We start from the raw sequence: 57,671 nt of genomic DNA, 5'->3' as shown, positions 1-57,671 counted from the left end.
ACCCATCCCGCGGTGGTTTTAGTCCTCGTGAACCTGCTCATCTTTATCGCCGGGATGCTCCTGGACGCCATTTCCATCTATTATGTCTTCCTCCCGATTCTGCTGCCCATTATGACCCATTTCGGTTGGGATCCCCTGTGGTTCGGCGTGGTCATGACTCTCAATCTGGCCATCGGCCAGTTCACGCCCCCTGTGGCCGTCAATCTCTACGTGACAACCAACCTTGCAGGCATTTCCCTGGAAAAGGCCTCCTTAGCGACAATCCCGTTCATTATCGCCATGGTTGCGGCACTCGTTGTGGTTGCTCTGTTCCCGGCCCTGAGTTTGTGGCTGCCAAGAGTCTGGGGGCTTTACGGGGGGTGACCCTCCCCGACAATCCTCTGAGGTGTGCGGTCATGCATGATGTGGATGTCCCCCATGAGCGGGTCCGTACGGTGAACGGACAGGAGGTGCGGCCGAACGGGGATTATGTCGTTTATTGGATGACGGCGTACCGGCGCGTTACGGGAAACTTCGCTCTGGACCGCGCCGTAGGTTGGGCGATCCGATTGAGAAAACCCTTGGTGATTCTCGAAGCCTTGCGCCTAGACTATCCTTGGGCCAGCGACCGCTTCCACTCCTTCATCCTTCAAGGAATGCAAGAGAATTACGCCGCAGTCCGTGCTACAGCGGCGACCTACTATGCTTACGTGGAAAGAGCCGCCGGAGAAGGAAAAGGGTTGCTGAGCACGCTGGCCAAAGGCGCCTGTGTCGTCGTCACCGACGATTACCCTGCTTTTTTCATCCCCCGGATGATTGAAACGGCGGGTCGGAAAATCGATGTGCTTTTGGAAAAGGTGGACAGCAACGGCCTCTTGCCCTTGGACGCCCCTGGCAAGGTTTTCGGCACCGCGTTTGCCTTTCGACGGTACTTGCAAAGTGTGCTGAGAAAACACCTGGACAGCCCACCCCGGGAAAACCCCCTGGCTTCCTTGCCCCCTCCAGGGCAGCCTCCAGATCTCGCCCGCCTTTATCAGCGCTGGGTCCCTCTGACAGAACAGGACTTTGATCGGATCCCCGAGCTGGTGTCCACGTTACCGGTGAATCACAGGGTCGGGGCATGTCTCCTTCGGGGTGGATCCGAAGCGGCCGCAAGCCGTCTTCATGAGTTCCTCAACCGCAAATTGTCACGTTACGCCGAGGACCGCAACCATCCCGACCAAGACGCCACAAGCGGCCTTTCTCCCTATTTGCATTTCGGCCACCTGAGCTCTCACCAAGTCCTGGCAGCCGTCTGCCGTCATGAAGGATGGACACCCGATAAGCTCGCCGCACAGGCCACAGGATCGCGCCGGGGATGGTGGGGCATGAGCGATGGGGCCGAGGCGTTCCTGGATCAGCTTGTGACGTGGCGGGAGTTGGGCTTTAACCTGTGCCGATTTGTTCCCCGTTACGACGCCTACGAGTCCTTACCCTCGTGGGCTTTGGAAACCCTGGAAAAACACGCCGCGGATCCTCGGCCCTATGTTTATCCACTGGAACAGCTCGAGAGTGCCGCCTCCTACGACCCTGTCTGGAACGCCGCCCAAAGGCAACTTCTGGAAGAAGGAGTGATTCACAATTACCTTCGCATGCTTTGGGGGAAAAAAATCCTGCACTGGACGGCATCTCCCAGGGATGCGTTGGAAATCATGATTGAACTGAATAACAAATACGGCTTGGACGGCCGGGACCCAAACTCCTACAGCGGTATCTTCTGGATCCTCGGCCGCTATGATCGACCCTGGGGCCCAGAGCGCCCCATCTTTGGAAAGATCCGCTACATGTCCTCGGAAAACACGATTCGGAAGATTCGCATAGAACAGTACTTGGCACGCTATCGGTAGAACACGGCTCATTCGCTCAAGGCATAGTTCCTTTCGTTGTAAGCCTTGATGAGGAAGTATCTCATCTGCGTATCTTTCGCCTTGACACGCCTTTCTGTCATCGTGCTCACCAATTTGGCCTTATTCACCCGATAATATTCCGCCTTTTCTTTTGCATCCTGCGCACAGTTTCTCAAGACTTCGGACCGGCTGTTTTCCATCCCCGATTGTCTTTCGGCCTGGACGATCAGCTGGTCCACGCACGCCTCATAGGCCGCCGTCTCCGGAGTCTCCGCCCGGAGAGCCGTCGGCGCAAGAAACATCACCGCGGCCGATGCACAAATCCAAAATATTTTCGTCTTCATGGGGTCCTCCTCGTTTGGGTTCTTTGGGTCGGACAAGAGCTTTGAGTTCCCAGACATGGATCACAATGTATGCCAAGCCTTCAAAACCCAGAGGAAAGCCCTGAAGAGCCGAAAGCGTCTTCGGCGCAGGGAACACCGTATACCCAAACGACTCACGTCACCGGCAACCTCGCTTTCACCCTCCTGGGTGGATACGGCGTCGGCGGCTCATGGAAAAGGCCCGGTTGGGCGCCCGAACACTTCGCATGTCATTGAAGTGTCATTGAAAAAAACGATTTTCTGTCCTTCGGAGATTGGCGGGACCTATTACGGGAGTGCTCTGGCAACGAGGTCGTCAGGATGCCTATTGAGTTGACTTCTTTTCGGGCCCTGCCAATCCATAGCGCTTCATATTTTTGGCGAGCCCATACCGGCTTAAACCCAACTGTTTCGCCGCTTGTGTCTTGTTGCCTCCGCAACATTTCAAAGCTTCCATCACGGCCCTTCTTTCGACATCTTCAACAAGCCTCCGGATCCTCCCCTGAGGCCCCTCCGGGAGCAGCATGTCAAAATGCCGGGAGACTTGAGGGCTTAAATGTTCCATTCGGATATAATCTCCCTCCTCCGCCAGGACCACCGCTTGTTCGATTTCGTTTTTCAGCTGACGGACATTTCCTGGAAAGGGATATTTTTGGAGACACTCCAAGGCTTCACGGGCGATACCCCGCAGTTTCTTTCCATATCGGCGGCTGGCCCGTTCCATAAAGAAGCTGGCCAATAGCGGAACATCCTGAGGCCGCTCCCTTAACGGGGGCAGCGCAATCCGAAACACGTTGATGCGATAATACAAATCCTCACGAAACAGCCCCATGGCCACGAGGTTTTCCAGGTTCCTGTGAGTCGCCGTGATCAACCGGAAGTCCACCGCACGCCCCTGGTTGCAGCCCACGGGCCGCACCTCTCCTGTCTCCAGAACCCTCAAGAGGGCTTTTTGAATAGAGGCGGGCATATCTCCAATTTCATCCAAAAAAAGGGTTCCCCCGTGGGCTTTTTCGATGAGTCCGACTCGGTCACGTTCGGCGCCGGAAAAGGATCCCTTGACGTGGCCAAAGAGCTCGGATGCGAAAAGATTCTCGGGAATAGCGGCACAGTTTTCCGCAATAAAAGGGCCTTTGCTCCGAGAACTGTTTCGGTGCACCATCCTTGCAAGCAAATCTTTGCCGGTTCCGGATTCCCCCACCAGGATCACCGTCACGTCGCAGGCTGCCGCCCGCCGGCACAGATCTAAGGTCTGCTGCATCTTTTCGCTCACGCCGATGACCGTGCCGAATTCTGAGCATTCTCGAACGGTTCGTTCCAGCTGGGCCTTTTCATGAATGACTTCGCGCAACGCGGCTCTGCGTCGTCGCGCCGTTTCCTTGAGTTTTTCATGGGCGTTGGTCAGTTGTTGCAGGAGCAAGGATTTTTCGAGGGTAACGGCAAAAAAAATGGCCACAGCCTCACCTAAGGCGATGTCGCGGTCGTTAAAACACCCAAGGCATTTGTTAATGCACTGCATAACCCCGATCATGGACCCCTTGGATCGGATCGGGATCATCAGCATGTCCGTCGTCTGAAGCCCGGATTTCTCGTCCACATGACCGCAATGTCGAGAATCCCACCGCACGTCGGGGACAATCTCATAACGGCCGGTCACATAGACGGCTCCCGCAAGACTCGTGTCTATGGGGACTTTGATCTCCGTAAGATCTGAGCTCCAGAAAGTGGGATCGTTGTCATACCACGCGAGTTGCAGATGTTTTCCATCAGGACATGGCATCCATATGGACACAGCCTGAACCTCCAGGAGGCGGCGCAATTCCGGAAGGATTTCACGCGCAAAACCTTGCGGGTCCCTATGGGCTTGGAACGCCTGTGCCAAGCATGTGACGAAACGTTCCTTGGAGGGTTCATTTTCCCCAAACATGGCAAAGCTCCTTGATTTTCAGTCACAATGCTCGGTGTTCGAAGGGGAGAAGCAGTCAGTCCGAAACGCAGAAAGCTGCCATTGATATTTGTATATTATCAAAAAGAGCGTCAAAGGGCACTTCTTTGTTTTCTAGGAACACTTTTCGGGGTTTCTCCCTACCCGATCGGTTCCAGTCACGCAGGCACTCCAAAGCGTGTTCCTTTTCCAAGAGAATCCCCCGTCGAAGCAGCATCGGCCCCAATTCGGGGATCAGATGGTTGAAAAGTTTGATGCGCACGCGCTGAGGACCGGTCGCTCCCACGGAAGGCCCATGAACCGGACACCTCCGGTCATGCCGCAACACGCTCAAAGGACTGTTCTTCCTAAGGATCGCTCCCGCAAGTCCCGGCATGGGTCCCGAAAGTGCTAAAACATCGCCCTCGAGCAGGCATGATGTTTCCAAATCGTCCAGAGGGATGCCGTTCAAAAAGACGGTCCCGACACGTTCTTCGATGACTTCTCGGGAAAGACCCCATTCCCGGGTGAGCAGGCCACCCACGGTGGTCTGCGCAGGGACAACCACCCACACGCCCGCCTGAAACCATGGGAAGAAGGCCCCCACAACATCACCTCCATGCAGCTCGATATGGCACACCGTCTCCGTTGCTTTTTCGGGCACAAGGACCATGGCATCCCTTTCCGGAAAATGTTAAGGATAAGCGACAGCCCGAGGCCGTCCCGGCCGGGGCACTCCATGAACAAAGGAGCTCCCCATGACCCAAATTTTTGGCTACCATACACCGCACACCATCCTTTTGGCCACAGACAGTTTGGCCCTATGCCCGGATTCCAGAGGGGGATGGGAGCGGAAGACGGTGCGAAAGATCGTCCCTCTTTCTCCTTCCGTCCTCATCCTTTCGGCAGGGTCCGGTATGGGGCTGGCGTTGAGCCATCAATTCGCCGAGGTGGTCCGTGCTCAAGGGCTTTGGGACGTGGAGAGCATCTTTCCTCGGGCGTTGCCTTTCGCCCGTGCCCAGGCGCCGCTGATGAAAGAGAGACCGGATTTTTCCATTCGCCCGGAAACTTCCCATCTGGACCGATACTACATCCTGCTGGCGGGAATCTCCTTGCGCTCGGATCCTCCGTCAGCCCATTGGTTGCTGCTCGGGGCGGAATCCGCCCAGGAGCCTGTGGAACGCCTCGCCTTGAGTTCCGCCCTGGCCATCCCTCGTCACCTGGGATTCGAAGTTCGAGCGAGCCGGCTGTCGGGAGCCCCGGAAGATCTCCAGACCATGGAACAACTCATGGGAGAGTTATTGCGTCGTCGAGCCGCAGACACTCAAGATGCCTCCCCGCCTTTTTATATGCTGCGCATCGATGCGGCGGGCATTAGCCAGTGGGAACTTCCCCCATAGCCGCACCCTCCTTGGGAGCCCAGTCCCAGCCAGCACCCGCCGAAGCCATGGCCACAGCCTCAGTTCCATGACCTTATGGGAAGGGGGATGAACGCTGAACCGAAGGCGATAGTTCGCAGGATTCAATACGGCACTGAGATCGCACCGGCCCATTGGAAAGTGCCGATTTGTGTTCTTTAAAGGCTTCGGGCATGGTGTCGCCGATTCAGGGCACAACTTTAGCTCTTCGTCTTAGCCGTCGCCGACGCGTTCTGCGGAAGTTCGGAAAATTTCCATACCCCGGCCGCCGAGCTTCTTTCTCAAATCTTGCAAAGACCTTTTGAGGTGTGGGCTTTCTTCGTCGGGAACGACGACCACCACGGCGCAATTGTAGCCCGGCCAGACGGCGTTATCCATTCTGGGGACGGCGTGCGGGCCTTTGCCCAACACGCGGTCCCACTTGGTAAACCCTGTAACACAGCAACGCTCCAAGATTTCCGTAACATCCTCGTCAAAGGCCGCATCGTAGAAAATCCAGTACATGTCCATGGTCACCTCGGCACGCCGGCGGCTTCCGGCGCTTTGGCGGCTTGGCGGCGGCTTTCCAGAAGATAGTAGAAGGTCGGCACCACAATTAGTGTCACCGCGCTGGACAGGGTCAGACCTCCCAACATGGTGATCCCGAGTGGATTCCACGTCTCTGCGCCGACACCAGTGGAGACGGCCATAGGCAGCATCCCGAAAAATGTGGTCAAAGTCGTCATGAGGACCGGCCGGAGGCGGTTGCGCCCGGCTTGGGTGACCGCTTCCATCAGATTGAGGCCTCTTTTTTCCAAAAGGTGCGTATAATCCAACAAGACGATGGCGTTGTTGACCACGATGCCCACCAGCATCACCACACCCATGAAGGAGACCACGCCCAGGGTCGTTCCGGTAAAGTAAAACGCATACAAGACCCCGCTCACTGCAAAAGGCACCGAAAACATGATGATCAGAGGGTCTCTGAGATTCCCGAAAAGAGAAGCCATCACCATATAGACCAACACAATGCCAAGGATGAAGAGCGTGGTGAGTTCCCGGAAGGCTTTCTGTTGCTCTTCCACGTCGCCCCCGAAAGAGAGGCTGATCCCTTCGGGGATGTCCATGGCCGCCAAACGTTCCCGGATCTCCTCACTGGCCGAGCCCAGGGAGCGCCCGAGCAGGTCGGCTTCCACCTTGACGATCTTCTGCCGGTTCTTGCGCTCGATCTCAATGGGACCGCTGCCTTCCCGCAACGTGACGAAATTCTTGAGCTCCACGACACGGCCGTCCGGCAGAGGCACAGGGGAACGAAGAAGGTTTTCCAACCGGTTCTTGTCCACTTCCGTCAATCTTGTGAAGATATCGAAACTATCCCCTGCATCGCGATACAAACTCGCTTCTTTACCGTAGAAAAAGTTTCTTAAAATCCCGGCCACCTGAGCGACCCGGAGCCCCAGGGCCGCCGCCTTTTCCCGATCGATGATCACCCACAATTCTGGACGTGGCGGCTTCTGACTGATTTCCACGTCCACCAGTCCTTGCATCGACAAAAAGATTTTTTCAATTTTTTGCGCTGTTTCCATCAGGGCATCCATGTCCGGACCCTGGATTTCCAAGGACACGGCTTTCCCCCGCCCTTTCAAGATTTGGGCGATCGGATCCTGGGCGCTCACCATAATACGGCTGATACCCGGAATCTTGACCACCTCCTTTCTTAAAAGGGCGGCGATTTCTTGGGCGCTCCGCTCACGCTTATCCCGATCCACCAATTTGAAGCCGATGGAACCCACATTGGCGCCTTCCTCAAAGCCCAAAGCCACTCCGATCCCTTCCTCGGACTGCCCGGAAAAAGCATAGGAATGTCGAAACTCTTCAGGTTTCACGACCTTCTCGATGTTGTCCAGAATGGCCTCGACCACCCGATTGGTCTCTTCGATGCGTGTCCCTTCCGGAAGTCGAAAATCCACGAGGACGTCCCCGCTGTCCACCTCCGGCATAAAAGACGTCGACAAAAACGGCAGGAGAGAAAGGCTGCTCACAAAAATGGCGCAAGCAAGAAACAGCGTGGTCTTCCCGTGCTGCACGGCCCAAGAAAGGCAGACTTCGTAGCTTTTTTCGAGCTTCTGGAAAGCCGCTTCGCTCCACTGATACAAGGCGCCCACGATGCCGCGGTGGCGCCCCGGCTGAAAGTGCCTCCGGTGAAGCCATTGAGAGCATAGCATGGGGGTCAAAGTCAGTGCCGTAAAGAGGGACGCGCCCAGAGTCACCACAATGACGAAACCCAACTGCTTGAACATGATGCCGGCGAGCCCTGTAAGAAACATGAGGGGCACGAAGACCACCACGGTGGTGAGCGTGGAAGCCGTGATGGCCAAGCCCATTTCGCTCGCCCCAAACATCGCCGCGGAGGTCCTCCGGCTCCCCCGCTCCATGTAGCGGACGATGTTTTCTAAGACGACAATCCCGTTATCCACCACCATGCCGGAGGCGATGGCCAAGGACATCAGCGAAATGAGGTTGATCGTATAACCGAAAAGAAACAGCAAGATAAACGAAAGAATAAGCGAAAAGGGGATACTCAAAGCGATGATGAGTGCGGACCGGATTTGCCGAAGAAAGACGACGGTGACGAGAACCACCAGGGCAATGCCGTAATACAAAGTGCTGCGCAGGTTTTTGATGGAGGTGAGGATGTTTTCCGCGGTCTCCATGACGATGTGAATCCGCACATCACTGGGCAGACCCTTCTGTATCTCTGCAATTTTGGCACGGACCCTCCGGGATACCTCCACGGTGTTTTGGCCCGTCTGTTTTTGCAAGATGAGCACAATGGCCGGGCGTCCGTCCCCCCAACCGTTCAATTCCATGGGCTTAAAGTCATCTTCCACGCGGGCGACGTCCCGCAGATAGATGGGGCGCCCTTCAAAAAACCCTACCACCGTCGCTTGCATTTCCCGGACATCGGCAAACCGCGCCGGCACTCGGACAAAGTATTCTTTCTGCCCGGCCTTAATCGCCCCCGCCGGGATATTGACGTTTTCGGCCGCAAGCACGCGATTGATCTGGTCTAGGGCCAACCGGTATCCCTGGATCTTCTCCAGGTCGAAATAGACATTGATCCGGCGCCTTAAACCACCGTAGAGCTGAATCGCCCCCACGCCAGGCACCCTTTTGAGCTCGTCCGAGATGCGCTTGTCCACGAGATGATACAACCGCGGCCAACTGGTGTCTCCCGTCACCGTAATGAAAAAAATAGGTGCCGTGGCACTGCTGAACTTGTAGAGCATGGGGGCTTCAGCATCAGGGGGAGATCTCTCTTGGCTCTTTCCAACCAGTCGCGGATGTCGTTGGTCGCCACCGACAAATCGGTCCCCCAGTTAAAACGGCACACCACAACGGAAAGATTGTCCAAGGATTTGGAGGTCAAGGTATCTAGGTTGCTCACGGCGTTAACCTGATCTTCGATGACCTTGGTCACCTCCGTTTCCACATCCGAGGCACTGGCCCCAGGCCATGTGGTGAGGATGGTCACCACCGGCGGGCTGATGTCGGGAAACATGTCCACACTCAGGCGAAAGAGAGACATGATTCCAAGGAGAAGGCCCGCGGAGAGGAGCATCAACGTGGCCACGGGCTGACGAACGGCAAATTCGGGCAGTCGCATGATCCGCTATTTCCACCTTACAGGAAGCTCCATCCGGGGTCGCTCTTGGGCTCCCTTAGGATGCCTCGACGGCCGTGATCTCTACAGGTGAGCCGTCCACAACCCGGTTTTGGCCCCGCACGATCACCGGCTCTCCAAGGCGCACCCCTTCCACCACCTCCACTACAGTTTCCTGCTCCAGACCGAGACGCACATTGCGCATGCGGGCCTTCCCCTCTTCGATCACAAACAGGTAAGGCTGTCCCGTTCCCGGCAGGCGCACTAAAGCGTCTCGATCAACCACCAAAGTTTCCCGGGTTTTTAGAGGAACCGTCACGTGGGCAAACATGCCCGAACGCAAAACGAAATCAGGGTTCGGCACGTGCAATTCCGCCATGGCCGTGCGGGTTTTCGGGTCCAGCACCGGGGAGGTCACCATCACGGTTCCTTCAAAACGTTGCCCGGGAAAACCATCCAGCCGGCAAAAGCCTTTCAGGCCCGGCTGAAGCAAAACAAAATCTTTTTCCGGGACGTGAAAGACGACCTTGAGGACCGTTTCGTCCGTGATGCGGACTATGGGCCTTCTGACGTCCGTGAGGTTTCCCGGGTCCACATAGCGTTCCGCCAGGATGCCGCGAATGGGTGAATGCAGGAAAAAATCGCGATGAACTTCCCTCAGGGCTTTCAATGCGGCTTGCGCCTCCGCCAGGCGCGCCAGGGCCGCCCGGTGTTCTGCCTGGATGTGGTCCAGCCTCTGTTTCGCGACAGCCTGATGGCGGTAGAGGTTTTCAAACCTCATTTTGTCTTTGTCCAATAGTTCCACCTGGATCCGCGCCGCCTCCACCGCAGCTTCCGCTTGTCGAAGGCGCGCCGCTACTTCCGCATCGTCCAGCTGAGCGACCAGGGCGCCTTCGACCACCGGTTGACCCCGGTCGAAAAACACCTGCTGGATTTTTTTTCCGGGCACCGCGGGATAGAGATAAACGTCTTGAATCGGCACAAGATCCCCTGTGGTCTTGATGGCTTCCTCAACGAGAGCCATTCGGGCCGCACGAACGGCTACGGGCACAACGGCGGCCACCTCCTTGGTTTCCGAAGGTCTCGACCGCAAACGCACGATATTGAAACCGCTCACCATGAGCAGAACCGCTGCCACCCCGAGAACGAGCACCGTGGCACCGCGTCGTTTCGGCTTCTTCGTTGCCTTGTCCTCCACGCCCAACCCCCTCCTTACGGCTTACGGCGCCCGACGGCCGAGAGCGCGATCCAGTTCCGCCTGGGCAATAGACCGGCCGTAACGGGCCGCGTAAAAATTCGCTTCGGCCTGGGTGAGATATGTTCTTGCATCCAGCACCTCGGTAACCGTGGTCACCTGCTGTTGATACTGCAAGCGCGTGATCCTCAGGTTTTCCTTCGCCTGTTCAAGGGCCTTTCGGGCTGTCTGGATATTTTCTTCAGCCACTTCCAGGTCTGCCAAGGCGGCTTTGACTTCCAGTCGGACGCTGTTTTCGATGTCCGCCAGTTTTTCCTGAACCGCCTTAAGGGTGTGGCGCTGGCGGAGCACCTGTGACCGGGTCCGGCCCCATTCGAAGATGGACCAATCCATCCGCATCCCCACGGCGGCCGTTTCCGGGTTTCGATAGTCATTTTCCTCCCCCAGGGGATCCTTCCCAGTCCTTTCGTAAGTTCCCACAGCAAACAGCTTGGGATACAGATCGCTTCCTGCCAGCCGGACGGCTTCCGTCGCCTTCTGGACTTCCAATTTCAAGATGGTCAGTTCCGGCCGGGATCGTTCGGCTTCGGCGAGGAGATCCTCGAGAGGGGGCGATTTTGCCGTCGGTGGGGACACATCTTCCAAACGGACAGGCTGCGAAAGATTCCGCCCCAACAGGCGGTTCAAATCCGCGGAAGCAATTTCCAGATCTTTTTGGCGCCTCACTAGGACTTGCTGGGCTTGGGCAAGCGCCACTTGGGATTTCAAAACATCGTTCAGTGGAATCAATCCCTGATCGTAAAAGCGCTGGGCATCCTCCACGTGTGCGCTCAGTTGCTCCACTTCCTCCCGCGCGACGTCAAGGTAACGCTGTGCCAGGAGAACCCGGTAATACGCCGTCTTGACATGCTTGATGACATCCAGGACGGCCATTTCTTTTCGAACTTGGGACACCGAAACGTCCAAGGCGGCGATCTTCTTTTTTGTAGATAGGGCAAAGCCGGTGAAGAGGGGCTGGGTTAGTGTCATATCCCACGTATAGGTCCCACGGTGGCCCATATCCACTTGTTGAACGCCCAGATTGGTTCGAAAGATGGCGTAAGGATGGTCTTCAAGGCGGAAAAATTGGTAGTGCGCCGATAGGGAGGGTTTCAAGGCGGCCTGGGCGCTCTTTTCCTCGTTCATAGCCGCCTTTTCCAGCTCCTCCGCCTCCCGGATGAGGTGATGGTTCGTCAAGGCTTCTTGGAGGGCCGATTCCAGGGTCAGGGAATCGGGCGATATGTCGTTCGCCCTCAGTGCCGAGGGTATCGGCGCAAGGGACAAGAATGTCAGAATCCCCCAGAGACCCACAAAAACTTTGGTCCTGATCCCCAGAAAAGACGGCCTCCCCTTCATGGAGCCTCCCCCTGCCCCTGCAATCTTCCCCGCAGATGTCTCAGCGAACGATAGGGGCACGGGACCCCGTGCCCCTGCACCGCGCGGACGCCGTTTTAGCCGACATCCCTCATGCTTCATGGACTATTTTGCCAGCGTCGTCAACGCCTACAATGGTCTTGCGGTCTGCGCCGGCAGCACACAATTTTTCTTTTGACGAAGGGAGCTAATATCGTGTATGAGATAGCGGTTGCGCGTCGTGGCATCGACCGAGCCGCATGGGATTGCACGGCATGAATCAGAAGAAGTCTCGGGCCTTCCATTCCTCGAAAAAAGTTCTTGACGTCCCCTTTCACCTAGGTTACATACCGCCGCCCTCTGAGAGGGCCAGTTTATTTCCTTGAGTCTGGAGGAACATTTATGGACGTGGCGTGCTGGGCCATCGCCGCTGCAGGGTTTCTTCTTTTGGGGATGTTGTGTAAGCGTTCCGCCGATCGGTGAGGGACACACATGTGATCGAAAAAAAGTTGGTTTGACCCCGGAATATTTTTGATTCTCCACAGGAGGTCTGGATGATGCGACAGTCTTCCCAGCGGTGTGCCGCTTCCACGCCCCAGCCTCTCCCCAACCCCGTGAAATGCAAGGAAGGCAAAGGGCTGCGCAATTTTGACTGCCTGCACTATGACGACTGTCTGGATAAAGCCGCCAAGGGGATGTGGAGCGGCTTTACGTGCGAAAAGTGCGCGTACTTTCAATAAGTCCGTCAGATCTGGCCGGAAAGAACCCGCCTCTCCCGAGGCGGGTTTTTTTGTGCCATTCGCCGTTCTCTATTGGAGCGCCCGATTTTCCGGGTTATTTTCCATGCCGTGGGTGATCAAACCGCATCGGCGAAAATAACGAAAACGAGGAGCACGCCATGAAGATTCTCATCACCGGAGCTTCGGGTTTTGTGGGCACCCAACTCTGTCTTCGCCTCGTCGCCCTCGGTCATGAGGTCACCGGGATAGGGCAGGGGCCGAAACCCAGTCCCGCTATGCCCTCCCAAATGCATTACATTTCGGCGGACACCACCCAAAGCGGTCCATGGCAGGATGCCGTGGCCGACCAAAACGTGCTGATCAACCTCGCCGGCGCTTCCATTTTCCGAAGGTGGACGGCCAAATCGAAAGAGCTGATTTATCAGTCTCGGATTCTCACCACCCGTAACCTCGTGCAAGCCATTCCGGAGGGATCTTCCATTACACTCCTCAACGCCTCAGCTGTCGGCTATTACGGCTCTCGGGGTGATGCCAGTCTGACGGAAGACGAACCGCCCGGTTCCGATTTCTTGGCTTCGGTCTGTGTGGATTGGGAAGCCGCGGCTTCGGAGGCTCAGACGAAAGGCGCCCGAGTGGTGTGCATGCGATTCGGCATCATTCTCGGCAAAACGGGCGGGGCTCTCGGCCAGATGATCCCGGCTTTTAAGCGTTTTGTGGGTGGGCCTTTGGGAGATGGCCGCCAGTGGTTCTCCTGGATTCACATGGAAGATCTCCTCGGGGCCATGCTGTTCGTCATGGACAAGGAAGCCATCCACGGGCCGGTCAATTTCTGTGCTCCGAACCCCGTGCGGAACGAAACCCTGGCCCATGTCCTCGGCAAACTGCTTCATCGGCCCAGCTTTCTGAGAACCCCGGCCGTGGCCCTCAAATGGATTCTCGGGGAATTCGGCTCGGTGCTCCTTGAAGGTCAAAGAGTGTTTCCCGCCGTGCTCTTACGGCATGGCTACACGTTTCGGTATCCTGAAATCGAAGGGGCCTTGGCGGAAGTCCTCAAAACCTAGTTGAGATCCATTCGTGCGACTAAGCCCACCACTCCGCCATCCCAAGCCCTCTGAACTGTGCTCGTGAAGAAACGCCGACCGGTCCCGGCGTGCTCACGGAACCGGTCTGCGCTGCACTTCGCGGTGCCGATCGACGGGCGCCCGTAGGTATACGCGCTTTGTCCGCGGGGACGAATCTCTCAACAAAGGCGTTCACGGAATCTCCCAGGCCACAATCCCCACCTCAAGGGTGCAAAGGTCCGATCTCGGCCTCCACAGCCCGCACGAGCCTCCCGCTGCGGATCAGTTCCACCACCGCGTGGATATCGGGGGCGAGCACCCGATCCTGATCCAGATGAAAAACCCTTTCACGGACACACTTGTAGGCCGCCAGGGTTCCAACTCCCGGTTTCATGTTGGTGAAAAGATCCAGAGCCTGGGCACCACATAGGAGTTCGATGGCCAGCACGGTTTCCACGTTCCGCAAAATATCCCGGCATTTGCGCGCCGCAAAAGTCCCCATGCTCACGTGATCTTCTTTGTTGGCTGACGTGGGGATGGAATCCACGGACGCGGGATGGGCCAAGGTCTTATTTTCCGAAACCAGTGCCGCTGCAGTGTATTGCGCGATCATGAAGCCGGACTGGAGCCCTCCTTGGGAAACTAAAAACGCCGGGAGCCCGCTCAGTTGAGGATTGACGAGCCGCTCAATCCGCCTCTCTGAAATGTCGGCCAGTTCGGCCAAGGCAATCCCCAAAAAGTCCATGGCCAAGGCCACCGGTTGACCGTGGAAGTTGCCGCCGAGGAGCAAGTCACCGCTGTCGGCGAAAATCAGAGGATTGTTGGTGGCCGAATTCATTTCGATTTCAATGACTTCCCGGCAGTACCGAATGGTGTCCTTGGAGGCCCCATGCACTTGGGGGGAGCACCGCAAGGTGTAGGCGTCCTGAACTCGAGAGCAATCTTTATGGGAAGAAATGATTTCGCTGTTGTGAGTGATTCGGCGCATGTTGTGGGCAGCTTTGGCTTGCCCGGGGTGGGGCCGCACGCGGTGGATTCTCGGGTCGAATTCCATGCGGCTCCCCATGAGCACTTCCAAGCTCATAGAGGCGGCGATATCTGCGATTTTGGACAGATTTTCGGCATCGTGAACGGCCAGTGCCCCCAAGGCGGTCATGAGTTGCGTGCCGTTGACAAGGGCCAAACCTTCGCCGGCTTCGAGATCCAAGGAATCCCACCCCAGCCGTTGCAGCGCGATCCGGCTGGGCAGCCTTTCCCCGTGGAGCAGCACCTCCCCGAGGCCGATCAACGGGAGAGCCATGTGGGCCATGGGAGCCAAGTCGCCGCTGGCCCCCACAGACCCTTTTTCAGGAACCACGGGCAGAACGTCGGCATTCAAAAAATCCCGCAACCTTGCAGCCGTTTCCCAGCGAATGCCGGAATGTCCCCGGGCCAAATCCTTCAAGCGCAGAGCCATTAGGGCACGCACCTCATCGGGCGCCAGTTCCGGGCCCACCCCGGCGGCGTGACTCATGAGAATGTTGCGCTGTAAAATCCGCACGTCCCGCTGAGAAATGACCACATCGCTTAAAGCCCCGAAGCCTGTGGTGACGCCGTAAACGACACGGCCTTTGGCAACCCAGTCCTCCACCAAAACCCGGGCTTTCATGATCCTCCGTCGGGCGGCTTCGGTGAAGTCCACGGGCACCTTTCGGCGGGCTACAGCCGTCAATTGTTCCAGAGTCATGCCGTCTTTATCCAGGAAGACCATCGTGCAACCTTCTTAATGCGCTGAAATCCGGCGGGTGGCGTGGGTCATGAAGCCGAGCAGGAACCCGTCCATGACAAGATGCAGCAGATGATGGCACACACAAAAAACCAAGGCTTCTCCATATTGGGGAAATACGGCCGTTTGAATGAGTACCGAAAGCGGCAAGGTCTTTTGACCTCCCATGAAGATCACGGCCTCCCGTCGGCCAGGCGACAGTCCAAATCCTTTGGCAGCCAAAAAAGCGGCGACGAGAAGGCCTCCATGGAAAACGATGGAGAGGGCGATCACGCCGGGCATCCACCCCAGCCCACCCATAATCGTGCCTCGCGAACTCGACAAGCCGATCCAGACGATGACGATCACCAAAAAGGTGTTCACGGTCCCCGGACTCGGGCATCTCACCGATTGCAACCAGGATAAATACGGGCGGCGCATCACCATCCCCATGGCGAGAGGCAGCAAAACCCAAAAGGCCAAAGTGCCCGTGAGGGCTTGTGAGTCAAAAACAGCGGCAGATTCGAGAGCTTTTCCTGTCAGAAACTTGAGGATCAGCGGTGTCGCAAAAACGGCCGCCGCATTGCCAACAACGGTAATGAGAAGCGCCGTGGCGGGATTGCCCCCGGCCGAGCTCGTCATGACCACCCCGCTGCTCAGGGTGGTCGGCATGGCGGCAACCAAAAAAAGGCCGACGGCAAGACCCGTTCCCATGGGCCATTGGGCCAATGTGAACGCCCATAAAGGGGCAACGCCGAACATCAGGCCCAGTGCGAGGACACACGCCTTGAAATCCAAGATGCCTCGAGAAAGATTTTCTCTCTCCAAAGCGAGTCCCGAAAAGAAAAAAATCCCCGCAATGACGACATCCGGGCCGTGATGGGCTCTGAGCCATTGTCCCCACCGGACGCTTGTCTCGGTGGCATCGGCCAAGGTGAGCGCCGTCACCAGCATAAGACCAGCCACAAAGCCGTGGCGCCGAAAAAACGAGAGCATGGAAACTTGTCCTTCCCCCCTTCTCAACCGAGGTCTCTTTCCCGCCAACAGGTTCGACCGTGAAAGGATGTCCAACGCCGTCCAGAAAATTCACGCCACCACCAGAAAGGGCACTCTCTGGGAAACCCATGCGCCAGCGGGAATCGATCCGCAAACACCGGACAACGGCGAAACCGTCCCGTCAGTCCGCAGGGGGCTCACATTCAAGCGCACATATAGGGAGGCGGCTGGGGCACCCGAGGCAGGAACGCCTGCCTTGTTCACCCCAAAAGGTTGATCGGTCGAGCACCTTATCACCCGTCGGCACTAGGGTCTGTCTACCGTGTGCAGCCTACCGACTCACTTCTATATGTCACGCCACGGCGAACAGTCCAGACTTGAAATCTTAGCTCCTTTCGAGTAATGAAGCCGAGTGTCGGTATCAAGCCCGCAATGCAAGTACTTCAGATTTGCCAAAGGATGAGCTGGGTTGCCACTGACAGCGGAACCCTCACGACCTCGCTCTGGACTTCCTGTCGCCACCGCGATCCTCCGGCTCACCTTGCAGAGTCCCAAATTTAAGTAATGTGCTGTTTCCCGATCATCCGGATCCATCGCTACCAGGCGAGCACCGGAACGGATACCAGTGGGGAGGATTCCGGTTATGCGCACGTTCGGCAGGACCCAGGGGACGAGTTCTGACGTGCAGCCGGCCATGGGATTTCAGGGGGCCGCGGCCACCGAACATTATTTGTCGGCCCAAGCCGCCATGGAAGTGCTCAAGGCCGGTGGAAACGCTTTTGACGGCGCCGCAGCGGCCGCCTTTGTGGAAAGCTTGGTGAATCCCCACATGTTCACCGTGGGCGGGGAATGTCCCATGGTGCTTTACACGGCCCACGACGGGGCGGTCACCGTGGTGAACGGCAACACCCAAGCGCCCGCACAAGCCTCACTGGAAGCCTACCGAAAACGAGGCATTGAGCTGATCCCGCCACAAGGCGTGCTGGCGGCCGGGGTTCCGGCGGCCGTCGCCGCTCTTTTGCGCATGCTGGAAGAATTCGGCCGTCTGAACCTCCACGACGTTTTAGCGCCAGCTCGAGCGCTGGCTTCCTCAGGCTTCCCCGTCCATGAGGGTCTTTTGGACATGCCTCGCTTCGGCATTCGTGAGAACGAGGAACTCTTCCGCACACAGTGGCCCGCTTCCGCCGATCTCTACCTCACGTCAAACGGCCATCCTCCGCCTCTCGGTTCGCGCCTCATCAACCTCGCCTACGGGCGCCTGTTGGATTATTTGATGGATACGGCCCGCCGGTTCGGTGAGGACCGCAAACGGGGCATCCGTGCCGCGGTCAATGCCTTTTATCAAGGGGATATCGCCCGGGAGATCGACCAATTCGTCCGGGAACGCGATGGTTTTCTCACCCGGTCCGATCTCGAAGGTTATGAAACCCTGTTCGAAAAACCCGTGACGGTCACCTTTAGAAATACGCAGGTTTTCAAGTGCGGTCCTTGGTCGCAAGGTCCCGTATTTCTTCAGATGCTTCGCCTCTTGGAAGGTTTCGATCTGGAGTCCATGGAGTGGAATTCCGCGGCTTATCTCCACACGTGGCTCGAGGCCGCCAAACTGGCCTTTGCGGACCGAGAACAATACTACGCGGATCCACGGTTCGTCCACGTGCCGTTGGATGCACTTCTCAGTCCGTCCTACGCCGAAATTCGGAGAAAGCTCATTGACGTGAACCAAGCCAGCAGGTCTCATCGTCCCGGAGACCCCCGAAACGCCCAGGCGCTCCTGTCTCCCGAGTCTGTCTTTCAGTGGAATTCATGGGGATACGGAACCGTTCATGTGGCCGTCGCCGATGCCTTCGGCAACCTCGCGGCACTTACCCCAAGCGGCGGCTGGATTTCAGGCAATGAGGTCATTCCATCTTTAGGTTTCCCATTGGGGACAAGGCTCCAGACCTTTTACCTTGACCCGGCCCATCCCAACGTTCTGAGCCCGGGGAAACGACCCCGGACCACCCTGACGCCCTCTCTCGCCTTTCGCGACGGTATGCCGTGGATGGCTTTCGGCACCATGGGCGGAGATCAGCAGGATCAGTGGACCTTGCAATTTTTCCTTTATCGAGTGGTCTTCGGCATGGATCTCGGTGAGGCCATTGCCGCTCCAAAGGTCTGTTCGGACCATTTTCCCGGCACGTTCTACCCGCACGAGGCTTATCCGGCACGTGTGCGCATGGAATCCCGGTTTCCAAAGGACACACGACACCTTTTACAATCTCTTGGTCACGAGGTGGTCGTGGAAGCCCCGTGGAGTTTGGGTTTTATTTGTGCGGTTTCCCTGGAAAAAGAAGGATTATGCATTGCCGGAGCTGACCCGCGGGGACATCGCAGCGGTGTCTTTCCCGCATGCGCCTTGGCTTGGTGAGCCCCTTGACTCGATCTGTGGAGGATGAAATTTCCCATGGAGAAGCTCGAGAAGTTCTGCCACCGTGTGGATGCCATCAACCGCGCCGTGGGGCGCGGCGTTTCCTGGGTGTCGCTACTGATGATCGTGGTGGTGACCCTGGATGTCATCATGCGATATGCGTTTAAAACGACCTTTGTCTTCGTTCAGGAATTGGAATGGCATCTCTTTGGTGTCCTGTTTCTACTGGGCGCAGGGTATACCCTACTCTACGATGCCCATGTGCGGGTGGACGTCTTTTACCAGCGCCTTTCGCCAAAGAGCCAAGCCTGGATCAATTTCCTCGGCTGCGTGTTTTTCCTTTTCCCCGGCTGCTACCTCATCGCCGCCACTTCCATGAAATTCGTGGCCGCCTCCTGGGCCGTCCAGGAGGGATCTCCGGATCCGGGCGGGCTTCCCGCGCGCTACATTATCAAAGCCATGATTCCCTTGGGCTTCACCCTCATCGCCATTCAAGGCATCCCTATGACCCTGAGGAGCCTCATCATCCTTTTGGGCAAATCCACAGAGTCGGGTCACGCCAAGAAAGGAGAGCACTGATGGAATCCTTGCCGGGCCTGATGTTCCTTGCGCTGACAATCCTCCTGATGTTTGGCTTTCCGGTGGCTTTCACACTCTTAGGAACGGCCCTCTTTTTCGGCCTCTACGGGTTCGGTTGGAACTTCTTCAATCTGCTGCCTCTGCGCGTTTGGGGTGTCACGACCAATTTTACGCTCCTTGCCGTGCCGCTTTTCATCTTTATGGGAGTGATGCTGGAACGGTCAGGCATTGCAGAAGAGCTCCTGGAAACCATGGCGCTCCTGTTCGGTCGGATTCGCGGGGGACTAGCCGTGTCCGTGGTTGTGGTCGGGGCGCTTCTTGGAGCCTCCACCGGGATCGTCGGTGCCACGGTGGTCACCATGGGACTTCTGAGTCTTCCCACCATGCTGCGACGAGGCTATCAGCCGGAACTGGCCACGGGAACCATCTCCGCTTCGGGAACCTTGGGGCAGATCATCCCCCCCAGCATCGTCCTGGTCCTCTTGGGCGACATCATCGGGGTCTCCGTCGGTGATCTTTTTGTCGGCGCTGTCATTCCCGGTCTCGTTTTGGTCGTGCTCTACATCATCTACATTTTCATTGTGGCGCATCTCAAGCCCCATTGGGCTCCACTCATCCCTCTCGAAGAATGGAAGAGTATTCTCGCCGCCGGGCTCTTCAGGCGCCTCGCCAAAGCTCTCATCCCGCCTATGGTGCTCATCGTCAGCGTTCTGGGATCCATCTTCGCGGGGATCGCTTCTCCGACCGAAGCCGCTGCCGTCGGCGCTACGGGCGCCATGGTATTGGCTGCGTTCAACAGGAAATTTACGTTGGATATCCTGCAACAGGTCATGCAAACCACCACGCGCCTCACATGCATGGTGTTTATCATCCTGGTCGGCGCCGGAGCCTTCGGACTGGTTTTTCGGGGCTTGGGCGGGGATCATTGGGTCCGAAACATTCTCACCCATATTCCCTACGGCAAATGGGGCGTTTTATTTATTTGCATGAGCATCGTTTTCGTCATTGGGTTTTTCTTAGACTTTATTGAAATCACATTCATTCACATTCCGGTATTAGCGCCCATTATGAAAGAGCTTGGATTCGATCCGCTATGGTTCTCTATTCTTTTCGCCGTCAACCTGCAGACGTCCTTTATGACGCCGCCGTTTGGATTCTCTCTATTTTACCTGAAAGGCGTAGCCCCTCCGGAAATCACCACCGGGCACATTTACCGGGGCATTGTCGCCTTCGTTATTCTACAGCTCCTCGGGCTGCTCATTGTGGCTTTTTTCCCGCCTTTGGCCACTTGGCTTCCCCATGCGCTTTTGCGCTGATGGCTGGAAGAGAGAAAGGGGGCACGCTTTTGAGCCGCTCTGGACGCCCTTTTGCGCGTGCCACGCAGAAGAACATCCGCGCATCGGAAGCGTGGCCCCCACCCTCTTCATGGCCGTGTTGAAAAGTCGAGAGTACTCGACCCGCCCCCCTCAGCGTCTGCTCCTCCCAAAAGTCACAGCCAGAGGAGTGGCCGATTCCCCACCGATTCAAAGAGCGAACGCCCCCAAGGGACAATGCCCCGCAGGAGCACGTCCCTCATAGAGTGCCGGCAGCCGATTAACAGGCGCTCATGGGGAGAAGTTCTCGACCGGCCGAGGGAGCACCAGGGTGCCTTAGATTTTCACCCCGCGGCTCCCTCGGACCTCTTGGCAGGGGGATTAAGCACCAATCTTCGCGGCGATCAAATCGTAGTACGCCTTTTCAGATACCGTGCCCCACGGCCCGAGTTTGGCTTTGAACGCTTTAAAGGCTTCGTGGACTTTTCGAGCCATGGGATCCTTATTGGCTTCTTCCTCGATGGTTTCCTCAGACATCTTTCGTAGCGCATCCAACACTTGGTCGGGGAAACGCACCAGCTGGACTTTATGGTCCTTGACCAACGTTTCCAAAGCCGCTCCGTTTTGCGCTTCAAACTCGCACAAACTCCACAAGTTTGTTTCCATAGCCACTGAATCGAGAATGGCCTGCAGGTCTTTCGGAAGCGATTCGTAAGCCTTCTTGTTGAAAATCACTTCCAAGGTGGTTCCCGGTTCATGCCATCCCGGATAGTAGTAATACTTGGCGGCTTGGTAAAAGCCCATGCGCAGGTCGTGGAGCGGCCCAACCCATTCCGTGGCGTCGATCACACCGCGCTCCAACGAGGTGTAAATTTCCCCGCCCGCCAAAAGCACAACCGTCCCGCCGGCCTTCGCGACCACTTTACCTCCAAGACCCGGGATGCGCATTTTGAGGCCTTTGAAATCCTCGATGGTCTCGATCTTTTTGTTGAACCATCCGCCCATCTGTACGCCGGTGTTCCCTTGAGGACGGGGAACGACGTTGAAAGGCGCGTAGACTTCCTCCCAAAGAGCCAGACCGCCTCCGGAGTAAAACCAGGCATTGATCCCTTGGGGATTGAACCCAAAAGGAACGGCGGAGAACCACTGGGCCGCCGGGCTCTTGCCGGCCCAGTAATAGGATGCGCCGCTGCCGCACTCCACGGTGCCTTGGGATACCGCGTCAAAAGTCCCCAGAGGAGGAACCAACTCCCCGCCCGCATACACCTGGATCTTGAGTCGTCCCTCACTGGCTTCCTCTACTCGCTTAGCGAATCGTTCCGCCCCTGTCTGGAGCACGGGCATCTGAGGAGGCCATGTGGTGACCATACGCCACTGGTAAGTTTGTCCCTTCGGCCAGACGTAGGGGGCGTGTACAGCCGTTGTCACCGCAGCCGCCGCCGTGCCGAGGCCGACCTTCTTCACGAACGATCTCCTGTCCATCCGATCCTCCTTTGTTCCCGTTTGATACAACCTGACTCCACCTTGGCCCCTCGTGTCGCGGCAGCTCTCGCAGTCATGGGTGATGCGTCGCGGGAGAGGAAGATAAGAGTAGGAAAGGGACCTCAACCGAATCATCTCGGGATTTCCCTTTACCATAGCCCACCTCTCATGCCAAATAGTCTCTTGTCTGAAGATCCAGACTCGGTACGCCAATCCTTTTTCGAACACTCCCCATACCGGACCTAGGGGGAAATGCACAAATGATTCGATTGGTTCTTTTGGGATTGGCCGCTTCGGCTTTTTTCAGTGCCACATTCATTTTGAACCGGGCCATGAGTTTATCCGGTGGTCACTGGATGTGGTCGGCGGTTCTGCGCTATGTGCATATGCTCTGGATTCTCATTCTTTGGTTGAGCATCCGCCACGGCTGGAAATACGTCGGTGCCGTAATGGGCATCTTTCGTGCCCACCTGGTCTTTTGGATAACGGCAGGGTCGGTGGGGTTCGGGATCTTCTACGGCGCTTTGTGCTTCGCCGCAGACCATGCTCCCGGCTGGATTGTCGCCGCCACTTGGCAAATGACCATCCTAGCCACCCCCGTTGTGCTCTGGGCTTTTCGTCGTCCTGTCCCCTATTTCGGTGTTTTGTTCACCGCGCTCATCTTTGTCGGGATACTCCTCGTTCATGCGGAACAGATAGAGGATGCCGCAAACTTTAAAGACGCCTTTCTGGGGGCCGTTTTTGTGCTCGTGGCGGCCTTTGCGTACCCCACGGGCAACCAAATGCTCAATGCGGCCCGCCACGGGGGCTATAAATGGATTCCCGCCGTGCCACACCCGCCTGTGCAGGACGCTCCCACCTGCGTGCTCTTGATGACCCTAGGATCGATCCCTTTTTGGATCCTTTTGTGGGCCGGGGTGCGCCCGGAGTCCCCGAATCCATCTCAATGGCTGCACACCGCCATCGTGGCTTTGTCTTCAGGCGTTGTGGCCACGTCGCTTTTCTACAAGGCCCGCAACGCGTCTCATGACCCGTTGGCCATTGCCGCTGTGGACGCCACCCAAGCCGGAGAAGTCGTTTTTTCGCTTTTCGGCGAAATTCTCTTCCTCCACGGCGCCTGGCCGGGACTATGCGGCTGGTGGGGATTGGGGCTCATCGTGGGCGGCCTCGTGGGCTATTGTCTCGGCCATCCTCAAGCGCGATCCCTATCCAAAGCCATGTCGCTCAGCCCATCGGCTCAATCCGGTGACGGGAAATCGTCATGACCGGTCGCCAATCCTGATCTCAAACCACATCTCAGCCGAGCTTTTCCCCTTGGACCAAAGCAATGAGGCCGTCCCGGTCCTTTATGCGAATGGTGCGACCCTGCATATCGATGAGTCCTGCAGCGATCATTTTTGAAAAAATGCGCGATAAGGTCTCCGGAATCGTGCCGAGCAGCGCCGCGAGCTGCGTCTTCGAAATATCCAAGTCGAAGGTATCCCCTGATCCGGTGCGTTCGCTGGCGTAAAGCAGATACGAGGCGAGCCTCCCGGGAACCTCTTTTAGAGAAAGGGTCTCCACCAGGGAGGTGAAATAGCGGAGTTTGCGGGAAAGTACCGCGAGCATGGTCAGTGCCAAGCCGGTTTCTTCGTGGACGAGACGGGTAAAGCCATCGCGGGGAATGAACAAGGCCTCCACTTCCGTCAGGGCCTCGGCATGGGCGGGATAGGCGCCGCCGGCAAACACGGGCACTTCCCCTAAAATGTTACCGGCGTCGAAGAGATGGAGGATCTGTTCCCGACCGTCAAAAGAGACTTTATAGACTTTCACCCGACCTTTACAAACGACAAAAAAACCCTCGGCCCGCTTGCCTTCGGCAAAAAGCGCTTCCCCCTTGCGATAAGAACGGAAACTGGCGATGCGCGCAATTTTTGCCAGTTGCTCCCGCGAAAGGTTTTCAAACAAGAGCCCGTGGCTTAAGCATTCCAGTCGGTGGTCCCAGGATCCCTCGTCCGCAGCAGCCCTCACGTCTCGCCTCCACTCCGGGTCCTTGTGTCCCCACTTGAAAGCCATCGGACCCACCGCATCGGGCGGGTCCGACAGATTGCCAATCTTTCTATCACATCATCCCCGGAGAAATTGATGGAAAAACGGTGCGGCGCCGGACTGTGACGATCCGGAAACTAGAAATCGCTCAAACCTCCTTCCCCTTTCGGCAAGGAGCTTTCCAGCCTGCCTCGAGCTATCGGGAACGCCTCCCTTTGTCCAGGCGACGCCGGCTCGCGGTGATCCGAAACGGCCCGACCGTTTCCTTTGTGAGGCTTTCTTTTCCCCCGGGGTTCGCCAAGATCGACGGATTCCCCGGCGGATGCCCCAACGATGTTTTGCAGTTCGTCCACAAAATGCTTCATGCGTTCGGCCAGATGCTGCAGCTCATTCGCCGCCGAAGCGGTTTCTTCGGCATGGGCGGCGTTTTGCTGGACCACTTGATCCAATTGAGAAACCGCCTTGTTGATCTGGTCGATCCCTTCAGCCTGCTCGCTGCTGGCCGCGGCGATTTCCGCCACAAGATCCCCGATACGACGACTGCCCCCTTCCACCTTGGTGAACGCCCCGTTGGCCCGAGTCACCATGTTCGAGCATTCTCGAACCTTTTTCACTGTGTCTTCAATGATTTCTGCTGTGCTCCGAGCCGCCTCCGCAGCCCTCATGGCCAGATTCCGCACTTCATCGGCCACCACCGCAAAGCCCGCCCCCGCCTCGCCGGCTCGAGCCGCTTCCACGGCGGCGTTCAGCGCCAGCAAATTCGTTTGAAACGCGATCTCGTCAATCGTTTTAATAATCTTCTGGGTTTGTTCGCTCGCCGCGGAGATGGCATGAATCGCCTTGGTGAGATCACCCATGGCCATGGTGGCTTCTTCGATATCCCGGGCCGAATCTTTCACAATGCTGTGGGCCTGGCCCGCGTTGTCGGCGTTTTGGCGGGTCATGGACGCCAGTTCTTCCAAGGCGGACGAGGTCTCCTCTATAGAAGCCGCCTGTTGGGATGCACCGTCAGCGAGGGACTGGCTCGCTTGGGCCACTTGATCGGACGCGGCACCCACCTGCTCCGAACCGGTGTGAAGGCCATGGACCACGGTGTAAATCGGCCGGGTTATTGACCGCACAATCCCCCACGTCACCAATAGGCCCAAAATCAACATGCCACCGGCAATCCCGCCAAAAACCATCCGGGTTCGGTGTGCTTGCGCCTTGACGTCATCCACATAAATGCCGCTGCCGACAATCCATCCCCAGGGTTGAAAGAGTTTGACATAGGACACCTTTGGCACCGGTTTTTCAAAACCCGGCTTGGGCCACAGATAATCCACGAATCCGGCGCCTTGTTCCCGGCAGACTTTGACGAACTCCACAAAGAGATGTTTGCCGTTGGGATCTTTATAATCGCTGAGGTCCTTCCCATCCAACTCCGGTTTTATGGGATGCATGACCATTGCCGGCTTGAGGTCATTGATCCAGAAGTAATCATTTTCTCGATACCGCAACGCGCGGATGTGGTCTAAAGCGAGTCGTTTGGCCACATCCTCGGTCACGGCGCCTTCCTGGACCATTTTGGTGTGCTTTTCCAACAGTGAGTACGCCACGTCCACCACATGCTTCGTGGCAGTTCTCTTTTCCTCCATGAGGCGCGATTCCTGAGAAAAAGAAATCCAGGCCAAAATCCCCGTGAAGGCCAACACACCGCCGATGCCGAAGACAAAAAGCCTGGTGGACAGTTTCCCCTTCTTGAGGCCGATTTCTCCCATCTTGTCCCTCCTCCGTCCAGTTCACAACGATACCTTTCCCTATAATGGGGTTCGGAAGAGGGAGGCAAAAACTTGACAGGAAAAATAGGCCTATCGGGCTGTCATTCAAGGACGGAGGTGCTCGGGAAGTTCCTCGAAATACACGTCTTCTCCAGTGAATTTCGGCCGGTAAGCCCTGACTGCGTCGCGAAATCCATCCCGAAGACCACGCCAGAAATTTCTGGGCACCGTGCCGTGAACGGCAAGGAGGTCCCTTTTCATTTCCGCATAGCGACCTGCCGTGATCGATGGATCTTTCGCCTTATATGTTTCCGCGTCACGAAAGCCAATGACATAACCTGCCCGATAGAGATTGTTCTCGGCAGCATAGGCGCTGGAACAAAAAAGGCCGCCTATCGCCGCACAGAGCCAAAAGCCCGCGATGATTTTCTTGATGGTGTCGTGCACTGCAATGCCTCCTTCTTAGGTTGCCCCTCAAGAGTTTTTTCCCGTTTCGGCCCGAACCCCACTCATGCTCTGAACGAGAACGACGGTGTCGTTCGTCCGAGAGGGGCCAGGGGCGACTCTATCCTGGGAGCCGGTCTTCCGGGCTTTGGGCTCGCCGTAGCATCCGCTCCCACACCTCTCTCGACTCCGCCTCTTCGCAGGAACATACCCTTTAAAGACGTCCCGACTGCGAGATGCCGGCCCAAAGACGGCGGTCCTCCTCGAGAGCACGATCCTCGAAAGCGCCCCTATGATGCTAACGCCACAATGGCGGCTCCCGTGACCATGAGCGCCGCTCCGATCCCACGCCACATCAAATGTTTTTCCTTGAACAGCCAGCCTCCATACAGCACACCGAAGACAGCGCTCAGCCTCTTCAAAGCAATCATATATGCCGCCTGAGTCATGGAGATGGCCCATACGTGCAGGATCACGTGGAAATAGTACAAAACCCCCACGACGAGTCCTTGGTGGCTTGGGAACGCCCCCAACAGCCGCCGCCCATCCACATGGCGGGTGATGAGGGCCCATGCCGCCAGCAAAAAATTCTGAAGAAAGAAAAAGAAAACTCCGAAAAACAATGGAGAGGAATGGAGGATGGCCTTCTTACCCAGTACGGCCGAAAGGCTGTAGATGAGGGCCACAGCGATCATCAGCACGGAACCTTTCTCTGTGACGATGGCACGCAGCGGCTCCAGAAGGCCTCCCCGTGCGGAAGGGGCATGGAGAAGATAGCCCCCGCAGATAATGACTGCAATCCCCAAGATGGCGGGCAGCGAGGCGGTTTCCTGCAAAACGGCGTAGCCCGTGATGAGCATGAAAGCCGGCGTCAAGGTCAAGAACGGCAGGGTCAGTGACAAAGGCGAAAGACGGATGGCTTCCATATAGAGCACGAAACTGATGCAGTTGACGGGCACCGAGAGGCCGAAACACCACCAAAAGGTGGTATCCAAGGACGGGATCGGCACAAATGGGAAAGTCACGGCAAAGAGCGGTAAACTGTAAGCCAGCGGGTAGAAGGCCATGCTGACGGCGTCGCGGTCTCCGAAAAATTTTTTGGTCCACGCATCAACGGAGGCGGAAGCCAGCGCTGTGAGGACGGAAAGCGCCACCCACATCATGTTCTCCCTTCGCTGGGCGCATGGGGCTTTGCTGAAAAAAACCTGGACGGTTATGGCAGAAGTGGGGATTTTTGGGAAGCGGTTCCGGCTTTCGCTCGGCCCATCCAGGAGGATGCCGGGTGGGTTTAGAGAAATGATCGAGCGTCTTTGGCGAGGTTGACCGTGACACCGTAGAGACCCTCCGGCCGAAAGCGCTTTGGAAAATACAGATGAAGAACGGGAAAACCCTCATCCCTCCACAAGAACCCGAATGTCGGCTCGCCATGAAGTCCACCGAGGCGATCTTGTCTGTGGGGTGCGCCACGGAAAGTTTCATTGCCCGACAACCCATCTTCGATCGACGTTTACAAGTCTACGGGTACGAGATCCTCTACCGGGCCGCCCGCCAGGATGACCATGCCGTCATTCAGGATGGAGATCGCGCCTCCTTCTGCGTTTTGCATAACCTCTTCTTTTCCATGGGGACGGAAATCTTCGCCGGAGGAAGAAAGGCCTTTGTCAATTTCACCCAGAATCTGCTCTTGGACGAGGCGCCCTATCTTCTGCCCAGGGAATGGGCGGTTATCGAAATTTTGGAAGACGTGGAGCCAACCCCAGCCATCCACAAGGCCTGCCAGCGTCTCAAGGAAAACGGCTATCTCCTCGCCTTAGATGACGTGGTCACGCTCCAAGACGCCTACCGCGAACTCCTGGCTCTGGTGGACATCGTCAAAGTGGACTTCCGGGCGGCGAGTCCGGACATTCAGGCTCAGGTCGCCCGGGATTTGGGATCCCGAGTGCCCCATTTGCTTGCCGAAAAAACCGAAACCCGCGAAGAGTTCCACAAGGCCCTGGAATCCGGCTATACGCTCTTCCAGGGTTATTTTTTCAGCCGTCCCGTCATCATCCAGCGAAAGGACGTCCCGGTATCCAAAATCAACGCTCTGAAGCTCGTCGGCGAATTGAATCGATCCAGAATGGATGTGGACGCCGTGCACGCCGTGATCAAACGGGACCCCGCTTTGGTTTACAAATTGCTCCGTTATATCAATTCGGCATTTTTCGGACTGCGCCACCGGGTGACATCCATTCGGCACGCCTTGGCCCTGCTTGGGGAACGCGAAATCCGCAAGTGGGCCACTCTGAGCGTGTATTCCCGCTTGACCGCCAAGCAACCTTACGAGCTGGTCAAACTCTCCTTGATTCGAGCCCAGTTTCTCGAACTCCTGGCGGACCTTGTGGGCATGGCAGCGGAAAAAGACCAGCTTTTCCTCATGGGAATTTTTTCCGTGATGGATACGCTCCTTGGCCGGCCCATGGAAGAGGCCCTGCAAGAGGTGCCCCTAGAAGATGAGATCCGGGAAGCCTTGCTTGGCGGAATCAACCGATACCGGGTCCTTTTCGAAATCGTGCTGGCCTACGAACAAGCCAAATGGGAAACCCTCCTCCAAATCGCCTCACAACTGCGCCTTGACGCCTCCAGTCTGACGTCCCGATACCTCCAGGCCGTGGAGTGGACGGAGCGCGTCATCCGGGTCTAGCACCCAGGCCCCGGCGTTTATTCCGGGCGGTATGCGCAGTACTCAATCCAGTTGTGGACTTCGGAAAGGAGGGAGCGGTACTTTTCCCGACCCTTGCTGTACATGATGGCGTTTTCGATGGCAATGCCGCACTGCTCCGCCACCGCCATGGCGTACTCGACCTCATACTTGTGGAAACGCCGCTTGTTCTCCGTAAAGATGCGCATACTCCCGATCACGCGGTCCCGGATCACGATGGGTACCGCCAGGATGGACCCAATCCCTTCCATGGCCGCTTCGGCTGGATACTGCACCCGTGGATCGTTTTGCACGTCGTAAATCTGCACCGGAGTTCCCGAGGTGGTTTCGGCAATGCTTCGGGCGGCATCCACCGGTCCCTTTTCCAGATATTTCTCACTCAAGCCATACGCCGCGGCCTGATCCAGCCGCGATTTTTCTTTGTCCAGCAGCAAAAGGGTGCAGCCCTTGGCCTGGAAAATCTTCGTAACTTCTTCCACGATCACTTGCAGCACCTTGCGATATTCCAGAGTGGATGTGACCGTTCGGCTGATATTCATAAAACCTTGAAGATAGGGGTTCTTGAAAAGTCGCAGCATGGCCACCGAATCTTCATCAATGTCTTCGGCGACGAAGGCCTGACGATGGAAACATTCTAAGGACAGGGCTGTAAAAGGACACGCTTCCAAATCGGAAACATCCTTGATGTTCAGCGGACAGCATCCGTCTTGCTGCACCTTCTTGGCCAGGCGATCCACCACGAGATCGGTCACCTGCGGCTCCGAAAGGCTTTCCAATAGACCCTGGAGCACCAGGGTGATCGCCCGTTGTACCTGTGGACTGGTTTTCTTTTCCATGACTTTTCCTTTCGTGCCGGCTATGGATCGGAACGCCTAAAAGAGGACGTGCACGGCCTGTCTTGCCAGATTCCAAAAGGCGTGAGGCCAAATCCCCACGAGAACCGTCAAAGCGCCCGCTCCGAGCAGCGCCCCTCGTTCCCCGGCGGACAGCGGTGCCACCACGCTTTCCGCACCTGTCGCCGCATTCTCCTCTCCAGGCTTGTACATCAGGATGACAACCCGCAAATAATAATATGCGGCGACCACCGAATTGATCACGGCAATGATCACCAGCCATGTATAACCGGATTGGATCGCCGCCGAAAAGACCACGAACTTCCCGACAAAACCCGCTGTGGGCGGGATTCCGGCCAAGGAAAAGAGAAATATTGCCATAAAGGCCGCCAGGAAAGGCGACCGGCGCCCGAGACCGAGGAAATCTGTAAGTCGTTCCCCGCTTTCCTGACGGTTTTGCACCGTCACCATGACGCCGAAGGCCCCGACGTTCATCACCGTATAGGCCAGAAGATAGAGTAACAGGGCGGTTAGTCCTTCCTGAGAGCCCGCGACGACGGCCACAAGCAAGTACCCCGCATGGGCGATGCTGGAGAAGGCCAGCATTCTCTTGACGCTGTCCTGAGCCAAGGCCATGAGGTTTCCCACGGTCATGGTGAGCGCCGCCAAGGCCCACAAAAAGACAGTCCAATGGGGATGCACCGTGGGAAGAGCCACCCAGAAGGTGCGGACCAAAGCCCCGAACACCGCGGCTTTCACCCCCACGGCCATATAGGCCGTTATGGGTGTCGGCGCCCCTTCGTACACGTCCGGAGTCCAGAGATGGAACGGCACCAGGGCCAGCTTAAAGGCAAATCCAGTGAGCACCAACGCGGAACCGAAAAGCAGGTACGCGTTGAAAACCGTCTGCCCCTGTCCAAGAAAGGCTGCCATGGCACTCATGGAGAGGGAACCCGTGGCGGCGTAGACGAAGGTGAGGCCGTAAAGGAAAAACCCGGAAGCAAAGCCGCCGAGCAGGACGTATTTCACGGCTGCTTCATTGGCCCGCTTTTCATGACGTGGCATGCCCACCAAGATGTAAATGGCGATGGAGAAAATCTCTAACCCCAAAAAAAGCATGATGAAATGAGAAGCCTGCACCATGAGGATCATCCCCGTGGTGGCGAAAAGCACCAAGGCGTAATACTCGCCGCACTCCAGCATGCTTCGCCGCAAATGATCGAAGGACTGGAAGAAGACGAGCAAAGCCCCCACCATGAGGACGCCGCTCAGAAAAACGCTGAACCGGTCCCAGATCACCATGCCGTGGAAGAATTCCCTTCCCGAGGGATCGAGCCCCAAGGAGGCCAGAGCGAACAAGGTCCCTGTGACGGCCACGGCACCGAGTTGGCCTTTTCGCCCCAAGGGAGAAAAGGCATCCAAGAGCAGCAGGATAACCGCTGTCCCGGATAGGATTAAAGCCGGAAGGATGCCTTGACATTCATAGAGAACGGTCAGAGCCGACATGCACGATGCCTCACTTTCCCTTGATCTGTTCCCATGCTGCACAGGCCGTCATCCATGGCGACTTCTGTCCGTCTGCCATGCGCACACTCTCTTGGACTTTTTGCAGCGCGTGCTTGACGGCCGGCTCAGACTTCTCCAAAAAGCTCGTGGGCGCCACGCCAATCCAGACCATCATGGCCACCACAGGCACGAGCAGGCCGATTTCCCGAGGGAGCAAATCCTTGAGGCTTTTGTTCTCCTCACGGGTGACCCCGCCGAAGAAGACGCGCTGGAACATCCACAGCATGTACCACGCTGCGAGGATGACCCCTGTGGCGCCCAAGGCCGCCCAATAGGGTTTGACATGAAAGGTTCCCAGTAAGATGAGGAATTCCCCGACGAAACCGTTCAGTCCCGGCAAGCCGATGGACGCCAACGTGGCAATCATGAAAAATGTGGTCAGAGTGGGCACCGGCGCAGATAACCCGCCGAAATCGGCGATCATCCGCGTATGGCGCCTCTCGTACAACATCCCCACGAGGAGAAACAGAGCCCCTGTGCTCAACCCGTGATTGATCATCTGGATGAGGCCGCCCTGAACGCCTTGAAGGGTGAAACTGAAAAGCCCCAGAACGACAAATCCCAGATGGCTGACACTGGAAAAGGCAATGAGCCGCTTGAGGTCCTTTTGCACCAGACACATGAACGCCCCGTACACAATGCCCACCAAAGCCAGAGCCACCATCGCCGGCATAAAGAAAACCGACGCGTCGGGAAAAAGGGGCAGGTTGAATCGAAGGAAACCGTAGGTGCCCATCTTCAACAGCACCGCGGCCAGGACCACACTGCCCACCGTCGGGGCTTCGGTGTGGGCGTCAGGGAGCCAAGTGTGGAAAGGAAACATGGGTACCTTGATGGCAAAGGCCACCCCGAAAGCAAGGAACAGCCACAGCTGCAAGGAAAACGGCAGCGTTAGGCGCCCAAGGTCGACCAAGTCAAAGGAAGACACACCGGTCGTGCGGGCCTGATAGAAATAGAGCACCAGAATGCCGACCAGCATGAACACCGATCCGGCCATTGTGTACAGAAAGAATTTCACCGCCGCATAGACCCGCCGGGCAGGATGACCCCACACGAGGATGAGCAGGGCCATGGGAATGAGCATGACTTCCCAGAACACGTAGAAAAGCACGAGATCCAGACTGACGAACACTCCCAGCATCCCGGTCTGCAAAAGAAGAAGACACACCAGGAACTCTTTGAGCCGATACCGGATGTCCGTCCAGCAGGCCAAGACACAGAGAGGTCCAAGGAAAGCCGTCAGCATGACGAGAAGGAGGCTGATGCCGTCCACGCCCACATGATAGGATATCCCGAGGCCGGGGATCCAACGGTACCTTTCCTCGAACTGAAAGCGGATATCGGCGGGGTCGAATCCCCCGTAGACAAACAGAGCCAAAGCAAATCCGGCGCCCATGACCGTCAGGGCCGTCCATCGCTGGACCGTTTCATTGTCCCGGTCCACAAAAAGGAGCACCAGCACCCCGAGCAACGGGAGAAAAACAAGCGCGGAAAGCAATGGAAACGACACAGACTCCATCACGTCATCCTTTTATCGAGACCTTGTGCGTCACAACGCCATGATAAACAACAGCAGCACACACGCTCCGGCCACCACCGACAGGGCATAGTGTTGAAAGACGCCCGTCTGAATTCGGCGAACCACTCCGCTCATCGCGCGAAACAGGGAACCTGTACCGTCCACGGCGCCGTCGATGGTCCGACGGTCCACCCATTGATGCGAACTTTCGGCCAATTGTTTGAGCGGATCCACGATCGCCGCCTGATAGAATTCGTCCACATAGTATTTGTGGAAAAGCCAGCGATAGAGTCTCACGAAGCGCTGCGCGGTCCGCACGGGGCGTTGGGGATCGGCGATGTACCACCGGTAGGCCAGGAAGATGCCGACCAGAGCCACGGCCACGGAAACCCCCATGAGGGCGCCTTCGAGCCATAACGAGGGATGAGCGGCCTCCCCATGATGTCCGAGAAGTCGCGACGCCTCGTGGAAGACCGGCTCAAGAAAGTGCCCGAATCTGCGTCCCCCTTCGACGCCGGGGACCTGCACCCATCCCCCGATCAAGGACAGCCCTGCAAGAATCGTCAAAGGCACCGCCATGGTTTTGGGGGCTTCATGGACATGGTGCATCACGTGCGGGTCCATCCGGCTCTCCCCAAAAAAAGTGAGGAAGACCAGCCGGAACATATAGAATGCCGTAAGCCCTGCACCGCCAAGGGCCAAGCCGTAGAGCAGCCCGTGGCCGGTCATGAGCGTTTCGAACAGGATCTCGTCTTTGCTGAAAAACCCGGCAAACGGAAAGATGCCCGCGATAGCCAGAGTCCCCGCCATGAAGGTCGTAAAAGTGACGGGCAGCGCGCGACGCAGTCCACCCATGCGTTGGATGTCTTGTTCCCCGGAAAGCGCGTGGATGACGCTCCCCGCCCCCAGAAAGAGCAGCGCCTTGAAGAAGGCGTGAGTCATCAGGTGGAAGATGCCGGCCACGAAAGCCCCCACCCCGCAGCCGAGAAACATATAACCCAGCTGGCTGACGGTGGAATAGGCGAGGACCCGCTTAATGTCATTTTGGACCAGACCGATGGAAGCCGCGAAAACGGCCGTAATGCCCCCGATCATGGCCACAAAACCCATGGAAAAAGGCGAAAGGGCATACAACACGCTGCATCGGGCGACCATGTAAACCCCGGCGGTGACCATGGTGGCGGCATGTATCAGGGCGGAAACAGGCGTCGGGCCCTCCATGGCGTCGGGGAGCCACACATAGAGGGGAATCTGGGCCGATTTGCCCATGGCACCGACGAAAAGCAGGAGGGTGATCCCCACCAGAATCATGTCGCCCGCAGGGTACCTGATCACGGCCGCCTCGAAGACTTCTCGAAAGTTCAACGTCCCGAAGGTCCAAAAGGTGAGAAAGATTCCGAGCAGAAAACCGAAGTCGCCGATCCGGTTGACAATGAACGCCTTCTTCCCGGCATCACTGGCCGATTGCTTCTCGTACCAGAAGCCGATAAGTAGGTACGAACACAACCCCACGCCTTCCCAACCCACGAACATGAGCAGCAGGTTATTCGCCATGACGAGGAGCAACATGGCCGAGGCGAACAGGTTGAGGTAGGCGAAATATCGGGCGTACCCGGGATCGTCGTGCATGTACCCAATGGAGTAGACATGGATGAGAAAGCCGACGCCCGTCACCACCAGGATCATGACCAGGCTCAAAGGGTCGATGAGAAAAGACACGTCGACCTGAAAATCCCCCACGCGCATCCACGTGTAATAGACGGGCTCCCAGAACCTCTGAGACGGCGTCTCTTGCACAACGCCCCAGAAGAGCCTCACAGCCCAAAGAAACGCCAGGCCCATGGCACCGCAGGCAATCCCACCCACAAGCCTTTTGGAAAGACGCCGCCCCCCCAGGCCGTTGATCAAAAATCCGGCAAAGGGCAAGGCCGGAATGATCCAAGCAGTATCCATAGCGACCTCTTTTTCCCCTGGCTCAACCTTTGAGAAGCCGGACCTCGTCGACGAAAATCGTTTTCCAGTTCCGGAACAAGGTGACGATAATGGCCAAACCCACCGTCACTTCCGCTGCTGCCACCACCATGACGAAAAAGACGAACAGTTGCCCGTCGAGACCTTCCAGGGCTTTGGAAAAGGCGACAAAGCTCAGATTCGCCGCATTGAGCATCAACTCGATGGACATGAAGATGACGATGGCATTGCGCCGGGTCAGAACGCCCAATACCCCTAAGGCAAACAGTACAGCACTCACCATCACGTAATAGTGAACCGGTACAGCCATCTCCTTCCCCTTTCTCAATCCGCCCACGCGTTGCGCCGTTCGGCGCGCCACCGAAAAAACCCGCCTCCTGCTTCCCCTACTTCCGTTCTCTCTTGGCCAGGACGATCACCCCGACGACGGCCACCAACAACACGATGGAAGTCACCTCAAAAGGCAAGAAAGCCGTCGTGAATAGAGCCCGGCCGACCGCCCGCACATTGCCCCCTTGGCTTTCCACCCACTGCACCCCGCGTCCCGCCGCAGGACCTAACTGTGCCAAGGGGCTGGTGAGGGCCGTGAGCGTCGCTCCAACGAAGACGAGGACGAAAGGGAGAGCCCAACGGAGGCGTCTTTTGAAGGCGGACCGATCCTCACCCCGAGGCTTCAAGTTCAGCAGCATGATGACGAAGAGAAACAGCACCATGACGGCGCCGGCGTAGACCAGCACCTGCATCAACGCGATGAATTCCGCCTGCATGAGCAGGTAAAGGCCCCCCATGGCGAAAAAGGACACAATGAGAAACAGGGCGCTCTTCACAGGATGGGGATGTACGACCACGGCGGCCGCACTGGCCAAAGTGATCAGCGAAAAGACCACGAACAGAAAAAGTTCCATGGAACGGTCCTCACCATGTCCTAATCTTGAAGGAGCTTCTCCTTGTCATAGACCAGAGCCCGCTTGTCATACTGAGCCAGTTCGTATTTTCGATTCAGCATGATGGCCCCTTTGGGGCAGGCTTCCTGACAGAAACCGCAGAAAATGCACCGGGTGAGATCCACGACGAATTGGCGAGGCCGCTTTTCGTGCATGGTTTCACCGGGTTCCGGTTCGATGGAAATGGCTTTGGACGGGCACACCGTTTCGCACAAGTGGCAGGCCACACACTTGAGGCGACCGTTTTCGTCCCGAAGCAGCCTCGGATGTCCGCGAAACCTCTCGGACACCTCCCTCTTCTTTTCCGGATATTCAATGGTGATCGGCTTGCGGAAAAGCTGCTCGAACGTCTTGGCAAGCCCTTTAACGAGCGGTCCCAGCATGTGTCCTCCCGACACTCCTCACCCCCAAATCATGACAAAACATCCCGTGACCACGATGTTCGCCAGGGATAACGGCAACAGCACCTTCCATCCGAAATGCATGAGCTGATCGAACCGCACCCGAGGGTACGTCGCTCGAACCCAGATGAAGAAAAAAACCAGGGCGGCCGTCTTCACCACAAACCACATTCCCGAAGGGAGCCACGGCCCTTGCCAACCTCCCAGGTAGAGAGTCACCGCCACGGCGCTGACGGTGATGATGTGGGCGTATTCGGCCAACTGAAAAAGTGCGAACCTCATGGAGCTGTATTCCGTGTGGTATCCGGCGACCAGCTCGTTTTCGCACTCGATGAGGTCGAATGGGGTCCGGCACGCCTCCGCAAACGCGGCGATCAGAAAGATGACGAACCCGATCGGCTGATAAACCACGAAGGGCAGATGACGCTGGGCGTCCACGATCTCCGTAAGCCTCATGGACCCCGCCACCATGAGCACGCCCACCACGGCCATGCCCAAGGCGAGTTCATAGCTGATCATTTGCGCCGTCACCCGGATGCCCCCGAGAAGGGAGTACCGGTTGTCCGAAGCCCAGCCCCCCAAGACCACCCCATAGGTGGAAAGAGAAGATATGGCCAAAATAAACAGCACCGCTCCCGGCAGATCGGCGATGACGCCTCGGTGGATGTTGTAGATGGTGAGGTCCACCGTTCGGCCGAAAATGCTGACCGTCTCGGGGAACAGAGTGTCGGCGAAGGGGATGGCCGCAAAAGGCGTAAGCGCCGCCACCGCCGTCACCCACGGGGCGAGGGAGTAGAGGCGTGGTTCGGAAACCGGAAGATCGATATCTTCCTTGAAAAAGAGCTTGACGCCATCGGCCAGCGGCTGCAGCAGTCCCCAGGGCCCCACGCGGTTTGGACCCAAACGCAGCTGCATGAACCCCAAGACCTTGCGTTCCATGAGCGTCGCGTAAGCCACGGCCGTGAGCAGGACGAAGAGCACGAGAGCCGTCTTCGCCAAGGTCAGAACGCCGTAAACGATCCAATCCATGGTGCGCCGCCTTTCACCGCTCCAAGAGTGTTTCTAAGAACCCACCTTTTCCACCCGTACGGGGGTGAGCCCACTGCCGTTGGTCAAACGGCCCAGCGGCAGGTTTTCAAAGTAGAGAGCCGCTTGGACAACGCCTCGGGGCACACGGCGATCGATCCCCGCCCGAGCGAGGAGGCTTCCGTCCACTGTGGTCAGCGCCACCTCTTGTCCCTCATGGATTCCCAACGAGGTGGCGTCTTCAGGGCACACCCACACGGCCCCGTCAGGTTCCAGGGTCTTGGCCCCAGTCCCGTAGCGACCGTAGGTCCCGGACTGAAACAGCGACCGGGTCACCCACAACAGCATGGGGTAAGCTTCCGAAGGTTGCGGCGGAAAATCCAGCCACGGGATCACAGCCCCCAATGTGGGATCCAAAACCCGACGCCAGCTGGCCGATCCGTACTTGGTCCGGTACATGCGATTCCACCAGTACCCCTGATTGGGAATCTCGGAAAACGGGTACTGGTCGTAGTGCGGGAACACGGCGCAGATCTCGCGGAACACGTCCTGCGTCGAGCGGTATCCCAAATCCACGCCCAGGCGCCGTGAGAGCTCCTGCAGGATCTTCCAGTCGTCCCACGGACCCTCCACAAAGGAACGCGGCCCCTGCCGCTGGACTCGAAGTTCGCCGCTGGTGAGGGTCCCTTCGCTTTCCACGGCGGTCTTGGCTGGAAAGACCACATGAGCCTGAGCCGCCGTTTCGTTGAGGAAGACCTCCTGGCACATGAGGAACCCGGCCTTCTGGAGCGCCTTGTCCACCACAGGGCGCGAATTGATGGTCCCCAGAAGGTTGGTGCCCATGAGAAGCAGGGCCTTGGGGGCTTCCGGCCCGCCTTCTGCCATCGCTCCCAGAAGACGGTCCAAGGACAATCCCGGCTCCTTGGGAAACGGCAGCCCCCAGACCTGCTCCACAGCCTCGGCGTCTTCAAAGGCGATGTAGCCCGGCAGCCAGTAGGGGCTCACCCCCATATCGGAGCATCCCTGGGTGTTCGCTTTTTCGGCCGTGAGATGCAATCGCAGTTTTTTGCCCAGAACCAGCAACAGGTCCGCCACGTAACACATGGCCCCGTAGCCGTCTGCCAGGCCCGCCAGATCATAGCCGACAATGAGGGACGGCCTTTCCGCATCCATGAGCTTCTGAGCCACATGGGCCAGGTCTTTTCGATGCAACCCGGTGGCTTCTTCCACCAAAGTCCAGTCCGTGGCGTCCAGGCGTTTCCTCAAGACCTCCTCACGACGAAAATCGCCCAAGCCCCGGAGCCGCTCGTCACCGGTTTCGAAAAGGGATTTCAATACTCCGAGGATCACGAATCCGTCACTTCCCGGCCGAGACGCCGCGGACCACTGGGCGGCCGAACGAAACCTGAGGCGACGCGAACTGATGATGAGAAGTTCACGGAGCCGCTTGTCTTTCTGAGCCTCATTGACCTTCCAGGCCAGCGGCGGCATTTCATTTTTCACATCCGCCCCGACCACAAGGACCGTGTCGGCCCTTTGCAGATCCTCGTACGTGCCCAAGGCCAACTGAAACCCGGATACACCGCGAATCGTCCGAGGCAGGCTCTCTTTTTCGCTGCCGTAGGTGACTTTGGGACGGCCCAAGACGTCAACGAGCGCTTTAAGCATGCGTTGGTGGTCCAGGCTCGTGGCGGCGTCGACGTGAGGTGTACCCACCACGGCCCGACAAAATTTTTGGAAGACGTAATTGCTTTCGTTGGTCGCCCGCGCCGATCCCACCCCGGCGAACGCCTTGGGGCCGCACTCGGCCCGGAGTTGCCGGATCCGATCGGCGGCGAAATCCAGGGCTTCGTCCCACGACACGGGCACAAGCCGGCCGTCCTTGCGCACCAGGGGCTCTCGCAACCGGGAGTCCTCTTGGACGATATTCAGCCCGAACCGGCCTCGACTGCAGATAATCCCCCCGTTGACCGGCTCGTCGAAGGAAGTCGTCACCCTTTTGAGGCGGCCTTTTTTCACATTAAGCACGAGATGACAGCCGCCGCCGCAGTACGGGCACACGGCCGTAGCCCTTTCCATTTGCCAGGCCCGCGCACTGTACTTGAAAGTCTTGTCGATGATGGCCCCCACGGGACAGACCCCGATGCAGGAGCCGCAAAATTCGCAGTCCATGACCGCGCCCCCGGCCGTCACCGCGGTGCGGTATCCCCGGTTGTCGAAATAGAGGGCGGCGGCGCCCACTCGATCCCGACACACCCGCACACATCGTTCACAATTGACGCATCGGTCGGGATAGCGCTCGATGAGGGGAGACTGGGCATCGTAGCGCGGGGTGAGTCGAGCGGCCGCATAGGGCTGTTCGTGGATCTTCAGGTGCCGGGTGAGGTTTTGGAGCTCGCATTCGCCGCCCTTGTCGCAAATGGGGCAGTCAAGCGGGTGGTTGATGAGCAGGAGTTGGAGCAGCTCACGGCGATAATGGGTGAGCCGATCCGATTCGGTGGTCACCTCCATCTTGTCCGTCACCGGGGTGGTGCAGGCGGGCACAGGACGCGGTGGCCCCGGCTTGACCTCCACCACACAGATCCGGCATGCCCCGATGGGACTGAGTGCCTTGTGGTAGCAGAGTCTCGGGATGTAGATCCCGTTCTTGTCCGCCACTTCCATGATGGTCATGCCCGGTTGGGCTTCCAAAGCTCTGCCGTTGATGGTCACTGTGATCATCGTTATCGATCCACGTCCGCGAGCACGATATCAATGGTTCCGATGAGGGCGATGAGATCCGCCAAAAGCCGGCCTTGGGCCATCTTGCTCAGCACTTGCAAATTCACGAAGCTGGGCGTGCGCACCTTTACGCGAAAGGGGTGGGACGACCCATCGCTCACGATGTAAAATCCCAATTCCCCTTTGGGGGCTTCAGTGTGATGGAACACCTCGCCCTTCGGCGGCCGAATGCCTTCTTCCACCAGGAGAAAATGTTGGATGAGGGATTCGATTTTCGTGTACACACTCTGTTTCGGGGGATAGGCGATGGTCGGATCGTCCACAGTGATATCCCCGGGGGGCAAGCGGTCCAGAGCCTGCAGAATGATCCGGGCGCTCTGGCGCATCTCTTCCAGGCGCACCAAGTACCGGTCGTAGGTGTCGCCGTTTTCCCCCACAGGAACAATAAAATCGAATTCCTCGTAGCCGCAGTAAGGGTCTGCCCGGCGGACATCCCAGGCGATGCCGGACCCTCGGGCGACAGGCCCGCTCAGTCCATAGTCCAGCACCTCGTCCACCGTCAGCACACCGACTCCTTTCGTGCGTCGGATCCAGATGGGATTTTGCGTGAGAAGGGTTTCATAGTCCTTCATCTTCTCCGGAAATGTGCGGCAAAATTCCCTCACCGAATCGGTCCAGCCCTCGGGGACATCCCGGGCCACACCGCCGATGCGGAAATAACACGGAAACAGACGCCCGCCGGCGACGGCCTCAAAAAGGTCCATGAGCTGCTCGCGTTCTCGGAACGTGTAGAAAAGCGGCGTCATGGCGCCGAGATCATGGGCGTGGGTGGCCAGCCAAAAAAGATGACTGGAAATTCGGGTCATTTCCGCCATGATGACGCGAAGATAACGTGCTCGAGGCGGCACTTCGATCCCAAGGAGCTTTTCCACCGCCAGGACGAACCCCAAATTGTTGGCCGATCCGGCCAGGTAATCGATGCGGTCGGTTAAGGGGAGACACTGATGGTAGGTTTTGGATTCCATGAGTTTTTCGATGCCGCGGTGGAGGTAACCGATATCGGGCGTGCAGCGCACAATGACCTCGCCTTCCAGTTCCACCACGACGCGTAAAACCCCATGGGTGCTGGGATGTTGAGGGCCCACATTGAGGATCAACCGTTCGGTGAGTTCGCTCATGGCACAATCCTAATCCAAATCCCAGTCAGGGCCTTCTGTCGGATAATCTTTCCGCAAAGGATGCCCCTCCCACGCTTCGGGAAGGAGGATGCGTCGAAGGTCCGGATGCCCGTCAAAGAGGATGCCAAAAAGGTCGTAGCATTCTCGTTCATGCCAGTCGGCCGTCGTCCATAGCCCGGTGACGGACGGCACACACGGGGGATCCGCGTCCACCCATGTTTTGACGCGCATCAGCGCGTTCCGCTCATGGCACCACAAATGGTAGACCATTTGAAAACGCGGGGTCCGGGGGTGGAAATCCACGGCGGTGACATCGATGAGATATCGAAATCCCCACCGGTCCCGAAGTTGGCTCAGGACGTCCAGCAAAGAGTTCATGGCCACGAGGACAGCCCACTGACCCCGAAACTGTTCCCGCCCCCTGACGGCTTCCGCGGGCAGAGCCTCCAGAACTTCTTCCACATATGTCTTTTGGACCGTTTCCCCACTCACGCTCGCACCTCCCGAAGAGCCTCCGGCGCATCGGCGGCATCTACGACAATGGGCCCTTCCCTGCGTGTGAGAAACGGATCCTTGAGAATCTTGTCGTGGAGCTTCAGGATGCCGTAGAGGAGCGCCTCCGGCCGCGGCGGGCACCCGGGCACATACACGTCCACGGGAAGATAGCGGTCGATGCCCTGCACCACAGCGTAGCTGCGAAAGATTCCCCCCGAGCAGGCACAGGCACCCATGGCGATGACCCATTTGGGCTCCGGCATCTGTTCGTAGATCCGCACCACCGCCGGCACCATCTTCTTGGTCACTGTGCCGGCCACAATCATGAGATCGGCCTGTCTGGGAGACGCTCGAAACGCCTCCATCCCAAACCGGGCGATGTCAAAGCGGTTGGCCGCCGTGCAGATCATTTCAATGGCACAGCAGGCCAATCCGAAGGTCGCCGGCCATACGGACGATTTGCGGGCCCAGTTGACGAATTTTTCCAGGGTGGAGGTGAGAATCTGGCTTCGGATCTGTTGCTCTAGTCCCATTCCAAAGCCCCCTTTCGGTACAAGTAGACCAGACCGATGAGCAAAATCACGGTGAAAAGCAGCATTTCGACAAATCCAAACCACCCCAAGTCCCGAAAAACCACACCCCATGGGTAGAGAAACACGGTTTCGATGTCGAAGATGATGAAAATCATGGCCAGCACATAGAACTTGACGGGAAAGTGGATTTCCAGGGTGCCGATGGGGTCCATGCCGCATTCATAGGGCAGCATCTTTTCCCGCGTGATCTTGCGGGTGCCGATACGCCGGGAAAGAAAGATGATGGCCCCCATCACGCCCATGGTGATTACGAGATACAACAACGCCGGGAGATACATCGCCGTCATAGACCGGCCTCCTCACACCCCTGCCCCGCACCCTCATGCGGGACAAACCCCCACGGGGCATTTCTTGTCCACAATGTGCGCCAGGTATTCGTCTTTGAACCGTTCGATGGTGGTGCGAACAAAAAAGATGGGAGACATGGCCAAGGCGCAGTTGGCCGTGGCCGACATGGTCTGGGCTAGGTCGATCATCATCGGCAGGTCACTTTCCCGCCCTTCGCCTTGAGCAATGCGGGACATGGTTTCGTAGAGCACACGGGTGCCGCGTCGGCACGGCGTGCAAAAGCCGCAAGATTCATGCTGGAAAAAGTGCATGATGTTGCGCACGACATCCACCACGCACGTCCTCTCGTTCATCACCAGCATGGTGCCGGAACCCAACGCCCCGCCTTTCTTTTGCATGGAGGCGTAGTCCATGACGGTGTCCAGGTGTTCCGCCGTAAAAAACCCAAAGGAGGCCCCGCCCGTTTGGCACATTTTAAAGGGGATCCCATCTTTCATGCCCCCGCCGTAGTTTTCGATGAGTTCACGGAGGGTCAGACCGAGAGGCGCTTCCACGATTTGGGGTTCGTTGACGTGGCCGCAAATTTGATAGAGCTTCACGCCCGGAGAATCTTCCGTGCCGAAAGACCGATACCATTCCGCCCCGTTTTTGATAATGGCCGGCACGTTCGCCAAGGTTTCCACATTGTTGACCACCGTGGGCATGGCCCAGAGGCCGCGAACTCCCGGGAAAGGCGGCTTCACCCGGGGGTTGCCTCGCAAGCCCTCGATGGATTCAATGAGGGCCGTCTCTTCGCCGCACACGTACGCTCCCGCGCCGGAACGGATTTCCACATCGAACGAGAAAGACGTCCCGAGGATTCGTTCTCCCAGCAAACCCTTCTCCCGAGCCTGCTCCACAGCCCGCCGCAACCGGTGCATGGACAGGGCGTATTCGCCCCGCACATAGATGAATCCCCTGCACGCCCCAATGGCGTACCCGGCGATGATCAGTCCTTCGAGCAGCCGATGGGGGTTGCCTTCCATGATGTAACGGTCTTTGAACGTCCCGGGCTCGCCTTCGTCCGCATTGCAAATGACGTATTTTTCCGGAGCCTTAAGCGGCAGGGTGAACGACCATTTCATACCCGTGGGGAATCCCGCTCCCCCACGGCCGCGGAGTCCGGACGCTTTGACTTCCTCGACCACCTCTTCCGGGGACATCCCCAAGACCACCTTGCGCAATGCTTCGTAGCCACCGATGGCGACGTAGTCCTCGATGTTTTCCGGATCGATCTCCCCCACCCCATGAAGCAAAAGCGCGCGCCGGTGCACCTCCCAGTCCGTGCGCACCCGCCCTCCCGAACCGGGCAGCGTTCGATAGTCCACAATGTCACCGCGCCGATACCGCTCGATGACAGCCTGGATCTTTTCGCGGGTGAGATTCCCAAAGACGACTTCGTTGATCTGCATGGCGGGGGCCACTTCGCACACCCCCAAGCACGAGGACAATTCAAGGGTGAACAATCCGTCGGGCGTGGTCTGCCCTTCACGGACACCCAAAACGGCTCGAAGCGCCTCCAGGACCGTCTCCGTCCCCATGATGTGGCATGCCGGGGATTCGCACACCCGGATGATGAACTTCCCTCGCGGCTCCAAGGACAGCATCGTGTAAAACGTGGCAATGCCGTAGAGATAACTCAGATGGACGTCGTATTCGTCGGCAATCCACGCCAGCACGTTGGCCGGGAGCCAGTTGCCGCACACCTGTTGGGCTTCGGTCAGCAACGGGAGCAACGCCCCTTTTTTGCCGCGATAGGCTTCGATGATTTCCTGGATCCGGACGACCTCGGACGGGCTGAGGTCTTTGGAGGGGTTTTGAAACACTGCTGGGCGCCTCATGAAATCCCTACCCGCTTTCTCGATCTTAGGAGCGTCCACACACCGATGATCCGCAACCATGTCCACGGGAACCGTCAGGTTGCACAACTATGGGGCAAGTCCCGGGCCCTGTCAATGAAATTGTTCACAAGCTTTCTCCCCATGTTGTGCTTCCTTGAGGCAACGCCCTCGGGTGTGGCTCTCAGCCTAAGAAAAAACTTCCCTTAAGCCCCTGCCCTGTTTTAATGAAATCGTGAAAACACCATTGGGCCTTCACCAGGGGGCTGTCGTCCCATGAAGGCCGCCGCCGGCCCAAGAGCGCTGCGGCATGGCTGTTCGGCTTTTACCAACGGAATGCCGGGCCGTGGGGCAAGGTGGCTCACGGTCTCCACAAAGGGGTGGGCACATCGCGACTGCAGGGTGACAAGATCACCGCAAGAATGCCTCGGCACCTCAAAATCTCCTATTCTCGACCAGTTGGCATGTTTTGCTTAAGGAGTTTTCATGGAAGAACGCTTACGGACCTTGGCCAGTATTCATGCCCACCATTTCAGCGCCCACTTGGATGCCGTGCGCCTGCGCACCGGCCGTGTCACCGAAAGAATCCGCATGGAACATCCCGAAGCGGCCGCCATTCTGGCCTTCACCGATCGGGCATGCACGAAGGTCCTCATGGTGCGCCAATGGCGTTATGCCATCGGCCGGGAGACTTTAGAAATTCCGGCAGGCAAGTTGGATCCCGGAGAATCGCCCGAAGACGGCGCCCGTCGGGAACTTCTGGAAGAGACGGGGTATCGCCCCACGGTGCTGGTGCCCATTTTCCGGTATCATCCGGCCATTGGCTATTCGGATGAAGCGATCATCATCTTCGCCGCCTGGGGCCTCGAGCCCGGCCATACGGGCCGGGATGAAGACGAAATCTCCCACGTGGAGGTTCTTTCCGTGGACGATGTCATGGAAGGCGTGTATCGAGGCGACATTACCGACGGCAAGACGGTCATCGCTTTATGTCTTTACCAGAGCCTTCGCGAACGGGGCGCGCTGCCGGCCGGAACGGCCGCCCCTTAGAGGGTCCCATGGAAAAGATTCCCATTACGCGGCAAGGCTTCCGAAACCTCAACGCCCAGCTCATCTACCTGCGGCGGGTGGTGCGGCCTCGTGTGCTCGAAGAATTGCAAGAGGCCCGGCTCTACGGCGTCAAGATTGACAATCAGCAATATCTGGTGGCTCGGGAACAACACCGGGTGCTCCAACGCAAGATCGACGATCTCCAGGCCAAAATCGCCCAATGTGAGATCGTTGTGGGACGCAAATTTTTGGTCCGTCAGGTGGCCTTCGGCACCCACATTGTGGTCCTCAACGTGGACACAGGCCAAACCTTCCATTTCCAGATGGTCGGCCCTTTTGAATCGGACGTGCGCAACGGCAAGCTCTCCATCGACTCCCCTGTCGGCCGAGGTCTCATGGGTCGTCACCCAGGTGAGGAAATCACCGTGCTGACCCCGGCCGGTGAACGCACCTATCGCATTCTCCACGTGGACGTCGAATGATTTGCAAATTTTGAAACGTCGTCCGGCAGACGAGCCGCCCGGGCATCTCATGGAGCGCCTCGTCTGCTGCCCCTCGGAGTCCGAAAGTGGGCAGGAGCCGTTCCCCTCGAAATGTTCTCACGCCGGGGGCGGCCCCTTCGCGGAAAGCCTGACGGGCTTGTTCTAACCTTTCATGACCCCCAGGGGGCGAAGCCGAGCCACCGGACGGCTGATGCCCGCCTGGGCGACCACCTCGACCACGTCGCTCACATCTTTGTAGGCTTCAGGCATCTCCTCCACCAGGGTCGCCTTACTGGCTCCCAGGACGAAAATGCCTCGATCTTCCATTTCCTTGAGTACACTGCGGCCTTTGGCGCTCTTGACGGCTTGGTGGCGGCTCAGCACCCTGCCGGCTCCGTGGCATGTGCTCCCAAAGGTTTCCTCCATGGCCATTTCCGTCCCCACCAACACATAACTGTAGCGGCCCATATCTCCAGGGATGAGCACAGGTTGGCCCACGGATCGGTAGATCGCCGGAACAGCCGGATGGCCCGCTGCAAAAGCCCGCGTGGCCCCCTTGCGGTGCACGCACAGTCTTCGGCGCTCTCCGTGCCAGAGGTGCTCTTCGATTTTGGCCATGTTGTGGCACACGTCATAGAGGAGGGATAAGCCCAACCGTTCGGACGATTGGCCGAAGAACTGCTCGAAGGTTTCCCGCACCCAGTGGCTGATCATCTGGCGGTTGGCAAAAGCAAAGTTGGCCGCCGCGCCCATGGCCCCGAGGTAGCTCCGTCCCTCCGCGGAAGCGACGGGAGCACAGCACAATTGCTTGTCGGGAAGATCGATCCCGTATTTTTGACTGCTCTTGAGGAGGATACGGATGAAATCGTCACACACCTGATGCCCCAGCCCCCTGGAACCTGTATGCACAAACACGGTCAGTTGCCCCTGGATAAGGCCGAAGACCTCGGCCGTCGAGGGATCGTAAATTTCTTCCACCACGCCGATTTCCACAAAATGGTTTCCCGAGCCCAAAGTCCCCAATTGAGAACGGCCACGATCCCGGGCTTTGGCGGAGACTTCCCCGGGGTCGGCCCACGGGATGCATCCGCCTTCTTCGATGCGTTCCAAATCGCTGACATCTCCAAAGCCTTTGGCTACGGCCCACTGGGCCCCTTTGAGGAGCACCTTGTCCAGTTCGGCTTCGGTGAGTTTGAAATCCTTCCGCGAAGAGCCGACGCCGGAGGGAATGTTTCGAAAGAGCGCTGTGACCAAGTCGCGGATTTTCTCCGCCCCCAACTCCCGGGCCATTAAGTGGGTTGTCATGAGACGCACGCCACAGTTGATGTCGTAGCCCACACCGCCCGGGGACACGATCCCTTCCTCCATGGAAAACGCGGCAACTCCGCCGATGGGAAAGCCGTACCCCCAATGGATATCCGGCATGGCCATGGAATAGCCCACGATGCCCGGAAGACAGGCCACATTGGCCACCTGCTCCATGGCCTGGTCCTGGCGGATAGCGTCCAGCATCTTCTCACCGGCGTAAATCATCCCGTCTGTGCGCATGGCGCCGGTTCGGGGAATCTTCCAACGCCATCCGTCGATCCTCTCCAATATCAAACGATCTTTGGCACCCATGGCCTGACCTCCTATAAGTAGTGTGGGTCGCTCGGACGTGTGGACCAGGCGGTTTGTGGTTGGTTAAGTTGTCCGGGCCACGGCGTCGGGAACCAGGTCGTCATGGTCCGTGCGCTACGAGCGCGACAAGGAGACTGACCCCTCGGCGCCCGGCCCGGAGCTTTGATTGCAACCTGCGGCACGACCGCGCAATTCAGGAGGCGAAGCGGGGCTGGCGCGTTGGGGGATTTCCCTCGCCGGTGGTAACAGTTTGCACATGGAGGTATGCGATGAATGGAGACAAACTGTGCGTGGGTCTGGACGTATCGAACGCGAAGATCGACGCCTCCTTTGTCGACAGTGAGGGGCGCACAGTGCGCCAACCTTCGACCTACGTGAACGATCAGCAGGGCTGGACAGAGCTGCGGGCTGCCATCGTGTCGGCCAGTGCTCTGGTCGGCCCGAAGGCGCAGGTGGTCTGCGGTATGGAGTCCACCTCGAACATGCACAAGCGCTTGGAGCAGGCCCTGCGTGGCGAGAAGCGGCGGCAGGTCGAGGTGCACGTGCTGAACCCGCGGGCGGTCAAGCACTTCGGCAAGGCACTGCTCAAGGACGCCAAGACCGACCGCCTGGACAGTCATCTCATCGCGCTGTTCCTGCTGCGGATGCAGCCCAGGGCGCAGGCCGTCCAGCCCGAGCTGTTCGAGGAGCTCAAGGAGGCCACGCGGACGCGGCGTCGTCTCGTCGAAGAGCGCACCGACCACAAGAACCGGCTCCACAAGCTGCTGCGCTACCACCTGCCGGGCTACCGGAAGGTGCTGGGCATCCAGACGTTTTCCAAGCGCCTGCTGGTCGTGCTTGCCGAGTTTGGCTCGCCGCACCTGTTGATCGAGCGCAGCGTCGAGGATCTGGCCGCGATGCGCTACGGCCCCAGGCACCGCGTGGGCACGGCCTTCGCTGAAAAGCTCCACGCCCTGGCGGCAGAGGCACCCTGTGCTGAGCTTGCCAAGGTCACGCGTATGCTCGTGGAGATGACGGCGCGGCGGATTCTCGACCTGGATGCCCTGCTCGTGGAGATTGATGGTGCCATTTCCGAACTGCTCGAGCGGGTCTTTCCCGACCAGGTGCTGACGTCCATCCCGGGGATCGGCGCGGTGTCGGCGGCGGCGATTCTCGCCGAGGTGGGCGACATCGCACGCTTTGAGACGAAGAGCGACTTCGTGGGCTACTGCGGTCTGTACCCGATTGTGTGGGAGAGCGGCGAGGCGAAGCGCCGCTATCGCATGACGTACAAGGGCAACCGGATGCTGAAGATGACGCTGCTGGTGGCCTCGGCGGCCGCCCGGCAGTACAACCCGGTCATCGGAAGCTTCTACGAGCGGTTGCGGGCCCGCGGCAAGACCAAGAAGGCCGCCGGGGGTGCCATCGCGCGCAAGCTGGCGGAGCTGGTGTTCACATTGCTGGTACGCAACGAGCCGTGGTCGGCCCACAAGGCGATGCGCGGCATGCGCAAAGCCGCCGCCATGGTCAAGGCCGCGTAGAAACAGGTTGCGGGCGCTCCATGCCCCATTGGAGAAATCCTGACGCGCCGTAAAGGCCCGCAGGCGTACTCGAGGTCCCGGACCGCCCGCTTTTCTAGGATAGCACCCTAACAGTGGCGAGGCAACCTGGAGCCCGGAGCCCCCGCCGGAGGCACCCGTATGCCCATCGCCCACGGTAATGGCGGCTCGTCGCGCACAGATCGTGTCAAGGGCGGCAAAGCCGGCGAGCGCAGCGAGCGCACCCTTGACGCGGGCGAGCACGACGAGACGATCCGTGCCGCGATGGGCCGGCGGCTCGCAGGCGCGGGCATTCGCCAGCACAGGAGTCAGCCCACATAGGTGATGTCGCTTCAGGGTTGACATCCCTTATTGCATCTCCTTGTCGTTCACTCCCTTCCTCAGGGAAGACCGGTCACACATCAAAAATCACCTGGGCTGTCCACACCCCATCCTCAAAGGCCACGAAAGCTTTGTGATAGGTGATGGCCTTATAGAGAAGCTTCACATCGTGCCGATTCGGGTCGAGCCCTTCACCATGCACGGTCGCCGTCAACCTCCACCCTGGCTCGAGCTCCACCCGCACGGCTTTGCCAAGAAATCCCTCGACCTCGAAAAGATAGAGGAGCTCGGACAACCACTGGACCAGAAGCTCGTCCAAAGCATGCGCTTCGACGACAAGAGAATGGTTCTTGCGCACCTCGACGGAATCGAGCCCAACCATAAGGTCGTAAAACCCAAGCGCGGCTTTTTCAAAGATCTCGGGCAAATCATGCGCCCGTACGCGGAGCCCCACGTCCGCTGTGTGATCGACGATTTCGTAACCCGCTTTGTCCATTGTCGTGTCCTTCCTTGGTGTTTACCCGCTCATGTTTATAGAGGTAACCGGTCGGCGTCCTTAAGAGAAGCGTTTGTCACTTCGGCCCCAATTCAATTTCTCCGCCCCGGGGGATCTCTCAGCAGGCTCTCACCTCACCCGGGGCTGTGTGGAAACGCCCAGAAGGCAAAGCGCTCACTTTGCGGAGCCTGACAAACTCGACGCACCGCTGTGGATTCTCTGGAAACGCCTTCCCAAGATGACGTGCCCTTCCAGCGAGATCCCATGCCCAAACCATGAATCTTGTGCCCACGGCTCCGGGAACCTGTGGGATGAATCCTGTCCCAAGGGGGGGGTAGACTTTTCATTCTCAAAGGAGGGGAAAGGATCTGGGGCTGTGGGTCCTGAAAGTTCTCCTTGCGGGAGGACCTGGCCAAGATTTCTAGAAAACGTTAGATTTCAGTGACGGCCCATCCGGTATGGAGCTCGGCGACATTGGGCTTGACTTCCCAAGGGGAACTCACTACGATGGCCGCGTTGTGGCGGTTAAGCGGGCATAGCTCAGTTGGTAGAGCACGAGCTTCCCAAGCTTGGGGTCGCGGGTTCGAATCCCGTTGCCCGCTCCACACGACGAGAAGCTCACCCTTCCAAAAGTGGAAGGCTTCCCTTTTTGAGGTGGCGTGGGCGCGGCTTTTGGCGGACGCCGACTTCGATTAGTGGATGACAATGTTCAATACGGTCTTTTGTGAACGTCGCACCTCACGGCACTGAAGCCGGATTTTCTGTGATCATTGCTCTACTAATGGGAGTGGGCTTAACGCCCACTTTTTTTTTGCACGGGAACGGTCCATGGACGTGAAGGAAGATCCGACACGGGCGGTTGTTCAAAAGATCTGGGAACTGGTCACCCCCGTGATTACCGCCGAAGGGATGGACCTTGTGGAAGTGGAGTACCGGCGGGAGAGTCAAGGTTGGGTGCTTCGACTGTTTGTGGATCGTGACGGCGGGGTGAATGTGGAGGATTGCGCCGCGGTGAGTCGCGTGGTGGGCGACCTGCTGGATGTGGCGGATCCCATCACGGGTCCGTATCATTTGGAAGTGTCCTCCCCTGGTTTGGACCGCCCCCTTCGACGTTGGGAGCACTTCCAGCGCCAGATCGGCAAGGTGGTCACCGTGCGCACACGCGTGGCCGTGGGCGCTCGAAAGAATTTCAAGGGCATCTTGGTCGATGCTCGCCCAGAGTCCATCCGCGTGAACTGTGACGGGACGCTTTTTGACATCCCTTTAGACATTGTGGAACGAGCCCGTCTGCGTTACTTCGAATCGCTCGGTGCGGACCCCGGATCGACTCGGGAAGACTGAAAGACCCACGCACGTCCCCATTGGGTCGAGCCTGAATGAAGGCACAGGAGGAGAAAAGGCAATATGGCCAGTGAACTGAAGCGGTTGATCGATCAAGTGAGTCGCGAAAAGGGGATCGACCGCGCCGTGTTGATCGAGACCCTGGTCGAAGCGGTGAAATCGGCCATCAAGAAGCGCTACGGGTCGAAGATGGACGTGGAGGTTTCCTTCAATGAAGAATTCGGGGAAATGGAGGCCTTCACTTTCAAGGAAGTCGTCGAAGAAGTCCACGATCCGGAAAAACAGATCTCTTTGGAGCAGGCCAGGGAGCTGGACCCGGAATCGGAAATTGGTGATGAATTGGGAGTCCGCATGGATACGGACACCCTCGGCCGAATCGCCGCGCAATCCGCCAAACAGGTCATCATCCAGAAGATGAAGGACGCCGAAAGGGAAGCCACCTACGACGAATACAAGGAGCGCAAGAGGGAAATCGTCACCGGGATCGTCCAGAAGGTGGACCGCACGGGGATCATCGTCAATCTCGGCCGCGCCGAAGCCATCCTGCCTGTGAAAGAACAGATCCCTCGGGAGGTGTACCGTCAGGGGGACCGGATTCGGGCTTACATCCTGGACGTCAAAAAAATCAGCAAAGGCCCGCAGATTGTTCTGAGCCGAACGCATCCGGACTTCCTCATTCAGCTTTTCCGCATCGAAGTGCCCGAAGTTTCCGACGGCACGGTGAGCATTCTGGCCGCCGCGAGAGAGCCCGGATCGCGAGCCAAGATCGCCGTGGTGTCCAAGGACCCGGACGTGGATCCTGTGGGGGCGTGCGTCGGCATGAAAGGCTCGCGGGTCCAGGCGGTGGTTCAGGAATTGCGCGGGGAAAAGATCGATATCGTCCCGTGGAACATGGACCCGGCCAAGTTTGTGGTCAACGCCTTGGCTCCGGCCATCATCACCAAGGTCATCATCGACCAGACAAACCGGAGCATGGAAGTCATTGTGCCCGACGATCAACTCTCCTTGGCCATTGGGCGGCGCGGACAGAATGTGCGGCTGGCGTCCCGGATCACGGGCTGGCACATCGACGTGAAGAGCGAATCCCGCTATGAACGGCAGAAACAGGCCGGCTATCAGGCCTTGCTCCATATCGACAACCTTTCCGAAGAAATGGCGGATAAGCTCTACGAGGCGGGCATCACATCGCTTCACGACTTTTGTGAGGCGGGCATCGATGAATTGGAGGCCCTGACGGGCCTTTCGGCAACGGCCTTGGAAGCCATGCAACACCAGGCGCGGTCCTTGATCGATTCCGGTCGTCTGGCCGAAGTGACGGCATCCGAGGTCCACGAGGAAGAAAACGACACCGAGGACGGGACCGAAGCTTGAAAGGCCGGAGTCTGAGGTCGAGGGGAACCCGGCGGAGTGAAGACGAAACCCTCGGGGCATGTGCCCTATCGCACCTGTATCGTGTGCCGGTCGAAACGCCCAAAGGGGGATCTTCTGCGGCTCGTGCTGGATCAAGACCGACGAGTGACGCCCGATCCTCGACAGCGGCTGCCGGGGCGCGGGGCGTATGTGTGTCCGTCCTGTGTGGGTTCCGTCACGAGAGGGAAAGCCCTCGCTCGGGCTTTCCGAGGCCGGCTTCATGAATTGTCTCCATCTTTGATGGAGTGGATCCAACGGGCGCAGGAGGATTCAACGGGCAGCCAAAACACGGAGGACCAGTCATTATGTGTGCGTGATGCCAAACAACGTCCAGGGCTCGGGTCCGGGGGACGCGGCCGCTGAAGATTTCCAGGGGGTTTTTTCCATGGCACGAATGAGGGTGCACGAACTAGCCAAAGAGTTGGATATGAATACCAAGGAGCTCCTCGACCGGATCCTCAAGATGGGGATCTCCGTAAAAAACCACATGAGCACCTTGAGTGACTCGGCCATAGCCAAGATCCGCGATCACCTCCAGGGAGAAACGGCGAAGCACGTGGAGGAGAAACGGATCGGCCGACAGGTGATTCGAAGACGAAAGCGCACGGCAGCCGAGGAGGCCGCAGAGGCGGAAACCGTGGCGGCCGTGGAAGACGTCGGAGTTTACCCCGAGGAAGAGGTCACACCCCTGCAGGAAGAGGCAGTGCAGGAAGAAGAAACACCGGCCGCACCTTCGCCAGCGGGACCGTCGGCTCCGATACCGGAGGAATCGGTGCCCCCTGTATCCCCCGTCGTCGAGATTCCTCCTGCCGAAGAACCCCCGGCACCGCCACCGGAACGCACGCCCGAACCCGCCGAAGTCGTCCAGCCCGTCCCGGAAGAGCCGGTCCTTGTCGAGCCTGTTGTCAGAGAAGCCGCCGAGGAGGCTGTGCCTGAAGAACCATCGGCGATGGAACCGGTGGCTTTCAAGAGGCCGGAGGCTGAGCCCGAACCGGTTCCCAAAGCCCCCGAGGAACCTCTGCCACCTTCTGAGGAAGAGCCCATGGCGGAAGAGATTGAGACGGAAGGTGTCGTGGCCGAACCTGTCTCCCTTGAGCCCGCTGAGGCGGAAGCCGCCCGGGTTATTCCGCTAAGGGACGTGGAAGCCGAAGCAGCGGTTGAAGAAGGGGAAGAAGAGGACAAAGGCAAGAAGAAGAAAGCCAAACGGCGTCGCCGAAAACGCCGAAAAGACGAGCCGGCACGCATCATCAGTCTCCCTGAGGTTATCCCGGTGGAACCCGAGGAGGAACCTGAGGTGCCCCCGACGGTGGTGCGATTCATCCCCGAACAGGAAATCACGCGGGAGCCTTTGCGCAAGAAACGCATCCGAGCTGATGAAGAACCGGTATCTCCCGAGAAAAAGTTGCGCAAAGGCCGCAAAGAGGTAGTCGGTCGCGAAGAGCTCTACACCAAGAAAGAACTGCGGGCTCAGGACGAAAGGGGCAAAGCGGGCCCCCGTCGAGAAGAGCTTGGTCCGCAAAAGCCGGTGGTAACGGTCCCCAAGGCCATCAAACGCCGCATCCGCATTGACGAAGCCATTACGGTGGCCAATTTGGCCAAGCACATCGGCGTCAAGGCTACGGAGATTATCAAAAAGCTGCTCCTTCTCGGCCTCCCGGCCAACATCAATCAGGCCATCGATTACGACGCCGCGGCACTGGTGGCGGCGGAATTCGGCTACGAAGTGGAAAAAGCCGGTTTCGAGGAAGAGGACATCCTTCACAGCGCGGAAGATCGTCCGGAAGACCTCCAGCCGCGGCCGCCCGTCGTTACGGTGATGGGGCACGTGGACCACGGCAAGACCTCGCTCTTGGACGCCATCCGCCACACCAAAGTCATTGACCAGGAAGCGGGCGGGATCACGCAGCACATCGGCGCGTACTTCGTGGAGCTGGACGGGCGCCATATCACCTTTTTGGACACCCCGGGCCATGAGGCCTTCACGGCCATGCGGGCCAGGGGCGCGAAGGTGACCGACATTGTTATCCTTGTGGTGGCCGCCGACGACGGCGTCATGCAGCAAACCGTGGAGGCCATCAACCATGCCAAAGCGGCCGGCGTCCCCATCATGGTGGCCATCAACAAGATCGACAAACCGAACGCCAACCCCGATCGAGTGAAAAGGGAATTGTCCGAACACGGCCTCCTGCCGGAGGAATGGGGCGGAGACGTGACCATGGTGGAAATTTCCGCCAAAAAGAAGATCGGTATCGAGGATCTTTTGGAAATGGTTCTCCTCCAGGCGGAACTTCTGGAACTCAAGGCCAACCCCAACAAGACGGCTCGAGGACGTGTCATCGAAGCCAAGCTGGACAAAGGTCGAGGTCCCGTCGCCACGATCCTCGTCCAGGAAGGGACCCTTCGGGAAGGGGACGCCTACGTCTGCGGGACCTATTCAGGCCGTGTGCGCAGCATGTTTAATGACAAGGGGCAAAAGATCACCTCTGCCGGCCCATCGGTTCCCGTGGAAGTTTTGGGACTTTCCGGGGTCCCCAATGCCGGCGACGACTTCGTGGTCCTGGCAGACGAAAAGCAGGCAAAACTCGTCGCCGAACATCGGCAACTCAAGGCTCGAGAAAAGGAACTCTCCCGGACCACCAAGGTCACCCTGGAAAAACTTTACGAACAGATCCGCGACGGCCAGGTCAAGGAAATCAACGTTATTTTGAAGACGGACGTCCAAGGATCCATGGAAGCCATTCGGGATTCCTTGCTGAAGCTTTCGACTGCGGACGTCAAAGTGAACCTCATCCATGCAGGCACCGGCGCCGTTTCCGAAAGCGACGTCATGCTCGCTTCGGCCTCCAACGCCGTCATCATTGGGTTCAACGTGCGTGCCGACGCGAAGGCCCAAGATCTGGCCGAGCAGGAAAAGGTGAGCATCCGCTACTATGACGTGATTTACCAAATACTGGACGACATCAAAGACGCCATGGTGGGCCTGCTCGAACCGCAGTACGAGGAGCAGGTCGTGGGGCGGGCCGAAGTGCGCCAAACATTCCATATTTCCCGCATCGGCACCGTGGCTGGATGCTATGTCACCGATGGGAAGGTGGAACGCAACGCCAAGGTCCGCTTGATTCGAGACGGCGTGGTGGTCTGGGACGGCAAGATTTCCTCCTTGAAACGATTCAAGGATGATGCGCGAGAGGTGAAGGCCGGTTTTGAATGCGGTCTCACCATCGAGAACTTTAACGACATCAAGGTGGGCGATCTGCTGGAAGTTTACCAGATGGTGGAAGTCGCCCCGACATTGGAAACCGGTCCATCCCAGGAGGAACGCCGCCCATCCTAGGAGGCCGTGGGAGCGCACTCATTCGCCCCGATTGGGCCCACGACCCTTGACGCTTTAGGAAACGTTCAGAAGTCTGGGGCTGGGGCGGAACGGCACTCGGCCCTTGTGAGGGCAAGCTCAGCCGGCGGTGGGCATACAGCCACTGGGATGATCATGGAGGACAGTGCGGTGAACGTCGGCGTGGCCAGAGTGACCTTTCGGCTGCATGGAAACGACTCGCTGAAAGGCAAGCGCAAAATCGTCAAGAGCCTCATCGAAAAAAGCCGCAACCGCTTTCCCGTCTCCATTGCCGAGGTGGACGACCTCGACCGCTATCAGCGGGCCACGTTGGGCATTGCGGTCATCGGGAACGACTCCCGATTGCTCAATTCCATCCTGGACAAGGTTGTGGATTACATGGCGGGCATGGGACTTGCCGATTTGGAAAGTCACGACATTGAGCTGATCCCGCTCTAGGGGCGTGCCGGAGAATGCGCGAACCCCGGGCTCAGATGAATCGCCGCGGAAAGGCCGGGCATTCGATACAGCACTTCCGGTCGGTCCTTGCCGGCGGGCAGTGTGGCTCTCCCGTGGTCCCGTCCTGGAGGCGGGCAGCCCCAGGGGACGACACCTGTGAACAGGCTTTCCGGAAGGGGACAATGGATTGACCATGGAATTTAAAAGAGCGGACCGTGTGGCGGATCTCCTGCAGCGCACCGTCGCCGAAATTCTGTTGCGGCGCGTCAGGGATCCCCGCTTGAGTAAACTGACTGTCACCGGCGTGGAAGTCACCGCCGATCTTCGGTACGCAAAAATTTTCTATTGTTTTGTGGGAAAACCGGAAGAAAGGCCCGAGGTGGCCAAAGCTCTGGAAAAGGCACGTTCTTTTATCCGTCGTGAGATCGGCCGGCGTGTGGAACTGCGTTATGTGCCGGACATTCAATTCTTTTTCGACGCTTCCTTTGACTACGGAGAAAAAATTGAACGGTTGCTCCATCGAATCCACGAAGAGTCATGACTCCCCCAGGGGGATCTCGAGCGCGGAGCCGAGCCTGCCGCCCTTGGATGACGCCGGGCGGATGCGGATTTTGACGGCTGTGAAGCAGGTGATCGACACCGGACGCCGTTTCGCCGTCGCCACGCATGTGCGTCCCGACGGCGACGCCGTGGGGTCCGTACTGGCCTTGACCACCATGCTGCGACTTTTGGGAAAAAGTGCCGATCCCTATTGCGAAGATCCTCCACCGCCGGGTCACGATTTCCTGGACGGCGTCCATCAGATCCGCCACGTGTGGAACGCCGCTGCAGATTACGATACGGCCATCCTTGTGGATTGTGGGGAATTCAATCGGGTGGGGACGGTGCTCGCCGAACCCCTTTCCCGAGTCCCGGTCCTCGTCAACATCGACCATCACGTGAGCCATGAGGTTTTCGGCACGGTCTCCTGGGTGGATTCCAAGGCCAGCAGCACCTGTGAGCTCCTCTATGATCTGGCCGTGTTCCTGGATGTGCCCTTCACGCCGGAATTGGCTGCGCAACTCTATACCGGCATCTTGACCGATACGGGGTCCTTTCGCTTTTCCAACACGACCCGAAAGGTTCTCGCCATTGCGACAGACCTCGTGGGCCATGGC

At 58.1% G+C, this 57,671-nt stretch carries 49 protein-coding genes, 1 tRNA gene and 1 pseudogene (2 of these 51 running past the window's edge); 21 read left to right on the top strand and 30 right to left on the bottom strand.

Annotation, left to right across the window (positions count from 1 at the left end; all coding sequences use genetic code 11):
• Together ACZ5K9_RS13385 and ACZ5K9_RS13380 are read left to right on the top strand one after the other, a co-directional pair.
• On the top strand, positions 1-363 hold the 3' portion of the coding sequence (locus tag ACZ5K9_RS13385) for a TRAP transporter large permease (protein ID WP_464271829.1). Its footprint begins 927 nt before the window's first position; 363 of the gene's 1,290 nt are visible here — the last part of the coding sequence; the start codon falls outside the window, past its left edge; its stop codon occupies positions 361-363.
• Between the two features lie 32 nt (positions 364-395).
• Positions 396-1,865, top strand: a complete 1,470-nt coding sequence (locus ACZ5K9_RS13380; protein WP_464271828.1) for a cryptochrome/DNA photolyase family protein — start codon at positions 396-398, stop codon at positions 1,863-1,865.
• Positions 1,866-1,873: 8 nt separating this feature from the next.
• Here the strand turns inward: ACZ5K9_RS13380 and ACZ5K9_RS13375 are convergent, their stop codons facing one another.
• From ACZ5K9_RS13375 to ACZ5K9_RS13365, 3 genes are all read right to left on the bottom strand, one after another.
• Complete coding sequence (locus ACZ5K9_RS13375; protein ID WP_464271827.1) at positions 1,874-2,209, bottom strand: hypothetical protein; 336 nt, start codon at positions 2,207-2,209, stop codon at positions 1,874-1,876.
• A gap of 343 nt (positions 2,210-2,552) precedes the next feature.
• The gene (locus tag ACZ5K9_RS13370) at positions 2,553-4,154 is read right to left on the bottom strand and encodes a sigma 54-interacting transcriptional regulator (RefSeq protein WP_464271826.1); all 1,602 of its coding nucleotides are present in this window, start codon (positions 4,152-4,154) and stop codon (positions 2,553-2,555) included.
• 55 nt (positions 4,155-4,209) lie between these two features.
• Complete coding sequence (locus tag ACZ5K9_RS13365; protein ID WP_464271825.1) at positions 4,210-4,824, bottom strand: hypothetical protein; 615 nt, start codon at positions 4,822-4,824, stop codon at positions 4,210-4,212.
• Positions 4,825-4,909: 85 nt separating this feature from the next.
• On the opposite strand from ACZ5K9_RS13365, the gene ACZ5K9_RS13360 reads away from it, so the two are divergent.
• Complete coding sequence (locus ACZ5K9_RS13360; RefSeq protein ID WP_464271824.1) at positions 4,910-5,551, top strand: hypothetical protein; 642 nt, start codon at positions 4,910-4,912, stop codon at positions 5,549-5,551.
• A 231-nt stretch (positions 5,552-5,782) separates the two neighbouring features.
• Here ACZ5K9_RS13360 and ACZ5K9_RS13355 read toward each other — a convergent pair whose 3' ends face one another.
• The 4 genes and pseudogenes from ACZ5K9_RS13355 to ACZ5K9_RS13340 all read right to left on the bottom strand — a co-directional run bounded on the left by ACZ5K9_RS13355 (position 5,783) and on the right by ACZ5K9_RS13340 (position 11,802).
• Positions 5,783-6,073 (bottom strand): PG0541 family transporter-associated protein, encoded by a 291-nt coding sequence (locus ACZ5K9_RS13355; protein ID WP_464271823.1) that lies wholly within the window; start codon positions 6,071-6,073, stop codon positions 5,783-5,785.
• An 8-nt stretch (positions 6,074-6,081) separates the two neighbouring features.
• Positions 6,082-9,170: pseudogene (locus ACZ5K9_RS13350) on the bottom strand (efflux RND transporter permease subunit).
• 100 nt (positions 9,171-9,270) lie between these two features.
• Positions 9,271-10,410 (bottom strand): efflux RND transporter periplasmic adaptor subunit, encoded by a 1,140-nt coding sequence (locus ACZ5K9_RS13345; RefSeq protein ID WP_464271822.1) that lies wholly within the window; start codon positions 10,408-10,410, stop codon positions 9,271-9,273.
• A gap of 21 nt (positions 10,411-10,431) precedes the next feature.
• Positions 10,432-11,802 (bottom strand): TolC family protein, encoded by a 1,371-nt coding sequence (locus ACZ5K9_RS13340; RefSeq protein ID WP_464271821.1) that lies wholly within the window; start codon positions 11,800-11,802, stop codon positions 10,432-10,434.
• Positions 11,803-12,353: 551 nt separating this feature from the next.
• Here ACZ5K9_RS13340 and ACZ5K9_RS13335 point away from each other — a divergent pair.
• Positions 12,354-12,539, top strand: coding sequence for a hypothetical protein (locus ACZ5K9_RS13335; protein ID WP_464271820.1), 186 nt, complete (start codon positions 12,354-12,356; stop codon positions 12,537-12,539).
• Positions 12,540-12,697: 158 nt separating this feature from the next.
• Positions 12,698-13,600, top strand: a complete 903-nt coding sequence (locus ACZ5K9_RS13330) for a TIGR01777 family oxidoreductase (RefSeq protein ID WP_464271819.1) — start codon at positions 12,698-12,700, stop codon at positions 13,598-13,600.
• Positions 13,601-13,823: 223 nt separating this feature from the next.
• Here the strand turns inward: ACZ5K9_RS13330 and hutH are convergent, their stop codons facing one another.
• Both hutH and ACZ5K9_RS13320 read right to left on the bottom strand, forming a co-directional pair.
• Positions 13,824-15,350, bottom strand: a complete 1,527-nt coding sequence (gene hutH / locus ACZ5K9_RS13325; RefSeq protein WP_464271818.1) for a histidine ammonia-lyase — start codon at positions 15,348-15,350, stop codon at positions 13,824-13,826.
• Between the two features lie 12 nt (positions 15,351-15,362).
• On the bottom strand, positions 15,363-16,340 hold the full coding sequence (locus ACZ5K9_RS13320) for a bile acid:sodium symporter (RefSeq protein ID WP_464271817.1): 978 nt from the start codon (positions 16,338-16,340) through the stop codon (positions 15,363-15,365).
• Between the two features lie 643 nt (positions 16,341-16,983).
• Here ACZ5K9_RS13320 and ACZ5K9_RS13315 point away from each other — a divergent pair.
• Genes ACZ5K9_RS13315 through ACZ5K9_RS13305 form a run of 3 tightly spaced genes read left to right on the top strand, consistent with a single transcriptional unit; the run spans position 16,984 to position 20,642 of the window.
• Positions 16,984-18,747, top strand: a complete 1,764-nt coding sequence (locus tag ACZ5K9_RS13315) for a gamma-glutamyltransferase family protein (RefSeq protein WP_464271816.1) — start codon at positions 16,984-16,986, stop codon at positions 18,745-18,747.
• A gap of 36 nt (positions 18,748-18,783) precedes the next feature.
• Entirely contained in the window at positions 18,784-19,326 is a 543-nt protein-coding gene (locus tag ACZ5K9_RS13310) for a TRAP transporter small permease subunit (RefSeq protein ID WP_464271815.1), read from the top strand.
• Positions 19,326-20,642: a TRAP transporter large permease gene (locus ACZ5K9_RS13305; protein ID WP_464271814.1), complete on the top strand. Its 1,317-nt coding sequence runs from the start codon at positions 19,326-19,328 to the stop codon at positions 20,640-20,642. The genes ACZ5K9_RS13310 and ACZ5K9_RS13305 overlap by 1 nt, the downstream gene beginning before the upstream one ends.
• 378 nt (positions 20,643-21,020) lie before the next feature.
• On the opposite strand, the gene ACZ5K9_RS13300 is transcribed toward ACZ5K9_RS13305, so the two are convergent.
• Positions 21,021-22,121 (bottom strand): TRAP transporter substrate-binding protein, encoded by a 1,101-nt coding sequence (locus tag ACZ5K9_RS13300; RefSeq protein WP_464271813.1) that lies wholly within the window; start codon positions 22,119-22,121, stop codon positions 21,021-21,023.
• Between the two features lie 260 nt (positions 22,122-22,381).
• Here ACZ5K9_RS13300 and ACZ5K9_RS13295 point away from each other — a divergent pair, with 260 nt between their 5' ends.
• On the top strand, positions 22,382-23,386 hold the full coding sequence (locus ACZ5K9_RS13295) for a DMT family transporter (protein ID WP_464271812.1): 1,005 nt from the start codon (positions 22,382-22,384) through the stop codon (positions 23,384-23,386).
• Positions 23,387-23,417: 31 nt separating this feature from the next.
• On the opposite strand, the gene ACZ5K9_RS13290 is transcribed toward ACZ5K9_RS13295, so the two are convergent.
• The 4 genes from ACZ5K9_RS13290 to ACZ5K9_RS13275 form a co-directional block, all read right to left on the bottom strand.
• Positions 23,418-24,131, bottom strand: coding sequence for a Crp/Fnr family transcriptional regulator (locus ACZ5K9_RS13290; protein WP_464271811.1), 714 nt, complete (start codon positions 24,129-24,131; stop codon positions 23,418-23,420).
• Positions 24,132-24,286: 155 nt separating this feature from the next.
• Entirely contained in the window at positions 24,287-25,909 is a 1,623-nt protein-coding gene (locus ACZ5K9_RS13285; RefSeq protein ID WP_464271810.1) for a cache domain-containing protein, read from the bottom strand.
• 105 nt (positions 25,910-26,014) lie between these two features.
• A complete protein-coding gene (locus tag ACZ5K9_RS13280; protein ID WP_464271809.1) occupies positions 26,015-26,356 on the bottom strand; it encodes a hypothetical protein in 342 nt (113 codons plus the stop codon).
• A 287-nt stretch (positions 26,357-26,643) separates the two neighbouring features.
• Positions 26,644-27,516 (bottom strand): EamA family transporter, encoded by an 873-nt coding sequence (locus ACZ5K9_RS13275; protein ID WP_464271808.1) that lies wholly within the window; start codon positions 27,514-27,516, stop codon positions 26,644-26,646.
• A gap of 209 nt (positions 27,517-27,725) precedes the next feature.
• Between ACZ5K9_RS13275 and ACZ5K9_RS13270 the strand changes: the two genes are divergently transcribed.
• Positions 27,726-29,036, top strand: a complete 1,311-nt coding sequence (locus tag ACZ5K9_RS13270; RefSeq protein WP_464271807.1) for an EAL and HDOD domain-containing protein — start codon at positions 27,726-27,728, stop codon at positions 29,034-29,036.
• A 17-nt stretch (positions 29,037-29,053) separates the two neighbouring features.
• Here ACZ5K9_RS13270 and ACZ5K9_RS13265 read toward each other — a convergent pair whose 3' ends face one another.
• From ACZ5K9_RS13265 to nuoF, 14 genes are all read right to left on the bottom strand, one after another.
• Positions 29,054-29,890 (bottom strand): GAF domain-containing protein, encoded by an 837-nt coding sequence (locus tag ACZ5K9_RS13265; protein WP_464271806.1) that lies wholly within the window; start codon positions 29,888-29,890, stop codon positions 29,054-29,056.
• 36 nt (positions 29,891-29,926) lie between these two features.
• Positions 29,927-31,393 carry an NADH-quinone oxidoreductase subunit N gene (locus ACZ5K9_RS13260; protein WP_464271805.1) on the bottom strand — a complete coding sequence of 489 codons (1,467 nt, stop codon included), beginning with the start codon at positions 31,391-31,393 and terminating at the stop codon, positions 29,927-29,929.
• 10 nt (positions 31,394-31,403) lie between these two features.
• On the bottom strand, positions 31,404-32,972 hold the full coding sequence (locus ACZ5K9_RS13255) for a complex I subunit 4 family protein (protein WP_464271804.1): 1,569 nt from the start codon (positions 32,970-32,972) through the stop codon (positions 31,404-31,406).
• Between the two features lie 30 nt (positions 32,973-33,002).
• Positions 33,003-34,925 carry an NADH-quinone oxidoreductase subunit L gene (gene nuoL / locus ACZ5K9_RS13250; RefSeq protein WP_464271803.1) on the bottom strand — a complete coding sequence of 641 codons (1,923 nt, stop codon included), beginning with the start codon at positions 34,923-34,925 and terminating at the stop codon, positions 33,003-33,005.
• Positions 34,926-34,947: 22 nt separating this feature from the next.
• Entirely contained in the window at positions 34,948-35,253 is a 306-nt protein-coding gene (gene nuoK, locus ACZ5K9_RS13245) for an NADH-quinone oxidoreductase subunit NuoK (protein ID WP_464271802.1), read from the bottom strand.
• 76 nt (positions 35,254-35,329) lie between these two features.
• Positions 35,330-35,848, bottom strand: a complete 519-nt coding sequence (locus ACZ5K9_RS13240) for an NADH-quinone oxidoreductase subunit J family protein (RefSeq protein WP_464271801.1) — start codon at positions 35,846-35,848, stop codon at positions 35,330-35,332.
• A 20-nt stretch (positions 35,849-35,868) separates the two neighbouring features.
• Positions 35,869-36,270, bottom strand: a complete 402-nt coding sequence (locus ACZ5K9_RS13235) for a NuoI/complex I 23 kDa subunit family protein (protein WP_464271800.1) — start codon at positions 36,268-36,270, stop codon at positions 35,869-35,871.
• Between the two features lie 18 nt (positions 36,271-36,288).
• Positions 36,289-37,317 carry an NADH-quinone oxidoreductase subunit NuoH gene (gene nuoH, locus ACZ5K9_RS13230; protein ID WP_464271799.1) on the bottom strand — a complete coding sequence of 343 codons (1,029 nt, stop codon included), beginning with the start codon at positions 37,315-37,317 and terminating at the stop codon, positions 36,289-36,291.
• Between the two features lie 33 nt (positions 37,318-37,350).
• A complete protein-coding gene (locus ACZ5K9_RS13225) occupies positions 37,351-40,035 on the bottom strand; it encodes a molybdopterin-dependent oxidoreductase (protein ID WP_464271798.1) in 2,685 nt (894 codons plus the stop codon).
• 2 nt (positions 40,036-40,037) lie between these two features.
• Positions 40,038-41,213 carry an NADH dehydrogenase (quinone) subunit D gene (nuoD, locus tag ACZ5K9_RS13220; RefSeq protein WP_464271797.1) on the bottom strand — a complete coding sequence of 392 codons (1,176 nt, stop codon included), beginning with the start codon at positions 41,211-41,213 and terminating at the stop codon, positions 40,038-40,040.
• Between the two features lie 9 nt (positions 41,214-41,222).
• Entirely contained in the window at positions 41,223-41,705 is a 483-nt protein-coding gene (locus ACZ5K9_RS13215; RefSeq protein WP_464271796.1) for an NADH-quinone oxidoreductase subunit C, read from the bottom strand.
• Entirely contained in the window at positions 41,702-42,241 is a 540-nt protein-coding gene (locus ACZ5K9_RS13210; protein WP_464271795.1) for an NADH-quinone oxidoreductase subunit B, read from the bottom strand. Before ACZ5K9_RS13210 ends, ACZ5K9_RS13215 begins: the two co-directional genes overlap by 4 nt.
• Complete coding sequence (locus ACZ5K9_RS13205) at positions 42,232-42,588, bottom strand: NADH-quinone oxidoreductase subunit A (protein WP_464271794.1); 357 nt, start codon at positions 42,586-42,588, stop codon at positions 42,232-42,234. Before ACZ5K9_RS13205 ends, ACZ5K9_RS13210 begins: the two co-directional genes overlap by 10 nt.
• Positions 42,589-42,621: 33 nt before the next feature.
• A complete protein-coding gene (nuoF, locus tag ACZ5K9_RS13200) occupies positions 42,622-44,469 on the bottom strand; it encodes an NADH-quinone oxidoreductase subunit NuoF (RefSeq protein ID WP_464271793.1) in 1,848 nt (615 codons plus the stop codon).
• Between the two features lie 483 nt (positions 44,470-44,952).
• On the opposite strand from nuoF, the gene ACZ5K9_RS13195 reads away from it, so the two are divergent.
• Complete coding sequence (locus tag ACZ5K9_RS13195; protein WP_464271792.1) at positions 44,953-45,516, top strand: NUDIX hydrolase; 564 nt, start codon at positions 44,953-44,955, stop codon at positions 45,514-45,516.
• 8 nt (positions 45,517-45,524) lie between these two features.
• Entirely contained in the window at positions 45,525-45,998 is a 474-nt protein-coding gene (locus ACZ5K9_RS13190; protein ID WP_464271791.1) for a GreA/GreB family elongation factor, read from the top strand.
• Positions 45,999-46,160: 162 nt separating this feature from the next.
• On the opposite strand, the gene ACZ5K9_RS13185 is transcribed toward ACZ5K9_RS13190, so the two are convergent.
• Positions 46,161-47,618, bottom strand: coding sequence for an RtcB family protein (locus ACZ5K9_RS13185; RefSeq protein WP_464271790.1), 1,458 nt, complete (start codon positions 47,616-47,618; stop codon positions 46,161-46,163).
• Positions 47,619-47,887: 269 nt separating this feature from the next.
• On the opposite strand from ACZ5K9_RS13185, the gene ACZ5K9_RS13180 reads away from it, so the two are divergent.
• Positions 47,888-49,138 (top strand): IS110 family RNA-guided transposase, encoded by a 1,251-nt coding sequence (locus ACZ5K9_RS13180; RefSeq protein WP_464271789.1) that lies wholly within the window; start codon positions 47,888-47,890, stop codon positions 49,136-49,138.
• Between the two features lie 412 nt (positions 49,139-49,550).
• Here ACZ5K9_RS13180 and ACZ5K9_RS13175 read toward each other — a convergent pair whose 3' ends face one another.
• Positions 49,551-49,973 carry an archease gene (locus ACZ5K9_RS13175; RefSeq protein WP_464271788.1) on the bottom strand — a complete coding sequence of 141 codons (423 nt, stop codon included), beginning with the start codon at positions 49,971-49,973 and terminating at the stop codon, positions 49,551-49,553.
• 529 nt (positions 49,974-50,502) lie between these two features.
• Between ACZ5K9_RS13175 and ACZ5K9_RS13170 the strand changes: the two genes are divergently transcribed.
• The 8 genes from ACZ5K9_RS13170 to ACZ5K9_RS13135 all read left to right on the top strand — a co-directional run.
• Positions 50,503-50,578 (top strand) — tRNA-Gly (locus ACZ5K9_RS13170).
• Between the two features lie 223 nt (positions 50,579-50,801).
• Positions 50,802-51,314: a ribosome maturation factor RimP gene (locus ACZ5K9_RS13165; protein WP_464271787.1), complete on the top strand. Its 513-nt coding sequence runs from the start codon at positions 50,802-50,804 to the stop codon at positions 51,312-51,314.
• A gap of 63 nt (positions 51,315-51,377) precedes the next feature.
• Positions 51,378-52,685 carry a transcription termination factor NusA gene (nusA, locus tag ACZ5K9_RS13160; protein WP_464271786.1) on the top strand — a complete coding sequence of 436 codons (1,308 nt, stop codon included), beginning with the start codon at positions 51,378-51,380 and terminating at the stop codon, positions 52,683-52,685.
• A gap of 36 nt (positions 52,686-52,721) precedes the next feature.
• Complete coding sequence (locus ACZ5K9_RS13155; protein WP_464271785.1) at positions 52,722-53,087, top strand: YlxR family protein; 366 nt, start codon at positions 52,722-52,724, stop codon at positions 53,085-53,087.
• Between the two features lie 22 nt (positions 53,088-53,109).
• Positions 53,110-56,058: a translation initiation factor IF-2 gene (gene infB / locus ACZ5K9_RS13150; protein ID WP_464271784.1), complete on the top strand. Its 2,949-nt coding sequence runs from the start codon at positions 53,110-53,112 to the stop codon at positions 56,056-56,058.
• Between the two features lie 153 nt (positions 56,059-56,211).
• Positions 56,212-56,514, top strand: a complete 303-nt coding sequence (locus tag ACZ5K9_RS13145; protein ID WP_464271783.1) for a DUF503 domain-containing protein — start codon at positions 56,212-56,214, stop codon at positions 56,512-56,514.
• Between the two features lie 193 nt (positions 56,515-56,707).
• A complete protein-coding gene (rbfA, locus tag ACZ5K9_RS13140; protein WP_464271782.1) occupies positions 56,708-57,055 on the top strand; it encodes a 30S ribosome-binding factor RbfA in 348 nt (115 codons plus the stop codon).
• A 79-nt stretch (positions 57,056-57,134) separates the two neighbouring features.
• Positions 57,135-57,671: the 5' portion of a DHH family phosphoesterase gene (locus ACZ5K9_RS13135; RefSeq protein WP_464273976.1), read on the top strand. 420 nt of this gene lie beyond the right edge of the window; the window shows 537 of its 957 coding nt (coding positions 1-537); it begins with the start codon at positions 57,135-57,137; the stop codon falls past the right edge of the window.

Source organism: Desulfosoma profundi (genome assembly GCF_055387865.1).
The sequence above is the reverse complement of the archived record's forward strand: the minus strand, read 5'-3'. Positions and strand labels throughout refer to the sequence as shown.

Coding starts and splice junctions, on each gene's coding strand:
- ACZ5K9_RS13380 (WP_464271828.1), top strand. CDS start 396: ATGCATGATGTGGATGTCCCCCATGAGCGGGTCCGTACGGTGAACGGA.
- ACZ5K9_RS13375 (WP_464271827.1), bottom strand. CDS start 2,209: ATGAAGACGAAAATATTTTGGATTTGTGCATCGGCCGCGGTGATGTTT.
- ACZ5K9_RS13370 (WP_464271826.1), bottom strand. CDS start 4,154: ATGTTTGGGGAAAATGAACCCTCCAAGGAACGTTTCGTCACATGCTTG.
- ACZ5K9_RS13365 (WP_464271825.1), bottom strand. CDS start 4,824: ATGGTCCTTGTGCCCGAAAAAGCAACGGAGACGGTGTGCCATATCGAG.
- ACZ5K9_RS13360 (WP_464271824.1), top strand. CDS start 4,910: ATGACCCAAATTTTTGGCTACCATACACCGCACACCATCCTTTTGGCC.
- ACZ5K9_RS13355 (WP_464271823.1), bottom strand. CDS start 6,073: ATGTACTGGATTTTCTACGATGCGGCCTTTGACGAGGATGTTACGGAA.
- ACZ5K9_RS13340 (WP_464271821.1), bottom strand. CDS start 11,802: ATGAAGGGGAGGCCGTCTTTTCTGGGGATCAGGACCAAAGTTTTTGTG.
- ACZ5K9_RS13335 (WP_464271820.1), top strand. CDS start 12,354: ATGATGCGACAGTCTTCCCAGCGGTGTGCCGCTTCCACGCCCCAGCCT.
- ACZ5K9_RS13330 (WP_464271819.1), top strand. CDS start 12,698: ATGAAGATTCTCATCACCGGAGCTTCGGGTTTTGTGGGCACCCAACTC.
- hutH (WP_464271818.1), bottom strand. CDS start 15,350: ATGGTCTTCCTGGATAAAGACGGCATGACTCTGGAACAATTGACGGCT.
- ACZ5K9_RS13320 (WP_464271817.1), bottom strand. CDS start 16,340: ATGCTCTCGTTTTTTCGGCGCCACGGCTTTGTGGCTGGTCTTATGCTG.
- ACZ5K9_RS13315 (WP_464271816.1), top strand. CDS start 16,984: ATGCGCACGTTCGGCAGGACCCAGGGGACGAGTTCTGACGTGCAGCCG.
- ACZ5K9_RS13310 (WP_464271815.1), top strand. CDS start 18,784: ATGGAGAAGCTCGAGAAGTTCTGCCACCGTGTGGATGCCATCAACCGC.
- ACZ5K9_RS13305 (WP_464271814.1), top strand. CDS start 19,326: ATGGAATCCTTGCCGGGCCTGATGTTCCTTGCGCTGACAATCCTCCTG.
- ACZ5K9_RS13300 (WP_464271813.1), bottom strand. CDS start 22,121: ATGGACAGGAGATCGTTCGTGAAGAAGGTCGGCCTCGGCACGGCGGCG.
- ACZ5K9_RS13295 (WP_464271812.1), top strand. CDS start 22,382: ATGATTCGATTGGTTCTTTTGGGATTGGCCGCTTCGGCTTTTTTCAGT.
- ACZ5K9_RS13285 (WP_464271810.1), bottom strand. CDS start 25,909: ATGGGAGAAATCGGCCTCAAGAAGGGGAAACTGTCCACCAGGCTTTTT.
- ACZ5K9_RS13275 (WP_464271808.1), bottom strand. CDS start 27,516: ATGATGTGGGTGGCGCTTTCCGTCCTCACAGCGCTGGCTTCCGCCTCC.
- ACZ5K9_RS13270 (WP_464271807.1), top strand. CDS start 27,726: ATGAAGAACGGGAAAACCCTCATCCCTCCACAAGAACCCGAATGTCGG.
- ACZ5K9_RS13265 (WP_464271806.1), bottom strand. CDS start 29,890: ATGGAAAAGAAAACCAGTCCACAGGTACAACGGGCGATCACCCTGGTG.
- ACZ5K9_RS13260 (WP_464271805.1), bottom strand. CDS start 31,393: ATGTCGGCTCTGACCGTTCTCTATGAATGTCAAGGCATCCTTCCGGCT.
- ACZ5K9_RS13255 (WP_464271804.1), bottom strand. CDS start 32,972: ATGGAGTCTGTGTCGTTTCCATTGCTTTCCGCGCTTGTTTTTCTCCCG.
- nuoL (WP_464271803.1), bottom strand. CDS start 34,925: ATGGATACTGCTTGGATCATTCCGGCCTTGCCCTTTGCCGGATTTTTG.
- nuoK (WP_464271802.1), bottom strand. CDS start 35,253: ATGGCTGTACCGGTTCACTATTACGTGATGGTGAGTGCTGTACTGTTT.
- ACZ5K9_RS13240 (WP_464271801.1), bottom strand. CDS start 35,848: ATGGAACTTTTTCTGTTCGTGGTCTTTTCGCTGATCACTTTGGCCAGT.
- ACZ5K9_RS13235 (WP_464271800.1), bottom strand. CDS start 36,270: ATGCTGGGACCGCTCGTTAAAGGGCTTGCCAAGACGTTCGAGCAGCTT.
- nuoH (WP_464271799.1), bottom strand. CDS start 37,317: ATGGATTGGATCGTTTACGGCGTTCTGACCTTGGCGAAGACGGCTCTC.
- ACZ5K9_RS13225 (WP_464271798.1), bottom strand. CDS start 40,035: ATGATCACAGTGACCATCAACGGCAGAGCTTTGGAAGCCCAACCGGGC.
- nuoD (WP_464271797.1), bottom strand. CDS start 41,213: ATGAGCGAACTCACCGAACGGTTGATCCTCAATGTGGGCCCTCAACAT.
- ACZ5K9_RS13210 (WP_464271795.1), bottom strand. CDS start 42,241: ATGGGACTAGAGCAACAGATCCGAAGCCAGATTCTCACCTCCACCCTG.
- ACZ5K9_RS13205 (WP_464271794.1), bottom strand. CDS start 42,588: ATGACGGCGATGTATCTCCCGGCGTTGTTGTATCTCGTAATCACCATG.
- nuoF (WP_464271793.1), bottom strand. CDS start 44,469: ATGAGGCGCCCAGCAGTGTTTCAAAACCCCTCCAAAGACCTCAGCCCG.
- ACZ5K9_RS13195 (WP_464271792.1), top strand. CDS start 44,953: ATGGAAGAACGCTTACGGACCTTGGCCAGTATTCATGCCCACCATTTC.
- ACZ5K9_RS13190 (WP_464271791.1), top strand. CDS start 45,525: ATGGAAAAGATTCCCATTACGCGGCAAGGCTTCCGAAACCTCAACGCC.
- ACZ5K9_RS13185 (WP_464271790.1), bottom strand. CDS start 47,618: ATGGGTGCCAAAGATCGTTTGATATTGGAGAGGATCGACGGATGGCGT.
- ACZ5K9_RS13180 (WP_464271789.1), top strand. CDS start 47,888: ATGAATGGAGACAAACTGTGCGTGGGTCTGGACGTATCGAACGCGAAG.
- ACZ5K9_RS13175 (WP_464271788.1), bottom strand. CDS start 49,973: ATGGACAAAGCGGGTTACGAAATCGTCGATCACACAGCGGACGTGGGG.
- ACZ5K9_RS13165 (WP_464271787.1), top strand. CDS start 50,802: ATGGACGTGAAGGAAGATCCGACACGGGCGGTTGTTCAAAAGATCTGG.
- nusA (WP_464271786.1), top strand. CDS start 51,378: ATGGCCAGTGAACTGAAGCGGTTGATCGATCAAGTGAGTCGCGAAAAG.
- infB (WP_464271784.1), top strand. CDS start 53,110: ATGGCACGAATGAGGGTGCACGAACTAGCCAAAGAGTTGGATATGAAT.
- ACZ5K9_RS13145 (WP_464271783.1), top strand. CDS start 56,212: ATGGAGGACAGTGCGGTGAACGTCGGCGTGGCCAGAGTGACCTTTCGG.
- rbfA (WP_464271782.1), top strand. CDS start 56,708: ATGGAATTTAAAAGAGCGGACCGTGTGGCGGATCTCCTGCAGCGCACC.